This window comes from Streptomyces paromomycinus, from assembly GCF_003865155.1.
Lineage (GTDB): Bacteria > Actinomycetota > Actinomycetes > Streptomycetales > Streptomycetaceae > Streptomyces > Streptomyces chrestomyceticus.
This window is the reverse complement of record NZ_BHZD01000001.1, coordinates 230687-288357: the sequence shown is the minus strand read 5'-3', so window position 1 is coordinate 288357 and position 57671 is coordinate 230687. Positions and strand designations below refer to the sequence as shown.

At 73.3% G+C, this 57671-nt stretch carries 30 protein-coding genes and 1 pseudogene (2 of these 31 running past the window's edge); 8 read left to right on the top strand and 23 right to left on the bottom strand.

The genetic code is table 11. The features are described 5' to 3' along the window. A protein-coding gene (locus OEIGOIKO_RS01045) for a LysR family transcriptional regulator (RefSeq protein WP_125058369.1) crosses the window boundary here: on the top strand, nucleotides 1–137 show its final stretch. Its footprint begins 733 nt before the window's first position; 137 of the gene's 870 nt are visible here — the last part of the coding sequence; the start codon falls outside the window, past its left edge; its stop codon occupies nucleotides 135–137. 34 nt (nucleotides 138–171) lie between these two features. Here OEIGOIKO_RS01045 and OEIGOIKO_RS01040 read toward each other — a convergent pair whose 3' ends face one another. From OEIGOIKO_RS01040 to OEIGOIKO_RS01025, 4 genes are all read right to left on the bottom strand, one after another. Next, nucleotides 172–726 carry a TetR/AcrR family transcriptional regulator gene (locus OEIGOIKO_RS01040; protein ID WP_125050920.1) on the bottom strand — a complete coding sequence of 185 codons (555 nt, stop codon included), beginning with the start codon at nucleotides 724–726 and terminating at the stop codon, nucleotides 172–174. Beyond that, on the bottom strand, nucleotides 719–1582 hold the full coding sequence (locus OEIGOIKO_RS01035; RefSeq protein WP_125050918.1) for an alpha/beta fold hydrolase: 864 nt from the start codon (nucleotides 1580–1582) through the stop codon (nucleotides 719–721). The genes OEIGOIKO_RS01040 and OEIGOIKO_RS01035 overlap by 8 nt, the downstream gene beginning before the upstream one ends. Before the next feature lie 122 nt (nucleotides 1583–1704). Beyond that, complete coding sequence (locus OEIGOIKO_RS01030; RefSeq protein WP_125050916.1) at nucleotides 1705–2601, bottom strand: SDR family oxidoreductase; 897 nt, start codon at nucleotides 2599–2601, stop codon at nucleotides 1705–1707. A 122-nt stretch (nucleotides 2602–2723) separates the two neighbouring features. Continuing rightward, entirely contained in the window at nucleotides 2724–4214 is a 1491-nt protein-coding gene (locus tag OEIGOIKO_RS01025; RefSeq protein ID WP_125050914.1) for an MFS transporter, read from the bottom strand. Between the two features lie 192 nt (nucleotides 4215–4406). Between OEIGOIKO_RS01025 and OEIGOIKO_RS01020 the strand changes: the two genes are divergently transcribed. Continuing rightward, the gene (locus OEIGOIKO_RS01020) at nucleotides 4407–5015 is read left to right on the top strand and encodes a TetR/AcrR family transcriptional regulator (protein WP_125050912.1); all 609 of its coding nucleotides are present in this window, start codon (nucleotides 4407–4409) and stop codon (nucleotides 5013–5015) included. Between the two features lie 61 nt (nucleotides 5016–5076). Continuing rightward, nucleotides 5077–6600, top strand: coding sequence for a carboxylesterase/lipase family protein (locus OEIGOIKO_RS01015; protein ID WP_125050910.1), 1524 nt, complete (start codon nucleotides 5077–5079; stop codon nucleotides 6598–6600). Nucleotides 6601–6688: 88 nt separating this feature from the next. Here the strand turns inward: OEIGOIKO_RS01015 and OEIGOIKO_RS01010 are convergent, their stop codons facing one another. From OEIGOIKO_RS01010 to OEIGOIKO_RS00975, 8 genes are all read right to left on the bottom strand, one after another. After that, on the bottom strand, nucleotides 6689–7951 hold the full coding sequence (locus tag OEIGOIKO_RS01010) for a mannosyltransferase family protein (RefSeq protein ID WP_125050908.1): 1263 nt from the start codon (nucleotides 7949–7951) through the stop codon (nucleotides 6689–6691). Nucleotides 7952–8034: 83 nt separating this feature from the next. Continuing rightward, on the bottom strand, nucleotides 8035–8463 hold the full coding sequence (locus OEIGOIKO_RS01005; protein WP_125050906.1) for a hypothetical protein: 429 nt from the start codon (nucleotides 8461–8463) through the stop codon (nucleotides 8035–8037). After that, nucleotides 8456–8980: a SigE family RNA polymerase sigma factor gene (locus OEIGOIKO_RS01000; RefSeq protein WP_125050904.1), complete on the bottom strand. Its 525-nt coding sequence runs from the start codon at nucleotides 8978–8980 to the stop codon at nucleotides 8456–8458. The genes OEIGOIKO_RS01005 and OEIGOIKO_RS01000 overlap by 8 nt, the downstream gene beginning before the upstream one ends. A 405-nt stretch (nucleotides 8981–9385) precedes the next feature. Further along, on the bottom strand, nucleotides 9386–12541 hold the full coding sequence (locus OEIGOIKO_RS00995; RefSeq protein ID WP_125050902.1) for an amino acid adenylation domain-containing protein: 3156 nt from the start codon (nucleotides 12539–12541) through the stop codon (nucleotides 9386–9388). Between the two features lie 91 nt (nucleotides 12542–12632). Next, complete coding sequence (locus OEIGOIKO_RS00990; protein WP_125050900.1) at nucleotides 12633–13652, bottom strand: zinc-dependent alcohol dehydrogenase family protein; 1020 nt, start codon at nucleotides 13650–13652, stop codon at nucleotides 12633–12635. Continuing rightward, nucleotides 13649–14449 carry a HisA/HisF-related TIM barrel protein gene (locus OEIGOIKO_RS41325; protein ID WP_170251466.1) on the bottom strand — a complete coding sequence of 267 codons (801 nt, stop codon included), beginning with the start codon at nucleotides 14447–14449 and terminating at the stop codon, nucleotides 13649–13651. The genes OEIGOIKO_RS00990 and OEIGOIKO_RS41325 overlap by 4 nt, the downstream gene beginning before the upstream one ends. Then, nucleotides 14446–15705 carry an FAD-dependent oxidoreductase gene (locus OEIGOIKO_RS00980; RefSeq protein ID WP_125050895.1) on the bottom strand — a complete coding sequence of 420 codons (1260 nt, stop codon included), beginning with the start codon at nucleotides 15703–15705 and terminating at the stop codon, nucleotides 14446–14448. The genes OEIGOIKO_RS41325 and OEIGOIKO_RS00980 overlap by 4 nt, the downstream gene beginning before the upstream one ends. Nucleotides 15706–15749: 44 nt before the next feature. Beyond that, nucleotides 15750–16415, bottom strand: a complete 666-nt coding sequence (locus OEIGOIKO_RS00975) for a hypothetical protein (RefSeq protein ID WP_125050893.1) — start codon at nucleotides 16413–16415, stop codon at nucleotides 15750–15752. Nucleotides 16416–17708: 1293 nt separating this feature from the next. Between OEIGOIKO_RS00975 and OEIGOIKO_RS00965 the strand changes: the two genes are divergently transcribed. Together OEIGOIKO_RS00965 and OEIGOIKO_RS00960 are read left to right on the top strand one after the other, a co-directional pair. Next, nucleotides 17709–20939, top strand: coding sequence for a non-ribosomal peptide synthetase (locus OEIGOIKO_RS00965; RefSeq protein ID WP_125050889.1), 3231 nt, complete (start codon nucleotides 17709–17711; stop codon nucleotides 20937–20939). Then, a complete protein-coding gene (locus OEIGOIKO_RS00960) occupies nucleotides 20936–21208 on the top strand; it encodes a hypothetical protein (protein ID WP_125050887.1) in 273 nt (90 codons plus the stop codon). Before OEIGOIKO_RS00965 ends, OEIGOIKO_RS00960 begins: the two co-directional genes overlap by 4 nt. A gap of 67 nt (nucleotides 21209–21275) precedes the next feature. On the opposite strand, the gene OEIGOIKO_RS41320 is transcribed toward OEIGOIKO_RS00960, so the two are convergent. After that, nucleotides 21276–21443, bottom strand: coding sequence for a nuclear transport factor 2-like protein (locus tag OEIGOIKO_RS41320; RefSeq protein WP_170251464.1), 168 nt, complete (start codon nucleotides 21441–21443; stop codon nucleotides 21276–21278). Between the two features lie 315 nt (nucleotides 21444–21758). On the opposite strand from OEIGOIKO_RS41320, the gene OEIGOIKO_RS00955 reads away from it, so the two are divergent. Further along, nucleotides 21759–23282, top strand: a complete 1524-nt coding sequence (locus OEIGOIKO_RS00955; protein WP_125050885.1) for a chitinase — start codon at nucleotides 21759–21761, stop codon at nucleotides 23280–23282. Between the two features lie 540 nt (nucleotides 23283–23822). Here OEIGOIKO_RS00955 and OEIGOIKO_RS00945 read toward each other — a convergent pair. The 6 genes and pseudogenes from OEIGOIKO_RS00945 to OEIGOIKO_RS00920 all read right to left on the bottom strand — a co-directional run bounded on the left by OEIGOIKO_RS00945 (nucleotide 23823) and on the right by OEIGOIKO_RS00920 (nucleotide 51075). Next, nucleotides 23823–25397, bottom strand: coding sequence for an FAD-binding oxidoreductase (locus OEIGOIKO_RS00945; RefSeq protein ID WP_170251462.1), 1575 nt, complete (start codon nucleotides 25395–25397; stop codon nucleotides 23823–23825). After that, on the bottom strand, nucleotides 25394–26674 hold the full coding sequence (locus OEIGOIKO_RS00940) for a cytochrome P450 (protein ID WP_125050881.1): 1281 nt from the start codon (nucleotides 26672–26674) through the stop codon (nucleotides 25394–25396). Before OEIGOIKO_RS00940 ends, OEIGOIKO_RS00945 begins: the two co-directional genes overlap by 4 nt. Beyond that, nucleotides 26671–29262, bottom strand: a pseudogene (locus OEIGOIKO_RS42280) (type I polyketide synthase); the annotation flags it as partial. The pseudogene OEIGOIKO_RS42280 and the gene OEIGOIKO_RS00940, both read right to left, overlap by 4 nt. A 73-nt stretch (nucleotides 29263–29335) precedes the next feature. After that, complete coding sequence (locus tag OEIGOIKO_RS00930; protein WP_125050876.1) at nucleotides 29336–34003, bottom strand: type I polyketide synthase; 4668 nt, start codon at nucleotides 34001–34003, stop codon at nucleotides 29336–29338. 31 nt (nucleotides 34004–34034) lie between these two features. Continuing rightward, nucleotides 34035–42740 (bottom strand): type I polyketide synthase, encoded by an 8706-nt coding sequence (locus OEIGOIKO_RS42275; RefSeq protein ID WP_371859008.1) that lies wholly within the window; start codon nucleotides 42738–42740, stop codon nucleotides 34035–34037. Nucleotides 42741–42864: 124 nt separating this feature from the next. Continuing rightward, entirely contained in the window at nucleotides 42865–51075 is an 8211-nt protein-coding gene (locus OEIGOIKO_RS00920; RefSeq protein WP_125050872.1) for a type I polyketide synthase, read from the bottom strand. A gap of 210 nt (nucleotides 51076–51285) precedes the next feature. On the opposite strand from OEIGOIKO_RS00920, the gene OEIGOIKO_RS00915 reads away from it, so the two are divergent. Both OEIGOIKO_RS00915 and mhpA read left to right on the top strand, forming a co-directional pair. Next, entirely contained in the window at nucleotides 51286–52368 is a 1083-nt protein-coding gene (locus OEIGOIKO_RS00915) for an FkbO/Hyg5 family chorismatase (protein WP_170251460.1), read from the top strand. A 47-nt stretch (nucleotides 52369–52415) separates the two neighbouring features. After that, nucleotides 52416–54047: a bifunctional 3-(3-hydroxy-phenyl)propionate/3-hydroxycinnamic acid hydroxylase MhpA gene (gene mhpA / locus OEIGOIKO_RS00910; RefSeq protein WP_125050868.1), complete on the top strand. Its 1632-nt coding sequence runs from the start codon at nucleotides 52416–52418 to the stop codon at nucleotides 54045–54047. Between the two features lie 63 nt (nucleotides 54048–54110). Here the strand turns inward: mhpA and OEIGOIKO_RS00905 are convergent, their stop codons facing one another. The 4 genes from OEIGOIKO_RS00905 to OEIGOIKO_RS00890 all read right to left on the bottom strand — a co-directional run. Continuing rightward, complete coding sequence (locus OEIGOIKO_RS00905) at nucleotides 54111–55235, bottom strand: methyltransferase (protein ID WP_125050866.1); 1125 nt, start codon at nucleotides 55233–55235, stop codon at nucleotides 54111–54113. 50 nt (nucleotides 55236–55285) lie between these two features. Next, the gene (locus OEIGOIKO_RS00900; RefSeq protein ID WP_125050864.1) at nucleotides 55286–55999 is read right to left on the bottom strand and encodes a class I SAM-dependent methyltransferase; all 714 of its coding nucleotides are present in this window, start codon (nucleotides 55997–55999) and stop codon (nucleotides 55286–55288) included. 35 nt (nucleotides 56000–56034) lie between these two features. Continuing rightward, nucleotides 56035–57120, bottom strand: coding sequence for a methyltransferase (locus tag OEIGOIKO_RS00895; protein WP_125050862.1), 1086 nt, complete (start codon nucleotides 57118–57120; stop codon nucleotides 56035–56037). A 127-nt stretch (nucleotides 57121–57247) separates the two neighbouring features. Further along, on the bottom strand, nucleotides 57248–57671 hold the end of the coding sequence (locus tag OEIGOIKO_RS00890; RefSeq protein ID WP_170251458.1) for a helix-turn-helix transcriptional regulator. It continues 2369 nt past the right edge of the window; the window shows 424 of its 2793 coding nt (coding positions 2370–2793); its start codon lies beyond the right edge, outside the window — the gene reads right to left on this strand; its stop codon occupies nucleotides 57248–57250.

Here is a 57671-nt window from a genome sequence, read left to right as displayed (position 1 = left end):
CCGTACCGGAGAGCGGCTGCACGGACCTCGTACGGGACTTCCTGGACATCGCCACCGCCACCCTGCGCGGGCGCTCCGGTGATACGGACACCGGGCGGGCGGCGGCCGGGGCATCGACGGCCGGGGCCGGGGGATGACGCCCCGCCGACGCAGAGGCCGGCGGCCCGTCGCTCAGTGCGGCGCCCGCAGGCCGGCGATCGTCATGCGGATCAGCAGCTCGTAGCTGTCGTCCAGATTCTCGGGCAGGCCGAAGGCGTCCTGAGCTTCCAGGACCGCGAAGCCGTGGACGGCCGCGCGCAGGCATCGCGCGGCATGGATCGCGGCGGAGTCCTCCAGGCCGTAGGCGCGCAGGGTGGCGGTGATGATGTCGACCAGACGCGTCCCGGCCTCGGCTGTCCGCGGATCGGGGCTCTGGAGCACGGCCGAATAGCGGTGCGGGTGTTGTCGCGCGTAGTGCCGCCACGCCGTCATGAACGCGCGGATCGCCTCGTCGGCGGAGCGGCCGAGCACGGCGTGCCCGGCCCGGTCCGCGATGTCGTTCATGACGCGGGCCGACACCAGGGCCCGCAGTTCGGCGAGGGAGTGCACGTGCTTGTACAGGGACGGCGTGGTGACGCCCGCCCGGCCGGACACCGCCGACAGGGTCAGGGCCTCGGGGCCGCCCTCGTCCAGCACCTCTATCGCGAGGCCGACCACCGCGCTCGTGGACAGCGCCGCTCTAGCCACGCGCGCCGCCCTTCTTGAGGAACTTCAGTACGGCGGTGGCGACTTCGGCGGGGAACTGGACGTGTGCGTAGTGTCCCGCTCCCTCGATCAGTTCGAGCCGGCCGAGCCCGGCGGGCAGTTCCGCCACGATGCCTTTGCCCTCGGCTTCGGGATCGGGCCAGTCGGGATCGAGCGTGCCCATGAGGACGAGCACCGGGCAGCGGACATCGGCGAGCCGGGCACCGGCATCGGTCGGTGCGGACCGGCCCAGCTTGCCGACGACGGCCATCCGGCCCGGACGGCGCAAGTCCGCCTCGACAGCGGCGAGGTGGTCGCCGAAACCGGCGGGCCGGGCACCCGGGCAGGCGTGGTCGAGATAGCGCAGCCACAACGGGACGCTGCGCAGCAGGGCGGCGCCCATGAGCAGGGTGGCGCCCGTGCGGTAGCGGGCGTGGGTCAGCAGATCGCCCAGGTCGACCTGCTGCGCGCGGGTGAACGGGCTGATCTCGACGAGGGCCCGGACCAGGTCCGGCGCCTCGGCCGCGGCGATGGTGGCGGCACCTCCGCTGAAGGAGTGGCCGACGATGACGGCGGGGCCGCCCAGGTGCCTGATCAGGGCGAGGAGGTCACCGGCCACGTCGGTACGGGTGTACGAGGCCCAGCCGGTGCTGGACTCCCCGTGACCCCGCAGGTCCGTCCGCGCGACGCGGAAGCCGGCCGCCGAGAGCCGGGCGGCCACCTCGCGGTAGGCCGTCCTGTTCTCGCCCATGCCGTGCGCGAGGACGATCAGCGGTCCCTTGCCGGTCACGTCGTACGCCAGGTGCCGGCCGCCGACCGGCAGGAATTCCGTCGCGGGCGCTGCTCGGTTAATGCTCATAGCCAGAAAGCTAACACTATTAACCAGTGGTGTCAGTACCTACGGCCGAGGTCGCACGGCCGGGGCCGGCCCGGTCGGGCGGGACGATTCCCGCACGGCCGGGCCGGCCTGAGGGCGCCGTCTCAGGCAGTGGTGTAGGCACCGGCTTCGATGTCCTCGACCAGGGTCGGCCCGGTGGGGGTCCAGGAGAGCGTGGCGCGGGTCAGCTCGCTGGACGCGGTCATGGTCTTGGTGAAGAAGCTGCCGACGAATCCGAAGTGCGCGTCGGCGTCCTGCGGGTCGATCGAGGCGACCGGGAGGCCGAGGCTCCGGCCGATGGCTTCGGCGATCGCCTTGGTGGTCACGGCCTCCTCGGCGACGGCGTGCAGCCGCGACCCGGCCGGGGCCTTCTCCATGCCGAGACGGATGAGCCGGGCGGCGTCGCCCCGGTGCACCGCCGACCAGGTGGTGGAGCCGTCACCGATGTAGCCGGAGACGCCCTGCTTGCGGGCGGCGGCCGCGAGGAAGGTGACGAATCCCCAGTCACCGATGCCGTGGACGCTCGGCGAGAACCGGGCGATCACGGTGCGTACGCCGTGGGGGACGTAGTCCAGGGCGAGATTCTCGCTGCCGCCCCGGTTCGACTCCAGGCCGACGGCGGGGGAGACGTCGGTCTCCGTGGCCGGCCGGCCCTGGACGAGACCGGAGAGGGGTGCGGCGACGATGAACGGGCGGTCGGTGCCCACCAGCGTCTCGGCGAGTATGTGCACCGAGGCCCGCTCGGAGCGGTCGGTCTCGGCCGGGTTGCCCCAGTCGTGCTTGTTGGCCATGTGAATGACCGCGTCGGCCTCTGCGGCACCGCGGCGCAAGGACTCCAGGTCGTCCAGGTCGCCGCGGAGGACGTCGACGCCCTTGGCCTTCAGGGCCTGTTCGGCCTGGTCCGAGCGGGCGAGCCCGAGAACCTGGTGTCCGGTGGCGGTCAGCTCGTCCACGATGGCGGAGCCGATCCAGCCGGTTGCTCCGGTCACGAAAGCACGCATGTGCGTGGCCTCCTGTTTTCTGTAGGAGATGCCCGTACGGGATGTCCGTATGGGAGGTCTGTAGGGGATGCCCCTGTGAGGAGGGGGTGTTGGGGTGCCTGTCGGGGGGCAGGGCTGTCCGCCTACCTGCTCGCGGCGCTTCGGTGGGCGCGCGCCGCTCCGGCGACGACGAGTGCTCCGGCGAGCAGGGTCAGCAGGGCGGCCGCGCGCAAGGCGGTGTCCGCGCCGTCGGTGAACGCCTCGGTGATGGCGCTGTGCTGGGCCGGCTCCAGCGCCAGAGCCTCCGCCACGGTGCGCGGAACCGGTGTGTGACGGCTGAGGCTTTCCGGCAGGTGACCGGTGAACGCCGCGGTGAGGACGGTGCCGACGACGGCGACTCCCAGCGCGCTGCCCAGTTCCCGGGTCGCGGACTGGAGTCCGCCGGCGATTCCGGCCTGTTCCACGGGGAGTCCCGCGGCGATCTCCGCAGTCAGGCACGGCCCGGCGAGCATGATGCCGAGGCCGACGACGAACAGTGCCGCGGCGTAGACGGGGTAGGGCAGAGCCGTGGCGCAGGACAGCCCGAACAGGCCGGTGCTGGTGAGGAGGAAGGCTGCCGCGAGGGTCACGGGCAGGCCGGCGCGGTGGATGAGGCCGGGTACGTAGCGGGTGCCGGCCAGGAGCGGAAGGGTCAGGGGGACGATGCCGAGGCCTGCCTGCAGGACGGAGAAGCCGCGGCCGTACTGGAGCAGTGAGGCGTTGACGTAGAAGAGGCCGAAGTTCCCGAAGAACAGCACGGTCATGCCGATGGCGGCGCTGCTCAGCAGAGGGTTGCGGAACAGGCGGGGGTCGAGCATGGGGTGGGGTGTGCGCAGTTCCACCAGGACCCAGGCGAGGCCGAGGACGAGGCCGCAGGCGAACGCGACGAGGACGACCGTGCTGCCCCACCCTTGTTCGGGCCCTTCGATGATGCCGGTGAGCAGGGCGACGACGGCCGCCACGAACAGCACCGCACCGGGCAGGTCGAGGCTGCGGGCGTGGCGGGTGCTGACCGGTGCGCAGGCCGACACCCACAGCAGGCAGCAGACCGCGACCAGCGCCACCGCGACGAACAGCGTGCGCCAGGAGGCGACGCTCAGCAGCGTGCCGCCGCCGACGTTGCCGACGACACCGCCGATACCGGTCGCCGCCGCCCACACCGCCAGCGCGTGGCCGCGCCGTCGGGGTGCTGTGGCGTGGACGAGGATGCCGACGCAGTTGGGCAGTACGCAGGCCGCGCCGAGGCCGGTGACGGCACGTCCGGCCAGCATGACGGGCACGTTCGGCGCCACGGACGAGAGGACGGCGCCGGCCGCGAAGACGCCCAGCCCGGTCAGGAGCGTGCCCTTGCGGCCGAACTTGTCACCGGCGGCACCGGCGGGGATGACCAGGCAGGCGAAGACGACGACGTAGGCGTCGACGATCCACAGCAGCTCGGCCGACGTCGGATGCAGCGAGCTCGCGGCGAGCTCGGGTACGGCCAGGTTGATCGCGGCGACGAAACCGACGACCAGGGCGGTGCACACACTCATGCCGGCGAGCACCAGGCCGGGCTGCCGGGCCTGGCGCACGGGGTGTTCCAGCGTGGAGGTCATGGTTCACAGGTCCTTTTCGGATGCTCCTCGGCGGCAGGGCGGAGCCCGGGGCGGGGAGCTGGCTTCGGGCGGTCTGCCGCGCACCGGACAGGGTTGGCGGGCCGGGCAGCCGCGGGCGGCGGCACTTACGAGTCACCGTGCCTCGTAAACGTAACACAGATACGAGGCATAGTGACTCGTTATAGTGGAGGCATGGTGGAGGAACACGGCCGCAGTGGGCGGCCCCGCAGTGAACGCGCCCGGACAGCCGTCCTGAACGCGGTCGACGACCTGCTCGTCGAGGTCGGCTACGCGGCGTTGACCATGAAGGGCATCGCGGAACGCGCGGGCGTGGGGCGGCAGACCGTGTACCGGTGGTGGTCGAACAAGGCGGAAGTCCTCTACGAGGCCAGCGCCATCGACGCGCGGAAGGAACTCTCGGTCCCCCTGAGCGGTGACCCGGCACAAGACTTCACGGCCTACCTGGACGCGCTCGTGAAGTTCCTCGCGCACTCCGACGCCGGAGCCGCCTACCGGGCGCTCCTCGGAGAAGCCCAGCACGACACGGCCGTCGCGGCGCTGCTCTCCTCCGGGGACATCCTCGGCGAGAGCGCCGCGAAGGTCGTGGAACCGGCGCTCGACGCGAGCGGCAGCCAACTCTCCGTGGAGCAGGCGACGGCACTTCTCGTCGGCCCGCCCTTCTTCCACATCCTGTCCGGGCGCAGCGTGCAGAGCATCGACACCCGCCGGCTGGCCGAGGAGTTCACGCGGGTCCTCGCGGTCCGCCGGAATGGGGACCGAGGGCTGACGGCCGACAGTTGACGCCCGGCGCCGGGCGGAACTCAGTAATGTGGCGTGCGTCGCGTCAGGGGAAGGGGGCCGTATGACCCGATCCGACCGAGCACCCGAGATCCGTACCGCGTCCGGCGTCGTCCGGGGCCGGTGGCGGGACGGCGTGGCGGTGTTCCTGGGTGTTCCGTACGCCCGGCCGCCCGTCGGCGACCTGCACCTGGCCGGGCCGGTGCCCGCGTCGCCCTGGGACGGCGTACGGGACGCCGCCGCCTTCGGGCCGGCGCCGCCGCAGTCCCTCGCGGTCGGTTACGGCACCGGGCGGCAGAGCGTGGCGGGCGCGGACGACTGGCTGACGGTCAACGTCTTCAGCCCCGATCCCGGCGCGGCGGGGCTGGCGGTCATGGTCTGGATCTACGGCGGCATGTACATGATTGGGTCGGCCGACGGGCCCGGCTACGACGGTACGGCCCTGGCGCGCCGGGACACCGTCCTGGTGACGTTCAACCACCGGGTGGGCGCGGAAGGCTACGGACAGTTCGCGGACGCGCCGCCCAACCGGGCCCTGCTGGACCAGATCGCCGCGCTCGAATGGGTCCGCGAGAACATCGCGGCTTTCGGCGGCGACCCGGACCGGGTGACCGTCTTCGGCGAGTCCGCGGGGGCGGGGGCGGTGGCCGCGCTGATGGCGATGCCCCGCGCGGCCGGACTCTTCCACCGTGCCGTGGCGCAGAGCGTGCCGGGCACCTTCTACAGCCTGCCGCTGGCCGCGGACATCGGTACGGCCGTCGCCGCCGAACTGGGTGTGGCCCCGACACGCGCCGCTCTGGCGCCGGTGGCACCCGACGCCCTGCGGGACGCGGCGGACACCGTACTGAACTCCATGGCGGACCACGGGAAGCGGTGGGGACGGGCGGCCCGGGCCCGGATGCCGTTCGCCCCCGTCGTCGACGGTGACATCCTGCCGCGGACTCCCTGGGAAGCGCTGCGCGCGGGCCGGAGCGCCGGCATCGAACTGGTGGTGGGGCACACCCGGGACGAATGCCGAGGATTCACCGCGCTCTCGGGGCGACGCGGCAAGGTCACCGAGGAAGAGGCCGCCGCCCTCCTTGAGTGGTGCGCGCCCGGTGCCGCCGGAGCCCGCGCCTACCGGTCCGGCCACCCGGACGCGAACCCCACCGATCTGCAGGACCTGGTGCTGTCCGACTGGCTGTTCCGGATGCCCAGCGTCCACCTGGCCGAGGCCCACACCGCCAGCGGCGGCACCGCGTACCTGTACGAAATGGCCTGGCCGAGCCCGGCCATGGGCGGCGCGCTCGGCGCCTGCCACGGGCTCGACGTCCCGCTGGTCTTCGGCAACCACGGCGGAGAGATCGGGGAACTGCTCCTGGGGACGGAACCCTCCGCCGAGGCTAGGGCGGTCTCGGAGTCGATGATGACGGCCTGGACCGCCTTCGCCGGCACCGGCACGCCCGGTTGGGCCCCGTACCGGCCCGAGGACCGGCTGACCCGCGTGTTCGACGCGGAATCCGCCACGGTGCCGTACCCGCAGGAGATCTCCCGCCGGATCTGGGCGGACTGGGACTTCGCCGCGCTGGAGCCGACGGGCGGCGGGTGACGGCACCGGTCCGTCAGCGGTGACACGCCCTCGCCCCCGGCCGGTACGGCCGGGGGCGAGGAGGTACGGACAGGACGGACGGGCCCGGTCAGCCGGTCCAGCGTCCGGTGCAGAAGGTCAGGGCGAACACCGTGCTCACGGGGGCCGCCAGGCAGAGGTACGCGGTCTTGAACCGGGGGCTGCGCAGGCTCCAGGCGGCCAGGCCGATCCACAGGGGCCACCACAGGAGGGCGGCGCGGGGGATGGAGACGTACCAGTACGAGGTGCCCAGGGCGCACAGGCTGAGGGCGACGTAGACGGTCTCGGGCCAGCGGCGCTTGCGCGCCAGGACGACGAGCAGGGCCAGGCCGACGGCCATGACCACGAGTTCGGCCTGGAACATGAAGGCGTAACCGGTGCTCTGGGTGCGGTCGAAGGCGTTGTTCCAGGTGTTGATCCAGGCTTCCCAGGGCGTGTGGAAGACGCGGTACCAGCCGCGTTCCTGGGCGTGCTTCCAGGCCATCCAGTCACCGGTGCGGGACTGCAGGAACCAGCTGAAGAGGAACAGGGGCAGCGCGGGGAGGGCCAGCCAGGGGAGCGGGCGCAGGTTGCGGGTGCTGCGGAGCGTGAGCAGGAAGTGGGTGGCCAGGGCCGCGGCGAGGAAGAGGCCGCTGACGCGTACGGCGGTGGCCGCGGCGGTCAGCGCCATGGCCAGGGGCCAGTTGTGGCGTTGGGCCGCGAGCCAGGCGGGCAGGGCCAGGGCCAGGAAGAGGGCCTCGGTGTAGCCGACGGCCAGGAAGACGGCGCACGGGGATATCAGGAAGAACAGGACGCTGCGCCGGCCCGCCTCCACGTCGTACAGGTGGTGCCGGGTGATGCGGGCCAGCGCCAGGACGGCGACGGCGCCGGAGACGAAGGAGACCGTCAGTCCGGCCAGCCCCCAGTCCGGCACGACGACGTGGACCGCCCGCAGCACCAGGGGAAAGCCGGGGAAGAAGGCTTCCCGGTTGTCCCAGTCGGCCTGCCAGGGCCCGGCCTGCCCGGGAAAGTAGCCCTGCTGGGCGATGTGCAGGAAGTGGTCCCAGTCCCAGTGCTGGAACGGGGCGAGGAGCGGACCGGGGTCGTGGGTGCCCGGGTCGGAGGGGAACAGCCACCGGGCGCAGTAGGCCGTCAGCCAGATCCCCACGCGCGTCGACAGGTACAGCCACAGGATGTCCCGGTCCGCGGCGCTGGGGCGCCAGGTCGCGGGACCGCGCTTGCCCCAGCGCGCACGGCCGGTCCGCACGGCGGGGCCGGGCGGACGCGGAAGGCGCCCGGGCGGCGTGGCCGGCGGACGGGAGGGCTCGCGCGCGTCGATCGACGAAGGGGGCATAAACGTTTCCTTGAGGGTGTGGACAGGCAGACCTGGACGCCCGGCGGCGGTCCGCCGGGTGCCGGACGACGGAGCGGGCCGGATCAGGGCGGTTCGGTGGCCGTCTCCCGAGGGGCGTCCGAGGACGGAGCGGTGGCGGTGGTTTCCGGAGGCGCGGAGGGGGTGGTCGTGGCTTCCGGGGGCGCGGAGGTGCTCGCCGTGGACTTCGGAGAGGGCGAGGACGCGGAACCGGGCGCCGTGGCCACGGAAGCCGGCTGCCGGTCCGCGGACGGCCGGGCGGGCGGCGGGCCGGCCGGACCCACCGGAGCCGGGGTACGGGAGAGCAGCGCGGCCGTGGTGGCGGCACCACCGAAGGCCAGACACACCACGCTCACCACCGCGGCGACGCGTCGCCGGCGCATCCGCCGCCCGCGCGCGGCGATCTCACCCGCCGGTGCGGTGACGATGCCGTCCCGCCCGGACTCGGCCGCTTCCTGGAACAGGGACCGCAGCGGGTCCTGGGGCTCAGGCACCGGGCGCCTCCTCGATGTGCGGGTCGTGCAGACGGTCAGCGAGTGCCTTGCGGCCGCGGCTCAGATGGGTCTTGACGGTGCTCGCCGACAGCCCCGTCTCACCCGTGATCTGTTCGACGGACAGATCGCACAGGTAGTGCAGGGTGAGGGTGCGGCGCTGCTGGGCAGGCAGTTCCCGCAGCGCACCGACCAGCGCGACCTGCGCCGGTCCCGGCCCCTCGACATGGGGCGGGGCGCCGCTGCGCCGCCACGCGTCGGTGCTCCGGCGCAGGCGCCGCCACCGGCTGACCGCCAGCCGCCAGGCGACCGTACGGATCCACGCCTCCGGCTGCCCGCTCCGGTCGAGCTGCCGGCGCCGGCTCCAGCCCCTGACGAACGCCTCCTGCACCACGTCCTGCGCCTCGTGCAGGTCGCCGAGCATCACGTACAGCTGACCCGTGAGCCGCGCGACCGTCTGGGCGTAGAACTCTTCGAACTCCTCGACGGTCAACAGCCACTCCCGGATCTCTCGCTTCACCTGCCATACGCCCCGCGGGCGCGGTTCGGTCGACACGCAGGACGAGGAAACGACGTGACGCTCGTCACGGCGCGGGCAGGCGTGGCACGCCGCACCGCCCGCCGGACCGCCGGCGCGGGCGGATGCCGGACACCACCTCGCCCCGGCGACGCGGAGCGTCGCCGGGGCGAGAGCGGCATGTCGCCTGACTGGACGGTTCGTGACCGGACGGCCGTGCACCGCAGCCGGCCTGCGGTTCGGCCCGTCCGGGTGTCTGTCCGCTCCAGTCTCGCATGTGAGCGTGTCAGCCTGTCGGTGACCCCGGTGGGCGGCGGTGCTCAGGGCGTGGTGTGCGCGGCCGGGAAACCGGCCCGGAAGGCGTCGGCCGGTGTGCGGGTGTCGCGGGGGTTGCCGATGTCGCCGGTTTCACTCCTTCCGGCGCGGCGGTTCGAGGAAGCCGCTGTCGCGGAAGTAGCCCAGGTAGAGGTCGATCAGGGCGGCGTCCACGGGTGGGCATTCGATGCCGCTGTCGTCCACGGCGCGGGCGGTGTTGGTGCGGTCGAGCGCGGGGACGGCGCCCGTGAGGTACAGGTCCCGGACCGCCTGCTCCGGATCCTGCGGACCGGCGGCGGACAACGGGAGGTAGGGAGCGACGGGGTGGTCGGGGTGGCGGGCCACCAATGCGCGCATGCGACTGAGCCAGGTGTCGTGGCTCAGGATTTCCACCGGGTATCCCATGGCGCGCAGTCGGCTGGTCAGGAGCGGCAGCCGCGCGGGGCGGGGGTTGGTCAGGTGGTAGGTACGGCCGTCCGGCTTCTCGTGGGTGAGGATGTGGACGACGGCCTGGGCGGTGTAGTCGACCGGTACGAAGTCCAGCGGCAGGGGGAGGTCCGGCGCGATGCCGGTCTCGGCGATGGTGCGGAACAGGGCGCACATCAGGGTGTCGGTGTTCCACACCCCGCGCTGCCGGGTGCCGGTGATCTCGTGGGGGCGGTGCACGGCGACCGGGAGTCCGCGTTCGGCGGCTTGGGCCAGGAGACGTTCGGCGACCCACTTGGTCTCCGGGTAGCCCTGGGAGATCTTGTCGGGGTGGGCGAGGGGCGCGCCTTCGCCGAGGTGCCGTACGCCCGCGGCGCCGGACCCGGCGAGGACGGCGACGGTGGAGATGTGGTGGACCGGTTTGAGGTGGTGGGCGGCGGCCAGTTCGAGGACGGTACGGGTGCCGGTGACGTTGACCGGTGCCAGGGCTTCGTAGGGGTAGGCGAAGTTGACCTGGGCTCCGGCGTGCACGACGAGGTCCGTCTCGTGGGCCAGTTCGTCCCAGGCCGCGGGCGTGAGGCCGAAACGGGGGGCTTCCAGGCTGCCCGGTACGGGCACCAGACGGTCGTCGCAGCAGGAGGGGTCCAGGCCGTAGAGGCGCATCCGGGCGGCGAGGCGCGCATGGGCGGCGTCCCGGTCGTCGGCGCGGGTCAGGCAGTGCACCCGTCGCACCCCGGCGTCGACGAGCCGGTCGATCAGGTGGACACCGAGGAAGCCGGTTCCGCCGGTCAGCAGGACCGAGCGGGGCGGGGTGGCTGTCGCGGCGGGCCGGGCGTCGAAACGCAGCCGGGCGTCGAGGCGGGACTCCGCGGCGAAATCCACGGTGGCCTCCGTCCCGTCGCCGCCGTCGCGCAGCGCCGTGGCGCGGGCGGTGAATGCGGACAGGGAAGGGCCGTCCAGCAGATGTCCGATGAGTGCGCGGCCGGAGCCCGGGGGCAGCTCCAGGCGGTCCCGTACGGCGGTGACGACCTGAATGGCGTGCAGCGACGTACCGCCCAAGGCGAAGAACTCGTCCTCCCGCCCTACCCGGTCGAGGCCGAGCAGTCGCGTCCAGATGTCGGCGACGGCTTCCTCGGCGGCGCCGCGGGGCGGCTCGCCACCGGTGCGTGGCCGGTCGCTCTGCCGGGCCACCAGTTCCAGGAACCGGTCGCGGTCGATCTTTCCGCTCGGCTTGAGGGGAATCTCCGTGACGGTGGCGATCCGCGTGGGGACCATGTACGGGGGCAGCCGGTCGCGGGCGTAGGCGGTGAGCCGCCGGGGCAGTCCCTCGGCCTGCGCGCCCGGGGTGGGCACGGCCGCCGCGGCCAGGTGCCGGCCCGGCCCGTCGCCCAAGATGTCCACGGCCGCCTCGCGGACCTCCCGATGGCGGGCCAGTGTCAGTTCGATCTCGTCCAGTTCCACCCGGTAGCCGCGGATCTTGACCTGCCGGTCGCGGCGCCCCCGGTACTCCAGGACGCCGTCGCGGCGTTGGCGGGCGACGTCGCCGGTGCGGTAGAGCCGGGCGTCCGGGTCACCGCCGAACCGGTCGGGGACGAAGACCTCGGCGGTCCGGTCGGGGTCGCCCAGGTAACCGCAGGCGACACCGTCCCCGCCGACCCACAGCTCGCCGTCCTCGCAGGGGGCGGCCAGGCGGCCGTCCTCCCGTACGACGTAGGCGGTGGCGTTGGCGATCGGTCGGCCGATCGGCACGGTCTCGGCGTGCGGGGCCAGGTCGTCGACGCGGTGGGCGGTGACGAGGGAGGACGCCTCGGTCGGCCCGTAGCCGTTGATCAGCAGTTCGGGCCGGCCGTGGCGCAGGACGGCGCGTACCGCGGAGGGATTGAGCGCGTCACCTCCGGCGACCAGGGCGCGCAATGAGCCGAACATCCGCGGACTGGCTTCCGCGTGCTGGTGGAACAGGCCCGCGCTCAGCCACAGCACACTGATGCGCAGCTCCCGCAGCACCGTTTCCAGCGCGTCGGCGGACAGCAGGGTCTCGGGTTCGGGCAGGACCAGACAGGCGCCGTTCAGCAGCGGGCCGAACAGCTCCAGACAGGAGAGGTCGAAGGTCAGCGCCGTGGTGGCCAGCAGCCGGTCGGTGTGTTCCAGTTGCAGCCAGTCGGTGTTCTTCACCAGGCGGACCGGTCCGCGGTGCGGGCAGACGACGCCCTTGGGCGCCCCGGTGGAGCCGGATGTGTAGATCACGTACGCGGGGTCGGTGGCGCGCCGGTCCCGTCCCCAGCGGTCGCCGGAGTCCGGCAGCGGGTGGTCGCTCAGGTCGTCGGTGGTGATCTGCGCGCAGTGCTCGCGTACCGGTTCCGGAGCGGTTCCCGGTGTGGTGACGCAGCGCCGTACTCCGGCGCCGGTCAGCACCGTCTCCAGCCGGTCCGCGGGGTCGCCGGGGTCCAGGGGGAGGTAGGCGCAGCCGGCTTCCAGTACGGCGAGGATCGCGACGACGGCCTCCGGTGAGCGGCGCAGCAGGACGGCCACGGTGTCGCCGTCCTGGACGCCCCGGGAGCGCAGATGAGCGGCGGCGCGGCGGACGCGTGCATACAGCTCTTGGTAGTTCCAGCAGCCGCCGTTCCACTCCACGGCTGTCCGGTCGGGGTGCGCGCGGGCCTGTTCGGCGAAGAGCTGGGGAACGGTGGCGTCGCGGGGGTAGTCGGTCGCGGTGTCGTTCCAGGCGCGGACAGTGTCGGGGACGGATTCGGGGACGGATCCGGGGACGGATTCGGGGGTGGCGTCGAGGCCGGTGCCGGGGGTGTGATCGAGGTCGCGGCTCATGGCTCGTCCAGTACGGGAGTGAAGGGATGCGGGGATGAGGGGGTGTGGGGGATGCGGAGGAGAGAGCGAAGGACGCGGAGGAGGGGGCCGGTCAGCTGGTCAGTACGGCTTTGCCCGTACGGCCCGAGCACTGCGAGTGGCGTACGGCGCGGGCCGCGTCGGCCAGGTCGTAGGGCTCGACCGCGGGGACGCTGAGGCGGCCGTCGAGCAACTGCCCGGTGACCTGGCGCAGCAGCCGGTCGGTGCGGTGGGCGGCCCACCGGCCGAGACGTTCGGGCAGCCAGAAGCCGGTCATCGCGATGCCACGGAAGATCAGTTCCTCCGGCGCGACGGTGAGGGGCTCACCGGACAGCAGACCGTAACTGACGAACTGCCCGCCGTCGCGCAGGGATTGCAGCGCCAGCGTCCCGGTGGGGCCGCCCACGGCGTCCAGTACGGCGGCGATGCCGCGCCCCTCGGCGAGGGCCGCCAACTGCTCGGCGAGACGTTCCTCCCCCTGGACCAGGACCGCTTCGGCGCCCGTTGCCATCAACGCCGGGCGGTGCCGTTTGTCGCGCACCAGACACAGACAGCGCAACCCCCGCCCGCCGGCGAGCTGGAGCACCATCCGGCCGACGGCGGACGCGGCAGCGGTCAGCAGGAGCAGCTCGCCCTCTTCCAGACCGAGATCGTCGAGGAGGAGGTGGGCGGTGACCGGGTTGATCGTGAGCTGGCAGGCCGCCTCGTCGGAGAGTTCCGCGGGGACGGGCAGGACGTCGTCCGCGTCCGTGACGAGGTACTCGGCCCAGGTGCCCAGCGCCGACACCGCCACCCGCGTACCCGTCGGGTACGGCACGCCGGGGCCCGCGGCGTCGACGACACCGACGCCCTCGAACCCCACGGGGGACGCCGAGCTGTTCCCGTCCGGCCGCAGCCCGGGGGAGAAGGCGGCGGGCCGCCCGTAACGCCCCTGCACCAGGAGCACGTCGGAGGGGTTGACGGGGCTGACCCGCATCCGTACCCGGACCTCGCCCGGCCCCGGCTCGGGCACCGGACGGCGGTGCAGGAGCAGCACTTCGGCGGGGTCGCCGTAGCGGCCGAAGACCAGCTGGCGCATGGTCGCGGCGCTCATGTGCCGGTCGCGCGGAACGAGGAGTGGGCCAGCAGGTGGTCGCGGATCTCCGCCATGCTGTGCTGCCCCTTGTGCAGCATGTTGTTGACCAGGACGTACGTCGTGTCGCCCGCGTCGAGGGCTTCGTGCAGGTGGTCCAGGCTGCCGCAGCCGCCGGAGGCGATGACGGGCAGACCGGAGGCGGTGGCGACGGCGTGGCACAGGTCGAGGTCGAAGCCCTGGCCGGTGCCCTCGCGGTCGACGCTGTTGGCGAGGATGGCTCCGACGTCCAGGCCGGCCAGTTGCCTGGCCACGTCGACGGCGCCGGTGCCGGCGTCCTGCTCGCCGTCGTGGGTGTAGGCACTCCACCGGTCGGGCGCGGTCCGGCGGCAGTTGATGACGCCCATCAGCCGTTCGGCCCCGAACTCCCGGACGGCTGCCTGGACGGTCTCCGGTTTCTCGATCAGGCCGGTGCTCACGGACAGCACGTCCGCACCGGCCTCGAAGAGGCCGCCGGTGTGCAGGAGGGAGGGCAGTTGCCCGTGCCCGACGGACACCAGCAGGCTGACGCCGGTCTGTTTGAGTCGGCGCAGCAGCGACGGGAGGTAGTCGACGGCGTCCCACGGGTCGAAGACGTCCAGGAACACCTTGCGGGCGTTGCCCGCGGCGTACGCCGCGACGACGGACGCGACGTCGCCGGGGTCGTCGAGACCGGCGATACGGCTCGGTTCGGTGGTACGTCCGGCGGCCACGTCCACACAGGGGATCACGAGGTCGGCGACATGGGCGCGCTGGTCACGGAAGACGGGCTGGTTCACGGGGTTTCCTTTCCGGTGGGGCGCAGCAGGTGCGCCGGGCGGGGACTGCGGGGCGCCAGCCGGCGGGCGACGTCGGCCGCGGACGCCAGGACGCTGTCCAGGTCGTCGGACCGGGTGGCGACATGGCCGGCGAAGTACACGCCGCCGTCGCCTTGCAGGGACAGCAGCTCGGCCTGGGCGGAGAGCATCTCCGGGGTGGGTTGCAGCGTCCGGAAGGCGGTGGAGGCCAGGACGGAACGGGGGAGCGTGTCGCGGTGCGTGAGCTGACTGACGAACAGGTCGCCTTCCGGGCGCCGCTGCCACGCGGTGGTCTCCGCCCACGGGCCGTGCACGGTGACGGTCGACGGTGACCAGTGCTCCCGTCCGGCGGGCAGGTAACAGGGGTCGCCGTGCACGCCGTAGACCAGGTCGTGGTACGTGTACGCGGTCAGCAGCGCCCGGACCCGGCCGGCGCCCCCGAGGGAGCCGAGCACGCACCGCGCCGCTTCGGCGGGCAGGGCCAGCACCACGGCGTCCACCGCGTGCCGGGCACCGTGCGCATCGATCATTTCCAGGCGGCCCGCCGTACGGCGGATCCGTCGCAAGGAGGTTCCGGGCAGCAGCTGGACCGACCGGCAACGGCGGGCCAACTGCCAGGCCAGCGCCTGCATTCCACCGCGCAGCCGGTACGTACGGGCATCGGCACCGTCGCCGGGGTCGGCGTAGAACATCCCCACGGCGCGGGCCGACAGACGCCGGGCGTCCTGGAGGGTGCAGCCGAACACCGAGGCGGGAAGGGCGTACACCCCCGCGTCCTTGACGTGCCGCGGCAGGTCCCAGGGCTCCACCAACGTCGCCAGCGGGACGGTCCAGGCGAGCTCGTCCCGCTGCCAGGCGGCGGCGTGCGCGGCCAGCAGTTCCGCGGCCTCGCCCGCCGCGTCCTCGGTGGCGCGGCACGGCGCGGGCGGGCGGCCGTCGGTCGCCCGCGCCGCGCGGGGGCCGTCGCGGACGACGGTGCGGCCGGCGGGCACCTCGTCCCACTGCGTGCCGTCCAGGCCGAGGGCTTCCGCCAGGCGTGCGGTCACCCCGTCGCCAGGCACCTCCTGTACGCCGAGGTCCAGGGCGGTGGGTGTCCCGGCGGCACCGGGCAGGTGGACCGACCGCAGGTTGCCCCCGATGTCTTCGCGTGCTTCGAGCACCAGCGTGTCGTGGACACCGTCCAACAGCCAGGCGGTGGCCAGTCCAGCGGCTCCTGCTCCGGCGATGCCGACCCGCATACTGCCTCCTCGGTTCTCGGGTGGGGGCCGGTTGGCCCGGTTCCTCAGGCGGGCCCGGCGGCGGTACGCCAGAAGTCGCCGATGGACTCCTCCAGCAGCCGGGCGCAGAACACGGCGTCGCGCGGGTCGTCGCCCCGGTCGAGCCCGTCCTGCACCACGTCCAGGGCCAGTTGTGTCAGCTCCTGCGGCACTTCGTCCTCGTAGTAGGTGAGGAAGGACTGCGGGGCTTCGAAGCCGGTCCGCCTGATGTGCCGGACGAGTTCGGCGCAGCCCGAGAAGTACACCTGGAAGTCGGTGGTGGAGGCCAGCGCGAACGCGGCCTGGCTGCCTTGTGCCGCCACCCAGCTCAGGACGCCGTTGAACGTGTAGCCGGTGAGCTCCGTCGGCCGGTCGCTGCCGTACAGGTCGTCGAGGCCGAGGTCACGCGCACATGCCTGGAGTTTGGGCTGGGCGTCGTAGACCAGCCGGGCGAGCCGGATGCTCAGGTCCGCCGCCGGGCGGCGCGGGAACCGGGCCAGCACCGTCCCGTAGGCGCCGAGTTCGGCCAGGTGGCACTGGGCTTCCGTGCTGACCAGGCGGCGCAACGCGTCGACGGACAGCCGTCCGTCGGCGGCGGCGTCGAGCAGGGCGTTGCCCACCGGTTCCTTCTCGCGTCGTGCGGTGAGTTCGTCGGCGAGGTTCCGGGACGTGACGGGGGATGAATCGACCATGGCCGGTAATTTCCCTTCGTGACATCGGATGTTTCGCGCCGTGCGGATTCACGGCGCGCGAAGATCGGAATTTTTTGTGAGGGTGACGGTCGACGGTGTCGAGGAAACCTCGGGCACCGGCGTCATGCCCCTTCGTTCTGTCGAGGGCTAAGGGTGGCGTACCCCCGAAAACCTTGAACATCGCAGGTGATCTCCGCTTGTCCGTAAAAGGACGCAACAGCGTGCACGCGGAAACAATCCCGGCACAGGAAATTCCCCGTTCTTCTGTCGCTGTGCGGCACGAGGTTGCTGATGCCGAAAACGAGTCAGCGCGCCGAGCCGATACCGGACGCGTTCGCCGGACGGCGAAAGTGATCTGTCAGCCCCCGCAGTGGGGCGGCCGAGGCGGAGAACCGGCCAATTCTTCCTCCTGGTAACTGCCACCGGTGTATGGCGGCTGAAAGGTACCCCTCGCAACGGTCGGCGTACGGGCGAAGAACTGGGTCCGCCGGGTGCTGCGGGGACCGCGTTCTCCCTGAGGGGACGGCAGGGATTGGCCGGGTTTCAGGTGTGTGAAAGATGCATTGCATGGAAGGCCCTCCGCCCTGCCTGGACAACTGCCGAAACGGCTGAAGATGATGGCGGAGCAGAGCCGGAGTCTCCTCTTCCCACTCCTCCGGACCGCTCGCACCGTCCGCGGACCCCGGGCAGCGGCGGCAGTGGCGCCAGGAAACCGCGAACCGTGATCGGCACGGCGAACAACGCCACGGCGCGCGGTCGACCGTGCCTTCTGCCTGCCGGCGCCGTCGCCCGGTGTGCCGACAACGGTGCCGCACCGGGTGAATCGGGAGACGTCTGCCCATCAACGTGGTGCACGCCCGGCGGAAATCCTCCGCAGCCGCCGCGACATGTGCCGTTCGACAGGTGCCGTTCGCCGCCGGCCGGCGGAGACCGGAGCGCGGGCGCACCCCTCTCAGAAAGGAGACCCTCGTGTCCGTCCGCATCGACGCGGCGGTCCCGGTCCCGGATCAGCACGGTCAGTTCTGGCTGCTGTACGGCAACAAGTACGTGCGCATCCACCTCGCCGGCGGCGAACCGCACAGTGCCGGGTACTGGCGCTGCTGGTCGGCGTGGGCGGCACCTTCGGCAACTGCCTGCGCATCATGCCGCCGCTGACCATCTCGGACGAGCAGGCCGTACAGGCCACGCAGATCATCACGGCCGCGACACGGGAAGCCCGCGGCTGACCACGGAACGACCCCCGGACACCCATCGCGGTACGCGAGCAAGCCGTACGAAAGGAGAAGGCCACCGATGGCAACCGGCAACAGGAACAGCGCGCCGCGGGGAAGGGAGCAACCCGGCCCGGGACCGGGCCGGAAGATCCCGCTGACCTCCGTCCAGTCCGCCTACCGCCTCGGCCGCGAGGACACGGCACCGCTGGGCGGCGTGGCCTGCCACATGTACTTCGAGTTCGACGGTACGGCGGTGGACCCGGCACGGCTGCGCGACGCCGTCACCCGCCTCCAGGAGCGGCACCCGCCGCTGCGTACCGCCTTCCCCGGCGACGACGGGACCGCCACCCTGCTCGGCGCCCCCACCGCCCGCCTCCTCGTCCGGGACCTCACCGCCATGGGCGCCGAGGAGCAGGCACGGACACTGGCCGCCGTCCGTGCACAGATGTCGGGCCAGCGGCTGGACGTGGCACGCGGGCAGGTGCTCGACGTACGGCTGACGTTGCTGTCCGGCACGGACAGCCGCCTGCACATCGACGTGGACCTGCTGGCCGCCGACCCGCCCAGTATCGGCGTCCTGCTGACCGACCTCGCCCGCCTCTACGGCGGAGCCGCCCCGCCGGCGCCGCACTACGACATCTTCGCCCGGCAGTGCCATGAAACCCACGCCCCGCCAGACATGGACCTGGGCGCCTGGCGACAGCGGCTGGACGGCCGCAGCCTGGCTCCCCCCGCACTGCCTTTGACCGCCGACCCGGAGACGGTGACCGGCGCGCGCTTCAGCCGGCGGGTCCTGACCGTCCCGGCCCCGCGATGGCGGCGGATGAGCGCCAGAGCGCACGCCGAGGGCCTGGAACCGGACTCCGTACTCCTGGCCGCCTTCGCGCACACTCTGGGCCGCTTCAGTACCGACGACGACTTCATCGTCAGTCTGCCGGAGTTCCCGCGCCTGGCGTCCCGTTCCGGTGCCGAGCCCGTGGCCGGCGACTTCACCCGCCTGCGGCCGGCCAGTATCGACGTCTCCGGGGCCGCCACGCTCCGGGAACTGGTGCACACCGTCGACCAGGAACGGCGTACGGCCCGCCGACAGCAGTTCGCCGCCGGGCCGGCCGGGCTCAGGGAACTGGCCCGCGCACGCGGCGAAGGGCTCCCGCCCGCCGGGGCCGTCTACACCAACCTGCTGGACGCGGACCTGATCCCGGCGTGCTTCGAGCGCTGCTTCGGCCCGCTCGTATGGATGATCACCCAGTCCCCGCAGGTATGGCTGGACTGCCTGGCAGTCAAGCACTTCGGCGGCGTCTGCCTCGCCTGGGACCTGGCCGACGGCCTCTTCCCCGCCGGGCTCCCGGCGGCGATGACCGAATTGGGCGGCGACCTGCTGACCGCCCTGTGCGACCAGGACTGGAACCAGCCGCCCCCGTCCCACCTGCCGGCCACCCAACAGCAGACCCGCAACCTGGCCAACGCCACCTACCGGGCGGAGAGCGGTCACCTGCTGCACCAGCGCTTCTTCGAACTGGCCGCCGCCGACCCCGGACGCCCCGCACTGCTCTGCGCCGAGGGCACCGTCACCCGCGGCGCCCTCGCCGACGACGCCCTGCGCATGGCCGCCCTGCTGCGGCACCGCGGCCTGCGCCCCGGCGAGCCGGTCGCCGTCTGCCTGAAGACCGTGCCCGACCAGATCCGCGTGGCGCTCGCCGTCCTCGCCGCGGGAGGCTGCTACGTGCCCATCGGTACCGAACAGCCCGAGCGACGCCGTACGGACATCCTCCGTATCGCCGGGGTGCGCAAGGAGATCACCGACGCGGACGCGCCGGGCGCGCCGCCGCCGGGCCCGCGGCTTTCCGCCGGTCCGCGGCCCGCCGCCGGCCGGCTGCCCCCGGTCGACCAGCTGACCTGGCAGGACACTCATGCGACGACACCGCTGCGCCGCCCCGTGACCACCAGCGTCTCCGCCCCTGCCTACATCATCTTCACCTCCGGTTCCACCGGCCGCCCCAAGGGCGTCGAGATCACCCACCGCTCGGCGGTCAACACCGTCGACGACATCAACCACCGCTGGGCCGTCGGCCGCCACGACCGCGGCATCGCCGTCTCCGCACTCGACTTCGACCTCTCCGTCTACGAGATCTTCGGGCCGCTGGCGGCCGGGGGAGCCGTCGTCGTACCCGCCCCCGGGGAGGCCCGCGACCCACAGGCGTGGCTCCGCCTGGTCCGCGCCCACCGCGTCACGGTCTGGCACTCGGTGCCGGGCCTTCTGGACGCGCTGATCACCGCCGCCGAGGACGGTCCGCCGCCGGACACGCTGCGGCTGGTGCTCACCGGCGGGGACTGGATCGGCACCGATCTGCCCGCGCGGCTGCGCGCCCTGGTGCCCGGCTGCCGCTTCGTCGCCTGCGGGGGCGCCACCGAAGGCAGCGTGTACTCCAACTACTTCGAGGCGGACGGTGCCGAGGACGGCTGGTCTTCGCTGCCCTACGGCCGTCCGCTGGGCAACCAGCGCTACCGTGTCGTGGACGGCCGGGGGCGCGACTGCCCGGACTGGGTGACCGGCGAACTGTGGATCGGCGGCGTGGGAGTCGCCCGCGGCTACCGGGCCGCCCCCGAACAGACCGCCCGGCGCTTCGTCCACCACGCCGGGGCCCGCTGGTACCGCACCGGCGACCTGGGACGCTACCGGCCGGGAGCCGTCCTGGAGTTCCTGGGGCGCACCGACCATCAAGTCAAGATCAACGGGTATCGCATCGCAGTCGGCGAGATCGAGGCCGCCCTCGCCTCCCACCACCAGGTCGCCCGCGCCGTCGCCGTGGTCACCGGACAGGGCCCCGCCCGCCGGCTGATCGCGTACCTCCTGCCCGTCGCCGACACCCTCGACCAGACGTCCGTACGGGAGCACGCCCGCACCCGGCTGCCCTCCTTCGCCCGGCCCGACCACTACCTGCTGCTGGACGAACTCCCGCTCGACGGCAACGGCAAGGTGGACCGCGGACGCCTCGCCGCCTGGGACGCCCCGGAACCCACCCCCGTCCCCGGCGAGCCTCCACGCGGCGCGGGGGAACAGGCCGTCGCGGAAGAGTGGTCGGCCGTCCTCGGCCGCGAGGTCTCCTCCCGGCACGAGCGCTTCGTCGACCTGGGCGGCGACAGCCAGCGCGCCATGCGGCTCGCCTCCGCCCTCCGCGCGCGCTTCGGCCGACGCGTCCCCCTGCGCACGCTCCTGGAAGCCTCCACCGTGGCCGCGATGGCGGAGCTGATCGGCCGGCCGCAGCAACCGGGGCGGACGGCACCGGACGACGGGACGGCGGACGGATGACCGGCACGCACCCCGCCGGGGCCCCCGCGCCGGGCCCGGCGGGCCCCGTGGCCCGTCACCATGATCCGCGCCGGGCCCGGCGGGCCCCGTGGCCCGTCACCGTGATCCGCGCCGCCCATGACCCGGGCCTCGACGCGGCGGCCGCCGCGGCGTGGCAGGACTACGCGGCGGACGACATCACCCTGGCCACGGTGCCCGGCGACCACTTCGCCTGTTTCACCCGGCCGTACGACACCGTGCGCCTGATCGCCGGGGCGGTACGCCGCTGACCGGTCAGACCGGCGTCACACTGACCGGTCAGGCCGGCCGGTCACACTGACCGGTCGGACCGGCCGGTCACTCGGGAGACAGCCGCTCCAGGATGTCGTTGACCGCCGCGGAGCCGATGTACGCGTTCACCTCGACGATGGTCTCGCCCTCGAAGCGGCACACCCAGACGTAGAACGGGTCGTAGGGGATTCCGTCCTTCGCCGTGGCGACCCCGTCCATCTCGACCACGGTCACCGCCCCGCCCCCGTACAGCCCCCCGGCTACGGAAGCGCAGCCCGCCGTCGAACAGCGGCCGCACCTTGCCGATCGTGGCGGGGACGGCCGCCCGCCTTCGGCGGGAGCGCACCGGACCAGCCCCATTACGGGGCCTTCCGGCGTGGAAGAACAGGCGCTTCCGGGGCGCACCGGCCCCCTCGACGGTGATTGGTCTAGTCCTAGTTTGGTCCAGACCATTGACATGTTCGTGCTCTCAGGGGGACTTTCTTCCCCGTCCCGTGCACCGCACGCACGGGGCGAGCTGGACACCCCCTTCGGCTGGACGGAACGGACATGAGACGCAAGCACCCCTTACGGGCGGCCCTCGCCGCCGCGCTCACCGCGGCCACCGCGCTCGGCTTCGCCGGCACCGGCACCGGCACCGCGGCGGCGGCCACACCCCTCCCGGCCCAGGTCTTCGCCCCCTACTTCGAATCCTGGACCGGCCAGAGCCCCGCCGCGATGTCCGCCGAGTCGGGTGCCAAGCACCTGACGATGGCGTTCATCCAGACGGCCGCCAAGGGCTCCTGCACGCCCCTGTGGAACGGCAGCACCAGCATGCCGATCTCCCCGGCCACTTTCGGTGACGACATCAAGACCCTGCAGGCCAGGGGCGGTGACGCCATCCCCTCGTTCGGCGGGTACACCGCCGACACCACCGGCACCGAGATCGCCGACAGCTGCACCGACGTCCAGCAGATCGCCGCCGCGTACCAGAAGGTCGTCACGACCTACGACATCAGCCGACTCGACATGGACATCGAAGTCGACGCGCTGGACAACACCGCGGGCATCGACCGGCGGAACAAGGCGATCAAACTCGTACAGGACTGGGCGGCAGCCAACAACCGGAAGCTCGAAATCTCCTACACCCTGCCGACGACCACCCGCGGCCCCGCCGCCAACGGCGTCGCCCTGCTGAAGAACGCGGTGCAGAACGGCGCCCGGGTCGACGTGGTCAACCTGATGACGTTCGACTACTACGACAACGCCGCCCACGACATGGCACGCGACACCGAGACCGCCGCCCAGGGCCTGCACGACCAGCTCGCGCGGCTCTACCCGGACAAGAGCGACGCCCAGCTCTGGAGCATGATCGGCGTCACCGAGATGCCCGGCGTCGACGACTTCGGCCCGGCCGAGACCTTCACCCTGGCCAACGCCCGGCAGGTCTACGACTGGGCCGAGGCCAAGAAGATCAACACCCTGTCGTTCTGGGCGCTGCAGCGCGACAACGGGAGCTGCCCCGGCGGCCCGGCCGCGGACAACTGCTCCGGCATCGAGCAGCAGACCTGGGACTTCACCCGGATCTTCGCGCCCTTCACCAGTGGCTCCAGCACCCCGCAGAACGACTTCTCGGTCACGGCGGCACCCGCCGCCGGATCGGTGACGGCGGGTGGTACGGCCACCACCACGGTGCGCACCGCGGTGACCGCCGGCGCGGCCCAGAAGGTGGACCTGAAGGTCAGCGGCGTCCCCGCGGGCGTCACCGCCGCGCTCAGCCCCGACTCCGTCACCGCGGGCGGCTCGGCCACCCTGACCCTCACCACGACCGCCGCCACGCCGTCCGGCACGCATCGCATCACCGTCACCGGCACCGGCCCCTCCGGCAGCCACACGGCGGCCTACGCCCTGACCGTCACCGGCGGCAGCGGCGGCCAGTGCACGGCCGCACCCTGGGCCACCGGCACGGTCTACACCGCCGGCCAGCAGGTCGCGCACCGCGGGCACACCTGGAAGGCCAAGTGGTGGACGACGGGCGAAGAGCCCGGCACCACGGGCGAGTGGGGTGTCTGGCAGGACCTCGGCTCCTGCTGACCGGCCTCCTGCTGAGCGACTCCCGCTGACCGGCTTACTGCTGACCGGCCGCTGCTGACCGGCTTCGCGCGAAGCTCCGTCCCCGGATGCCCGGCACCCGGGGGCGGAGCGAACGAGGGCCGACCAGGTCGATCGGAGCCCGTCTTCAAGGGCCAGCAGGTGATGGACCGTGCAGCGCCTCGACGAGGAGGCCCGCACCAGGGCCTGCCAGCCAGCGGTCGAAGCGCAACAGGACGGGAAACTCCGCGCGCGACGCGTCGAGGTTCGCGCTTCCCGTCAGCCTGCCGTCGTCCACAAGTGCTTCCGACTTGCCGAGGACCTCGCCCTGTGCGAGCGGCGTCGTCGGCAGACGGCTGTAGCTGATCTTCCGGCCTGCGGCAGCAGCAGGACTTGCTCCATTGCTCCCGGAATCCTGGTGGCCGGCGCCGGTATGCGGACGGTGCCGTCGAACGGGTCAGGCTGATCCAGTAGCTCTGCTCCGTGTGCCTGATCAGCAGAACCATGCGCGAGGTGCTGCCGTTCGCCGACGCCGGTGCCACGTCACCGGAACGCCGCGGCCGGCGGTTCGACGCTCATCCGGTGCCGGAACACGTTGCGCGGGTCCCAGCGTCCCTTGACCCTGCGCAGACGCGGATAGTTGTCCTTGTAGTAGAGAGCCGGCCAGGGGACGCCGGACCGGTTGAACTCCGGGTCGGTCATGTCGGCGTCCGCGTAGTTGATGTAGCAGCCGTCGGTGGCGGAGTCCGGTACGGGCACGCCACCGGTGTCCGCGAACAGGTCCTGGAAGATCTCTCGCGTCCAGCCGATGTTCGACGCGTCGTCCGCCGGGTTCACCCACCAGTTCTCGATCCGCATCTTGATGACCGAGTCGCGCTGCGCGGAGGCGGTGGCGTCCGGGGACACCGCGTTGATCTGCCCGCCGAAGGGCATCAGCATCACGATCGCGCCGGGGCTGTGCACGTCGGGACGGTTCAGATGCCGGTACATGGTGGCGGCCTGATCGGTGGAGTAATTGGTGCGCAGGTACGCGGACTTGGTGGCGCCGCGGACCGAGGGGATCGGCTGGTTGCCGATGATGGTGACGAGGTGCCGGTTGGCCTGGAGCCAGGTCAGTTCCTGGACGGCTTCGGTGACGGTGGGATCGCCCTGGACGGAAGTGCCCTCGACCAGCGCGGTGAGGAAGCCGCGCAGCCGGTCCCGCGCACCGGGCCGCTCCGCGTCGATCTGGCTGACCAGTGCCACCGGTCCGCCGGCACGGTGGTTGAGCACCAGAACACTGGAGACTTCCGCGCCCGGCGAGCCAGGCGCACTGTTCTGCTCGCTCCAGGCACCGTAATTCAGGAGCAGCCGGCGGAAGTCCGCCTCCGACAGCCGGTCCCAGGGGATGGCTGTCTGGCCGAACAGAACCTTGGCGGGCGGGGCGACCAGAAGCTGCGACGGGTCGGTACCGGTACGGCCGGGCGTACGGAACCAGTAACGCGTCACCAGCCCGAAGTTGCCGCCCCCGCCACCGGTGTGGGCCCACCACAGATCGTGGTTCGGGTCGTCCGGGTCCCGGCTCGCCACCACGCTGTACGCCTTGCCCTGGGCGTCGACGCAGACCACCTCGACGGCCTCCAGGTGGTCCACCGTCAGCCCGAGGGTGCGCGACAGCATGCCGTATCCGCCGCCGCAGACATGGCCGCCGACGGCGACCGAATAGCAGATGCCGCCGGGAATGACGACGCCCCAGCGCCGGTACAACTGCTCGTAGACGTTGAACAGCAGCGCGCCGCTCTCCACGGCGAATGCCTGGCGCGCGTGGTCGAACTCGATGCGCGACATCCGCGTCATGTCGAGCACGACCTCCACGTCCGGGTTGCACACGAAGTCCTCGACGCAGTGCCCTCCGCTGCGCACCGCGATGCGCTTGCCCTCGCGCACGGCCTCCTGCACGGCGTGCACCGCGTCGGCCGTGGAGGTGATCAGCCTGATGCGTTCCGGGCTGCCGATGAACCGCTGGTTGGTGCCGGAGATCAGGTCGGCGTACCGGGGGTCGCCCGGCTTGACCACGGTGCCGTCGCCGGTGTGCCGCGGCCCCGCACTCTCGTGCGTACGGCTTGCTGTGTCGCTCAACGCTCTGCTCCCGTTCGGTTCCGGTGTCCACGCGGCAGCGCGCACGGCAGGCGCGTGATGCCGTGGACGAAATTGCTGTGCAGGTAGGAGGCGTCTCCCACCTCGAAATCCGGCACCCGGCGCAGCAGTTCACCGAAGAGTTCGGTCAGCTGCGTACGCGCCACGACGGCGCCGAGACAGTGGTGCGGCCCGCCACCGCCGAAGCCCACGTGCGGGTTGGGCGAGCGCCGGACGTCGAAGGCGCGGGGGTCGGTGAACACCCGCTCGTCCCGGTTGCCCGACAGGTAGAACAGGACGACCTTGTCCCCCTCGGCGATGCGCGCGCCGCCCAGCTCCACGTCCCGCGTGGCGGTGCGCCGGAATGTCAGCACCGGGGTGGCCCAGCGCACGAACTCTTCCACCGCCGTCTTCGCCAGCCCCGGGAAGTCCGCCCGGAGCAGCTCCCGTTGCCGGGGGTGGGCGGTGAGCGCCAGCGCCGTATGGCTGATGGTGTTGCGCGTCGTGTCGAAGCCCGCGGTGACCAGGAGATTGAAGAAGGCGCCGATCTCCCGGTCGGTCAGCCGGGCACCGTCGATCTCCGTCTGCACCAGGCTGGTCATCAGGTCGTCGGCCGGCCGGCGGCGCCGGGCCCGGGCCAGGCCGGTGCCGATGCCGGTGACGAACTCGACGGCCTCGGCGACCACCCGCATCGGATCGCGGCCCCGGTGCACGGACTCCTCGTGGACCGACAGCGGGACGTCGGCCGCCGCGGCCAGTTCGTCGTGGAGCGACGCCGGTACCCCCATCATCTCGGCGATGGTCCACACCGGCAGACGGCGGGAGACCTGGGCCACGAAGTCGCAGTCGCCGGTGGCGAGGAGACCGTCCACGATCTGCCGGGCCTGGGCGGCGATCTGCTCCCTGACGGCCGCCAGGCGCCGGGGCGTGAAGGCCGCGACCACCAGCCGCCGCAACTGGGCGTGGCGCGGATCGTCCATGGCGATGAAGGACTGGGTCGCCTGGAGGATCTCCGGCGGGAAGTCGTCGAGCAGCATGCCGCGCCCGGAGCAGAAGGCCGCCGGGTCGCGGCTCACTTCGAGGATGTCCGCGTGCCGGACGACCGCCCAGAACCCGTCCCCCTCCTTGGCGGACAGCACACCGGCCTCGGCGACGAGCGGGTGCCAGGAGGGCGGTCGTCGCCGCAGCTCGCGGAAGACCTGTTCCTGTTCGGCGGCCCGGGCGGCCCAGAAGACGCCGGTGAAGGGCGTGCCGGTCGTGGTGGACGGGGCGCCGGTCATGAGGTGCTCACCGGCCCGGGGGCCGCAGCACCGGCGTGCCGGTCGTCACGGCTGTCACGGTCGTCGTGGCCCTCGGGGATGTCAGGGCCCTCGCGGTCGTCGCGGCCGAGCCAGTAGCCGCGGCGCTGGAAGGCGTACGTGGGCAGGGAGACCGCCCGGCCGCCGGTGCCGTCGTACGCCGCTCGCCAGTCCGGGGACGCGCCGTACGCGAACGCCGTCGCCAGGCCCGGCAGCAGCGGGTCGGCCGCGTCCCGATGGTGGGCGCCGGGAATCACGACTGCCGCACCCGGCCGGTCCGGAACGTCGGCCGACGCGTCCGCCTCCGTACCACCAGGCACCCCGGACTCCGCGTCACCAGGCACCCCGAACTCCGCGCCACCAGGCACCCCGAACCAGATCACGAGTGGGCCGTCCCACTGCGCGCACGCCTTCTCCAGCGCTTCGGAGCCTGCCGGGGCGGACCGCCAGTGCCCGGCCGGCACCGTACCGAGGACGAGTTCGGTGGCCTGACCGGCGGAGTACCAAAAGGCGGCGTCCGTCTCCGCGACGGCCGGTGCCGCCGCGCCGGGATCGCCGCCGCTGCCGCGCAGCGCGGCCATCCGCGCGCCGTCCTCCGGCCGTACCGCCCCCACGGCGCAGGCCGCGGCGATCTCCCCGAGCCCGTCACCGACGACGGCGGCCGGGCGCACGCCGCTGGACCGCCACAGGTTGGCGAGGGCCGCCATCGCGGCGTACGCCGTCACCTGATCGTCGACCTGGGCGTCCACTTGGGTGTCCACTTGGGTGTCCGCCGCATCGGAGAGCGACGCCTCCGCAGCCGTACGACACCGCTCGTACAGGGCGGAGAAGCCGGGCGACCGGTCGCGCAGGGTGGCCACCAGCTCCGCCCAGGCGTCCCGGTCCGCCGCTCCGCCGTACTCCGGGAAAGCGAAGACGATCTGCCGCCGGCCGCCGGAGCCGCCCCGGACGACCCCGGCTCCGGCCCGCCCGTCCGCCACCGCACGCAGTCCCGCCGTCAACGCGTCCCGGTCGTCGCCGAGCACTGCGGCGCGGTGCGCGAAGGATGCCCTGGTCAGCGCCAGTGACCAGCCGATGTCCCGGACGGACCGGCCGGGCCGCGCCGCCAGATCGGCCAGCAGCCGCCGCGCCTGGTCACGCAGGGCACCGGGCGTACGGCCCGAGAGCACCCACGGCACCGCACGGTCGCCAGGCTCCGCGCCGGGCGCCGTACCGGCCGGTTCCGGTGTCTGTTCGGGTGCCTGTTCCAGGATCGTGTGGACGTTGGTGCCGCTGACGCCGAAGGCCGACACCGCCGCCCGGCGCGGCTGTCCGGTCTCCGGCCACGGTGCCGCCCGCGCCACCAGCCGGAGGGCACCGGGGGACCGCTCCACCGTCTCGGCCGGCCGGTCCGCGTACCGGGACGGCGGCAGCGTACCGTGGCGCAGCGCCAGTACCACCTTCATGAGCCCGGCCATTCCCGCCGCCGCCTGCGGGTGCCCGAGGTGGGACTTGACCGAGCCCAGCCACAGCGGCCGGTCGCGCTCCGCCCCGTACGCGGCGAGCAGCGCGTCGGCCTCGATGGCGTCGCCGAGCGGCGTGCCCGTACCGTGCCCTTCGACCAGGTCGATCCGGCCCGGCGACAGCCGGGCGTCGGCCAGCGCCTTGCGGATCATCCGTTGCTGCGACGGGCCGTTCGGCGCGGTCAGGCCGTTGCTCGCACCGTCGTGGTTGACGGCGCTGCCGCGGACGACGGCCAGGACGCGGCGGCCGTTGCGTACCGCGTCCGAGAGCCGTTCCAGCAGGACGACCCCCACACCGTCCGCCCACCCGGCGCCGTCGGCCGCCGCGGAGAACGACTTGCAGCGGCCGTCCGGCGCCATCGCGTCCTGCCTGCTGTACTCCAGGAAGATCTCCGCGTCCGCCATGACCGTGGCGGCGCCGACGAGCGCCAGCGAACAGTCCCGGTTGCGCAGCGACTGCCGGGCCAGGTGCAGGGCGACGAGCCCCGAGGCGCAGGCCGCGTCCAGGGCCGTACTCGGCCCTTCGAACCCGAAGGTGTAGGAGAGCCGGCCGGCGGCCACGCTCGTGATCGAGCCGGTCATCCGGTGGCCGACGCCGTCTTCGGGAAAGGCGTCGACCGTGTCCCCGTACGGCTGCCGCGCCATGCCGAGGAACACACCGGTGTCGCTGCCGCGCAGGGTGCGCGGGTCGATCCGGGCGTCCTCCATCGCCTCCCAGCCGGTCTCCAGCAGCAGCCGCTGCTGCGGGTCCATCATGGTCGCCTCGGCATCGTCGATGCCGAAGAACTCCGCGTCGAACAGGTCCGCGTCGTGCAGGAACCCGCCGGTACGGACATGGGTACGGCCCGGTGTGCCGGGCGTGGGGTCGTACAGCCCCGCCACGTCCCAGCCACGGTTGTCCGGGAACGCGGAGATGCCGTCCGTGTCGCCGGTGAGCAACCGCCACAGGTCGTCCGGGGAGGAGACGCCCCCGGGCCAGCGGCAGCCCATGCCGATGACGGCGACGGCGTCCCGTGAGTCCTCCTCCAGTTCCCGCACCCGGGCGCGGGCCGCCTGGAGGTCGCCCGTCACCCGCTTCAGATAGTCCCGGAGCCGTTCTTCGTTGCTGTGCACGGTGTCCACCCCGCGTTCCGTTCCGTCGTCAGATGGTCGAGTCGAGTCCGTCGATGAGGCTGAACAACTCCTCGTCGGTCGCCGTCCGTACGCGGTCGCGGTCCGCCGCCGCGCCGTCCGCAGTCCGGCCCGTCAACCGGTCCGCGATCTCCCGCAAACGCGCCACGACACCGGCGCGCACGTCCTGGTCGTGCGTGGCGGCCTCGCCCACCAGCGCCTCGACGCGGTCGAGCTCGGCGAAGACGGAGGCGGCCGAGGGTGCCTCCTCGGGCGGTGCCAGCAGCGTCCGCAGGTGCACGGCCAGCGCCGCGGCGTTCGGCTGGTCGAAGAGCAGCCCCGCGGGCAGCCGCAGCCCCGTCGCGGCGCCGATCCGGTTGCGCAGCTCGACGGCGAGCAGCGAGTCGAGCCCCAGCTCGCGGAAGGCCCGGTCCGGATCGATGTCGGCGGCCGAGGCGTGCCCGAGCGCGGCGGCCACCTGACGCCGCACCAACTCGGTCAGCACCTCGTCCGCCGCGTCCGCCGGGAGCCCGGTCAGCCGCTTCCGGAGGCGCTCCGCATCCGCAGTGCCGCCGCCGGGCGTTCCGTCCCGCGCATCTGTACGGCCGCCGTCGCGGGAACGGGTACCGGTACGGGTACGGGCCGGCGCGGCCAGCAGCGGCGGCAGGTCCCCGTACCGCTCACGGCCCGCCAGGTCCCCGGCGTCGAGACTGAGCGGTACGAGTACCGACGGCCCGCCGTCCGCCGCCCCGAGCAGGTCGGCGGCCCGGTCGTCGGACAGGGGCGACGTGCCGTGCCGCCCGCCGTCCGCGTCGCGCTCCCAGGCGATCACCTGGCCCGGCAGCCCCAGAGCGGCCCGGTGCTGGACGAGAGCGGTCACGAAGGCGGTGCCGCTCGCTTGCGCCACTTCGCCGATCCTGGGCACTACGCCCGCCGTTGGGGCCGTCACGAGGAAGAAGGCCGGTGCGAGGCCGAGAGTCGCTTCGTGCAGCCACCACACCGGTGCGGCCACCCGGAGCAGAGCGGTGTCGAGCCCGTCCGGCGTGAGGGAGCCGAGTACCTCGTCGTCCGTGTCCGGCACGCCGTGCAGGACTCCGGCCAGCGGCCGCGTCAGCTCGTCCAGGACGGCGGTGAGTTGCGGTCGGTCGGTGCTGTCCCAGGGGAGGGCGAGGACTTCGCACGAGGAGGCGGAGCCGGTCGTGGACGCGGTCACGGACGCGGTCACGGATGCGGTCACCTTCACGGCTTCGCCGTCCGGGCCGGTGAGCACCGTGAAATGACGTGCGCCACGGGCCACCAGTTGCCGCACGGCCGACGGGTCGGGCCGGCCGGTCACCAGGACGGTGCCCGCCGGGTCGGGAGCCGGTCCCGGGGTGGCCGCCGGGGCCACTGCCGTCAGCCGGGGCACGAGCAACTGCCCGTTCCGTACGGCGCTTTCGGGCTCGCCGCTCGCGAGCACCGCCGCGACCGCATCGGCGAGCGCGTCACGGTCCTCGACGTCCACCAGCACGATACGGCCGGGATTCTCGGCCTGCGCCGCACGGACCGCTCCCCACACCGCCGCGTCCCCGAAGCCGTCCGTACGCTCGTCCTCGACGGTGATCGCACCCGACGTGGCGACGACCAGCAGCCCGTCACCACCTCGGCGCGCGTCCCCCAGCCATTGCTGTATCACCGCCACCACGTGCGTCACACCCGTGCGGGCGCGGTCGAGGGCGGACTCGGTCTTGCCGGGGTCCGGGAGGAGCCAGAGGGGCAGTACGGCTGTGACGGCGTCGGGGTGCGGCTCTCCGTCTTCGGCGGCGGCGTACGGCCCGCTCAGCACCACCAGGTCGTCCGGCGAGAGGGGGCGTCCGGGCCGGTCGACGGCCGGGGCATGGTCCCCTGCCGGTTCCCACCGGATGGTGAACAGCTCGTCCCGCGCGGCTGAGCCTTCGACGGGTGGTGCGGCGTCCAGCCAGTGGTGTTGGTGTTGGAAGGGGTAGGTGGGGAGGTTGGTGGGGGGTGTTGGTGGGTGGTGGGTTGTGGGCCAGGTGATGGTGTGGCCGTGGGTGTGGAGGTGGGCGGCTGTGGTGTGGAGGTGGTGGGTGTCGGGGTGGTTGCGGTGGAGGGTGCCGGTGGTGTGGACGGTGGTGTCGTGGTGGGTGGCGGTTTCTTCGATGGCGGGGGTGAGGACGGGGTGGGGGCTGGTTTCGATGTAGGTGTGGTGGCCTGTTTGGAGGAGGTGGGTGATGGCGGTGTGGAACTGTACGGGTTCGCGGAGGTTGCGGAACCAGTAGTCGGGGGTGAGTTCCGCACCCTCGACGAAGCGGCCGAGGAGGGTGGAGAACATCGGAACGCCGGTGTCGCGGGGGGTGATGCCGCCGAGTTCGTCGCGCAGACGGTCCCGGATCTGTTCGATCTGGGGGGAGTGGGAGGCGTAGTCGACCGGGAGGAGGCGGGTGCGGGCGTGGTGGGTGTTGGTGGCGTGGGCGAGGGCTTGGTGGATCTGGTCGGTGGGGCCGGAGATGACGGTGGTGGTGGGGCTGTTGAGGGCGGCGATGGTGGTGTCGGGGGGCAGGAGTTCTCGCACGGTGTGAGGCGGGAGGTTGATGGAGGCCATGGCGCCGTGGCTGGTGAGGGGGAGGAGGGCTTGGGCGCGGAGGGTGCTGATGCGGGCGGCGTCGGTGAGGGTGAGGGCGCCGGCGATGTGGGCGGCGGCGATTTCGCCCTGGGAGTGGCCGGTGACGGCGGTGGGGTGGATGCCGAGGTGCTGCCAGGTGCGGGCGAGCGCGACGTACACGGCGAACAGGGCAGGTTGCACCACGTCGACGCGGTCGAGGGCGGGAGTGCCGGGGGTACGCCGTAGGACATCGGTCAGCGACCAGTCGACCCAGGGGGCGAGGGCGTCCTCGCATGCGGCGATGGCGTGCGCGTAGGTGGCGTTGGTCTCCAGGAGTCCGGCGGTCATGCCGGGGTACTGGCTGCCCTGGCCCGGGAAGACGAAGACCGGCCCGGCCCCGGTGCGCCGGGCGGTGCCCCGGATCACTGACGCGTCGTCCTGCCCGGTGGCCAGCGCGGTGAGGGCGTTGTGGAGCTGGTCCGGTGTGGTGGTGGCGGTCAGGACGGCGCGGTGGGGGAAGGTGGTGGTGCGGGTGGTGGCCAGGGCGTGGGAGATGGCCTGCGGGGAATCCTCGGGGTGCTCGGTGACGTGGGTCAGCAGACGTCGGGCCTGAGCGGCCAGGGCGGACTCCGACTTCGCCGACAGCACCCAGGCGGCGTCCCAAGGGCTGCCCCACGCGACGCCCTGGCCTTCGTCGCCGTCCGGTTCCGCCGCGTAAGTCCTGCGGGGCGCTTCGAGGATGAGGTGGGCGTTCGTACCGCTGACGCCGAAGGAGGAGACGGCGGCCCGGCGAGGGCCCTCGGCTTCTTGCCAGTCCCTGGCTTCGGTCAGCAGCCGCACGGGCCCGGCGGACCAGTCGATGTGCGGGGACGGCTCGTCGGCGTGCAGAGTGCGGGGCAGCTCTCCGTGCTGGAGTGCCAGCACCATCTTCAGCACGCCGGCGGCTCCGGCGGCGGCCTGGGTGTGGCCGATGTTGGACTTCACCGAGCCCAGCCACAGCGGCCGTCCGCGTTCGCGTCCGTACGTCGCCAGCAGCGCGTTCGCCTCGATCGGGTCGCCCAGGTTCGTCCCCGTGCCGTGCGCCTCGACGACGTCGATGTCGGCGGGGGAGGACCCGGCGTCCTGCAACGCGTCCCAGATGACGCGCTGTTGGGCGGCACCGCTGGGTGCGGTGAGGCCGTTGGAGGCGCCGTCCTGGTTGACGGCGGAGCCGCGGATGACGGCCAGGACGCGGTGACCGTTGCGTTCGGCGTCGGACAGCCGTTCCACGACGAGGATGCCGACGCCCTCGCCCCAGCCCACGCCGTCCGCCGCAGCGCCGAATGCCTTGCAGCGCCCGTCGGGGGCGAGTCCGCGTTGGCGGCTGAATTCGATGAAGGTCATGGGGGTGGACATGACGGTGGCGCCGCCGGCCAGGGCGAGGTCGCATTCGCCCAGGCGCAGGGACCGTACGGCCAGGTGCAGGGCCACCAGTGACGACGAGCACGCCGTGTCGACCGTCAGCGCCGGGCCCTCCAGCCCGAGCGTGTACGCGATCCGCCCCGACGCCACACTCCCCGCGCCGCCCGCGCCGAGCAGGCCTTCGATCTCTTCCGGTGCCGGGAAGAGGCGGGTGACGTGGTCCTGGTACATCAGCCCGGTGAAGACGCCGGTGCGGCTGCCGCGCAGCGACTCCGGGTCCAGCCCGGCACGTTCCACGGCCTCCCAGGACACTTCCAGCAACAGCCGCTGCTGCGGATCCATCGCCAGTGCCTCCCTCGGGCCGATGCCGAAGAAGTCCGCGTCGAACAGCCCCGCGTCGTGCAGGAACCCGCCCTCCCTGGCGTACGACCTGCCGCGCCGGTCCGGGTCCGCGTCGAACAGCCCGGCGAGGTCCCAGCTGCGGTTCGTCGGGAACCCGGACACGGCGTCCCGCCCGTCCCGTACGAGCTGCCACAGTTCCTCCGGCGTGGTCACGCCGCCGGGGTAGCGGCAGCCCATGCCGACGACGGCGACCGGCTCGTGCCGCGCGGTCTCCGCCTCGACCAGCCGCTGCCGGGTGCTGTGCAGTTCTGCCGTGACCTTCTTGAGGTACCGAAGGGTCTTGTCGTCGGTCATGGGGCCAGTTCCTCCGCGGATCTGCGCTCGGTCAGGGCGTGCCGAACTCGGCGTCGATGAAGGCGAACAGCTCCTGTTCGCCGGCGTCCTCGATGTCCTGGCGTACGTCGTCGGGCCGGGCCCCGCCCCCGCTCCCGGCGTCCTGCCACTGCGAGAGCAGCGCCTGGAGGCGGACGGTGACCCGGGTGCGTGCGGCGGCGTCCGTGTCCATGGCCGCCAGCGCGCCGGCCAGGTCGTCGATGCCCGCCAGGACGGCGGCCTCCGCGGCGTCGTCGTCCGGCTCCAGTTCGGTGAGCAGGAAGTCGGTGAGCTTGGCGACGCTGGGGTGGTCGAAGGCGACGGTGGCGGGCAGGCGCAGGCCGGTGGCGGCCATCAGACCGTTGCGCAGCTCCACCGCGGTGAGGGAGTCCAGGCCCAGGTCGCGCAGTTCCCGTTCACCGGTACCGGCCAGTTCCTCGTACCCCAGGACGACGGCGACCTGCCGGCTGACCCGGTCGAACAGCAGGCGGTGCCGGTCCGCCGGGGACGCGGCCGCGAGCGTACGGCGCAGCTCCTGCCCGTCCGTGGGCGAGGCCCCGGCGGCGGCAGCGCCGTTCGGCGCGGCGGCCCCTCCGGGCGCGGCACGGGGACCACGAGGGGCGAGTTCGCGCAGCAGCGGAGGTACGGAGCCGGAGCGCGCCACCGCACCGGCGTCGAAGCGCATCGGTACGAGCGTGGGGCGCCCGGAGGCCACCGCGACGTCGAACAGCCGTAGCGCCTCCTCCGTGGGGAGGGTGAGCATCCCGGCCCGGGCCATCCGGGCCAGGTCCTTGCCGGTCACGTGGGCCGTGACGCCGGTGCGCTGTTCCCACATGCCCCAGGCCAGCGAAGCGGCGGGCAGGCCGAGGGCGGCACGGTGCTCGGCGACCGCGTCGAGGAAGGCGTTGGCGGCGGCGTAGTTGCCCTGTCCAGGGGCGCCGAAGGTGGCGGCGCTGGAGGAGAACAGGACGAACAGCGCCGGGTTCGCCTCCCGGGTCAGTTCGTGCAGCCACCAGGCCGGGTCCGCCTTGGGGCGCAGCACGCCGCGCAGCCGGTCGGGCGTCAGGGAGTCGATCACACCGTCGTCGGCGACACCGGCCGCGTGCACCACGCCGGTCACCGGGCGATCCAAGGAGGCGATGACGTCGGCCAGTTGGGTGCGGTCGCCGACATCGCAGGTCACCTGGCGGACCCGGTCGTCCGGCCCGTCGCCGGCCTCCGGGGGACCGGCGGGCGCCGGGCGGCGGCTGAGTACGGTGACGTGCGGCGCGCCGAGGTCGAGGAGGTGCCGTACGGTCACCGAGCCCACGCCGCCCGTACCGCCGGTCACCAGCACTGTCCCCTCGGGGGACAGGTCCGGGAGCACACCGTGGTCCGATTCGGCCACCGGAGGGACGGTGCCCGACTTGGCGGGTTCCCTCGGCACGGTCGTCAGCCGGGGTACGAACATCGCGCCCGCCCGCACCGCCGTCTGCGGTTCGCCACCGGCCAGCACCTTGCCCGCGAGGCCGGCGAGCGACCCGGGTTCGTCCAGGTCCAGCAGGACGACACGGCCGGGACGTTCGGTCTGCGCGGACCGGACCAGGCCCCACACCGCGGCCGCCGCCGGGTCCGTGACCTCCTCGTCGGCGACCCGGACCGCGCCGTGCGTGACGATCAGCAGGGGGCCGGCGTCCGCGTCCGCCTCCGTACCGGCGCTGCCTTGCAGCTCCGCCAGCACCCGCTCGGTCCAGGTGTGCATCCGGTCGACGACGGACGTACGGTCGCCGGGAGCGGGCGGGGGGATCACGAGGTCCGCCACGGCCTCCGGTGCGGCGCCGCCGCCCTCGGAGGCGACGGTGTCCACGGGTGTCCAGCGCACCGCGAACAGCTCTCCGGCGAGCCGGTCCCCCGCTGCCCGGTTGCCTTCCGTCCGGTCGCCCGGTGCGGGAAGCCGGTCCCTGGGCACCGCGCGCAGCGTCAGCGCGTCCACGCCGAGTACGGGACGGCCGTTCTCGTCCCACACCAGCAGCTCGACGGTGTCCGGAGCCTCCGGCCGGGCCGCCATCCGGACCCGTGCCCGGGCCACCGCGCGGTCACCGCCGCGTACCCCCGACCAGGAGAACGGCACCCGGCCCGGCTCGTCGGACGTGTCGAGCAGTTGGGCGGCGTGCTGGGCCGCGTCCAGCAGCGCGGGGTGCACCGTGCCCGCGGTGAGCGGTCCGGCCGCCTCCGGCAGGGCCAGCTCGGCGAACACCTCGTCCGCCCGGCGCCAGGCCCGTGCCAGCCCACGGAACGCGGGCCCGTAGCCGAATCCCAGCTCCGCCATCCGCGCGTACAGGTCACCGCCGTCGAGCGCGGTCGCGCCGGCGGGCGGCCACACGCCTGGGCCCTCGGGCAGTGCGCCGTCGGCGGCGCCGAGCACACCGGTGGCGTGCCGCGTCCACGAAAGCTCCTGGCCCGTACTCCCGTCGCCGTCCCTGCTCACGCTCCCGTTCCCTCTCCCGTCCCGGGGCGGTAGGGCGTACATCTCGACAGACCGCTGCCCGGTCCCGGGCTCCGGCCCGCTCACGACGACGCGCAGCGGCACCGCAGCGTCGCGCGGCACGATCAGCGGCACCTCGACCGTCAGTTCCTCGACGCGTGGGCTGCCCACCTCCCGGCCCGCCCGCAGCGCCATGTCGAGCAGCGCGGCGCCCGGCAACAGGACGGTGCCCAGCACGGTGTGATCGCCGAGCCAGCCGGTGGCGCCCGCTGCCGACACCTGGCCGGTGCAGACCATGCCCTGGTCACCGGGCAGTTCGACGCCTGCGTCGAGCAGCGGGTGGTCCAGCGGCCGCTGCCCCGGAGCAGCGGAGGACCCGCCCCGGCCGCCGCGGCCCGGCTCCAGCCAGAGCCTGCGGTGCTCGAACGGGTACGTCGGCAGGTCGACCGGCAGCCCGTCCGTCACCATGCGGGCCCATTCGACGCCCCGACCCCGGACGTGCAGTTCGGCGAGGGCGGTCAGCAGGGTACGTACCGCAGGGCGGCCCCGGCGCGCCACGCTCACCGTCAGCGTCCCGGCCTCCTGCTCCGCCCCGCCGGCCGCCAGGCATTCGGCGGCCGCGGTGGCGAGGACCGTGTCCGGCCCCAGCTCGCAGAAGTCGGTGACACCGGCGGCCCGCAAGGTGGTCACGGCGTCGTGGAACCGTACCGCGCCGCGCAACTGCCGGACCCAGTACCCGGCGGAGCAGAGGTCGGCCGGATCGGCGAGCCGCCCGGTGACGCCGGAGACGACCGGCAGGTCCGGCACCTGGTAGTCGATCTCTTCGGCCACGGCACGGAACGCGTCCAGCGCCGGTTCCACCAGCGGCGAGTGGAAGGCGTGGCTGACCCGCAGCGGGCGCGTGCGGTGGCCGCGCTCCCGCAGGGCGGCGACGACCGGCGTGAGGGCGTCCGCGGCCCCGGACAGCACGACGGACGCCGGGCCGTTGACGGCCGCGACCGCCACCCGGTCCTCGTGCCCGGCCAGCAGCGGCAGCACCGTCCCCTCGGAAGCCTGTACGGAGACCATCGCACCGCCGCCGGGCAGCGCCCCGAGCAGCCGTCCCCGGGCCGCGACCAGCCGGCAGGCGTCGCGCAGCGGCAGTACGCCCGCGACATGAGCGGCCGTCAGCTCGCCGATCGAGTGTCCCACCAGGTGAGTGGGGCGGACGTGCCACGCCGCCAGCAGCCGGAAGAGCGCCACCTCGACGGCGAACAGGGCCGGCTGGGCGAAGGCGGTGTCGGTGAGGGGGGACTGCCGCGGAATCCCGTCGGTCACCGGCCCCGGCCCCGCCGCGTGCCTTTCGGGCTCTACGGCTACGGGGTGTACGACTACCGGCTCTACCGCTACGGGGCGTGCGTCTACTGGGTCTACGGCTACGGGCTCCCCGGCCAGCAGCAGCTCCCGAACGGCCCGCCGGAGCGGCTCCTCGAAGTGGGCGCAGACCTCGTCCAGGGCGCGGGCGAACTCGGGGAACGCCGTGTACCACTCCCGCGCCATGCCGATCCGCTGCGCCCCCTGACCGGTGAAGAGGAAGGCATGACCACCGCGCGCGGTCGCCGTGCCGCTGACGACGTCGGGGGTCGGCCTGCCATCCGCCAGCGCGGTCAGTGCTTCGCGGCTGCCGCTGACGACCACGGCGCGGTGTTCGAACGTCGAGCGGGTTGTGGCCAGGGAGCGGGCGATGTCCTGCGGGGCGCGGTCCGGCCACCGGTCGGCGAGCTGCCGGGCCCGAGCGGCGAGAGCCGTGGGCGTACGGGCGGAGAGGACGAGGGGGAGCGGAGCCGGCTCGGCCGGGCCGCCGCCCGGGGCCCGACCCGCGTCGGCGTCGAACGGGCCTGCCGGGTCCGCCGGAGCCGGGGCGGGAGCGGCTTCGATCACGACATGCGCGTTGGTGCCGCTGACGCCGAAGGACGAGACGGCGGCACGGCGCGGGGTGCCGGTGGCCTCCCAGGGCGTCGCCGTCGTCAGCAGTCGTACGGGCCCGGCGGCCCAGCCGATGTGCGGTGAGGGTTCGTCCGCGTGCAGGGTGCGCGGCAACTCCTCGTGGCGCAGGGCCATGACCGTCTTGATGACCCCGGCGGCCCCGGCGGCGGCCTGCGTGTGCCCGATGTTGGACTTCACCGAGCCCAGCCACAGCGGCCGCTCACGCTCGGGCCCGTACGTCGCCAGCAGGGCGTTCGCCTCGATCGGGTCGCCGAGGGCGGTGCCGGTGCCGTGGGCCTCGACGGCGTCGATGTCCGAGGGGCCGAGCCCGGCGTCGTGCAGGGCGTCCTGGATCACGCGTTGCTGGGCGGGCCCGCTGGGCGCGGTGAGGCCGTTGGAGGCGCCGTCCTGGTTGACGGCCGATCCGCGCACGACGGCCAGGATCTGGTGGCCGTTGCGTTCGGCGTCCGACAGCCGTTCCACGACGAGGACACCGACGCCCTCGCCCCACCCCACGCCGTCCGCCGTGGCACCGAAAGCCTTGCAGCGTCCGTCCGGTGCCAGCCCGCGCTGACGGCTGAACTCCACGAACGCCGTCGGACTGCACATGACCGTCGCGCCCCCGGCGAGCGCCAGATCGCACTCGCCCTGACGCAGCGCGCGCACCGCCAGGTGGAGGGCCACCAGGGAGGACGAGCAGGCCGTGTCCACGGTCAGGGCCGGGCCCTCCAGGCCGAAGGCGTACGCCACCCGGCCGGACGCCACACTGGCCGCCCCGCCGGTGGTGGCGTACCCCTCCAGGTCGCCCGGCACGTCCTGCGGGCGATTGGCGTAGTCCTGCAACGCGAGGCCGGTGAAGACACCCGTACGGGTACCGCGCAGCCGGGTCGGGTCGATACCGGCCCGTTCCACCGCTTCCCAGGAGACTTCCAGCAACAGCCGCTGCTGCGGGTCCATGGCGAGCGCTTCCCGGGGGCCGATGCCGAAGAACGCGGGGTCGAACCCGGCGGCGTCCGCGAGGAAACCGCCTTCCCTGGCGTACGTCGTGCCGGGGTGGTCCGGGTCGGGATGGTGCAGCCCGGCCAGGTCCCAGCCGCGGTCGGCGGGGAACGCGGAGACCGCGTCGCGTCCGTCGCGCACCAGCTGCCAGAGGTCTTCGGGCGAGGCGACGGCGCCGGGGAAACGGCAGCCCATGCCGACGATCACCACCGGATCGTCCGCCGGGCCGTCCGCCGTGGCGGCGGTCCGGCGGGCCGGGCCGCCGAGGGTTCCGGCGCGGCCGGACAGCCGGTCCGCCAGATGCGTGGCCAGGGCCAGGGGCGTGGGGTGGTCGAAGGCCAGGGACGCGGACAGGGGGAGCCCGGTGGCGGCGGCGAGCCGGTTGCGCAGTTCGACCGCGCCCATCGAGGTCAGTCCGGCGTCGCGGAACGCCCGCCGCGGGTCGAAGGCCGTCGCCCGCGCACCGCCGTCGGCCGCGTCACCACCGGCCGCACCGGCCCCGGGGCCGCCCAGCACCTGGGCGCAGGCGTCCGTCACCAGGCGCAGCACCTCGTCGTCGGTGGTGACGGCGGGGGCGTGCGCCACGTCGGGCGTGTCCCCGGTCCCGGCCGGTACGGCATCCGCTTCACCGCGCACGTCGTCGGGCCGCCGTCGCTCCATCACGTCGGCGATCCAGTACCGCCGACGCTGGAAGGCGTACGTCGGCAGATCGGCGTGCGGCGCTTCGGGCAGTACCGCCGGCCAGTCGACCCGGCCGCCGCGCACATGCGTCCGTGCCACCGCCGCGAGCAGGGTGGCCACTTCGGGCCGGTCCCGGCGCATCAGCGGTACGGCGAGCGAGTCGCCGTCCGTCAGGCACTCCTGGGCCATCGCCGACAGCACGCTGTCCGGGCCCAGCTCCAGGAACGTACGGGCCTCGTCGCGCTCCAGTTCCCGTACGGCGTCCAGGAAACGCACCGGTGAGACGATGTGCCGCACCCAGTACTCCGCCGACCCGAAGTACGCCGGATCGACCGGCCCGCCGGTCAGTGTGGACACCACCGGCAAGGCGGGCGTCCCGAAGGCGGCACGCGCCAGCGCGGACCGGAACGGTTCGAGCACCGGCCGCATCAGCGGCGAGTGGAAGGCATGGCTCACCCGGAGCCGGCGGGTCCGGTGCCCGGCTGCCGCGAAGCCGGCGGCGAGCTCCAGTACGTCGTGCTCGTCGCCGGAGAGGACCACGGCCTCCGGCCCGTTCACCGCCGCGAGCGCGACCCGCCCTTCGTACGCGGTCAGCCGCGCGCGGACCTCGGCCTCGGGCGCCTGCACCGCGACCATCGCCCCGCACTCCGGCAGCGCCTGCATCAGCGCCGCCCTGGCCGCGATCAGCCGCGCGGCGTCCGGCAGCGTCAGCACGCCGGACACATGGGCCACCGCGAACTCGCCGATGGAGTGCCCGGCGAGCACGTCGGGCACCACGCCCCAGGACTCCAGCAGCCGGTACAGGGCCACCTGCAGCGCGAAGATCGCCGGCTGGGCGTATTCCGTACGGCGCAGCAAGGCAGCTGACGGCGAACCGTCTTCCGCCCGGATCACCTCGTACAGATCCTGGTCCAGGTGGGGCGCGAGCGCCGCGCACACGTCGCGGAGCGCGGTGTCGAACGCCGGGAAGGCGGCGGCCAGTTCAGCCCCGGCGCCCGGCCGCTGCGACCCCTGGCCGGTGAACAGGAAGCAGGTGTCACCCTGCACCGGGCGGCCGGTGACCACCTGGGCCTGGTCGGGGACACGGCCTTCGGCCAGAGCCCGGGTTCCGTCCAGGAGGCCCGCGACGGACGAGCCGAGCACCACCGCGCGGTCTCGGAGCGCCGCCCGGCTCACGGCCAGCGCCCGCGCCACACCCACGGCGGTCTCCTGCCGCCCGGACAGCCATGCCGTCAGCGATTCCGCCTGCGCGCGCAGGGCCGGTTCCCCTGGTGCGGACAGGAGCCAGGGGACGACGGCGGGCTCTTCCACCAGTGGTGCCGCGGAAGGTACGGGAGGTACGGCGCGGGCGGCTTCGAGGACGAGGTGGGCGTTGGTGCCGCTGACGCCGAAGGAGGAGACGGCGGCGCGGCGCGGAGCGTCCTCACCGGAGCAGGACCAGGGGGTGTTCTCACCGAGCAGGCGTACGGGCCCGGCGGCCCAGTCGATGTGCGGTGAGGGTTCGTCCGCGTGCAGGGTGCGCGGCAACTCCTCGTGGCGCAGGGCCATGACCATCTTGATGACCCCGGCGGCCCCGGCTGCCGCCTGGGTGTGCCCGATGTTCGACTTGACCGTGCCCAGCCACAGGGGGCGTTCGCGGCCGGGCCCGTAGGCGGCGAGCAGGGCGTTGGCTTCGATGGGGTCGCCGAGGGTGGTGCCGGTGCCGTGCGCCTCGACGGCGTCGATGTCGGCCGGACGCAGCCCGGCGTCCCGCAACGCCTCGTGGACGACCTTCTGCTGCGCGGGGCCGCTGGGTGCGGTGAGGCCGTTGGAGGCGCCGTCCTGGTTGACGGCGGAGCCGCGGATGACGGCCAGGACGCGGTGGCCGTTGCGTTCGGCGTCGGAGAGCCGCTCGACCGCGAGGATCGCGGCGCCTTCGGCGAACGCGGTTCCGTCCGCCGTGGCGCTGAAGGCTTTGCAGCGTCCGTCGGGGGCGAGTCCGCGTTGGCGGCTGAATTCGATGAAGGTCATGGGGGTGGACATGACGGTGGCGCCGCCGGCCAGCGCGAGGTCGCATTCGCCCAGGCGCAGGGACCGTACGGCCAGGTGCAGGGCCACCAGTGACGACGAGCACGCCGTGTCGACTGTCAGCGCCGGGCCCTCCAGCCCGAGCGTGTACGCGATCCGCCCCGACGCCACACTCCCCGAAGCCCCGATCCCCAGGAAGCCCTCCAACTCGCCCGGCGCGTTCAGCACCCCCTCGCCGTGGTCGTGCGTGATGCCGGTGAACACGCCGACCTTGCCGCCCGCCAGGGCCTGCGGATCGATGCCCGTACGTTCCACCGCTTCCCAGGCCACCTCCAGCAACAGCCGCTGCTGCGGGTCCGTCGCCAGCGCCTCGCGGTCCGAGATGCCGAAGAACTCGGCGTCGAAAGCGGTCGCGTCCGCCAGGAACCCACCGCGTTCGGTGAAGGGCGGGCCGCCCGTTCCGGCGTCCGCGCGGCGCAGCCGGCCGAGGTCCCAGCCGCGGTCCGCCGGGAAGTCCCCGGTCGTCTCGCCGCCGGACGCGACGAGGTCCCACAGCGCCTCGGGGGAGTCGATGCCCCCGGGGAAGCGGCAGCCGATCCCCACGATCGCGACCGGCTCCCGGGTCCTGCGCAGCGCGTTCCGGGTGTGCCGCAGTTCCCCGGTGACCTGCTTGAGCAGGTGGCGCAGCTGGTGGTCGTCGTTCATCGGGTGCCCCCGTCCGGTGTCCTCACGAGATGCCGAATTCACGGTGGATGAGACCGGCGACCTCGTCGTCGGTGGCCGTCTCCCAGTCGATGTCCGGGTCGATGCCCTGGCTGGTTTCCGGTGCGGTGCCTTGGTTGGTTTCCGGGCCGGTGTCCTGGCTGATGTCCGGGCGGCCGGTGGGTGAGCCGTGGCTGAAGAAGCTGTTCCGCCGGGCGGGTTCCTGGCGGGCCAGCGTCCGTAGCCGGGCACGCACCTCGTCGAACCCTTCCGCCGTCTCCCCGGCCTTCCGCAGCAGCGCTCCGATCGCCTCCAGATGGGTCAGGGCACGCGCGGCGGCGGACTCCGCAGCCCCCGGCCCCGCTTCCGTACCGGGCCCGAACAGCTGCGTACGCACATGGGCCGCCAACGACGCGGGGTCCCGCTGCTCGAAGACGACGGTGGTCGGCAGCCGCAGCCCGGTGGCCCGGTTGAGGCGATTGCGCAGTTCGACGGCGGCGAGCGAGTCGAAGCCCTGGTCCCGGAAACTGCGGCCGTCCTCGACCTCGGTGGCGGAAGCACGGCCCTGCGCGGCTGCCGCGCTCTCGCGCACCAGCCTCCGTACCGCCTTCTCCTGTTCCTTGACCGTGGCGGTGCCCAGCCCGTGGAGCGGACCGCCCGACGGCTCGGCGGCCGCGGCCGGACTTTCCGGGGGCAACAGGTCCCGCAGGAGCGGCGACGGGGCCATGGTGCTCCAGTCCGCGTCGACCACGGCGATACGGGTCTCGTCGCGATCCAGCACGGCCTGCAACGCGCGCAGGGCGGGCTCCGGCGCGAGGGAGACCGTGCCCCGGCGGCGCAACTGCTCCTCCACCTCCGGCGCGGCGATCCCGCCGCCCTCCCAGTGGCCCCACGCGATCGCCGTCGCCGGAAGACCCAGCGCCCGGCGGTGCTCGGCGAGCGCGTCGAGAAAGGCGTTGCCCGGCGCGTAGTTGGACTGGCCGGCGAGCGCGCAGACACCCGCGATGGAGGAGAACATGACGAACGCCGACAGCTCCGCGTCCCGCGTCAGCTCGTGCAGATTGACCGCCCCGACCGCCTTGGCCCGCAGCGCCCGCGCGATCTGGTCCCGGGTGAGGTCGCCGAGCAGCGCGTCGTCCAGCTCCGCGGCCGCGTGCACCACCGCGTCGATGCGGTGCCCCGCCAGGACGACGGCCAGCTCGTCGCGGTCGCCGACGTCGCAGGCGGCGACGGTCACCCGCGTACCGGCGGCGGTCAGCTCGGCGACCAGGGCGTCGGCGCCGGGCGCCGCCCGTCCACGCCGCCCGAGCAGCAGCAGATGCTCCGCACCGCGCCCGGCCAGCCATCGTGCCACCTGAGCGCCGAGCGCTCCCGTACCACCGGTCACCACGACGGTCCCCGTCTCCGGACGCCAGTCACGGACCACGGGCGCGTGCGCCAGCGGTGCCCGCCGCAACCGCCGCGCGAGCACGCCGGCGGGCCGTACGGCCAGTTCGTTCTCCTCGCCCCGGGCCGCCACGAGGACGTCCACCAGGCGCAGTACGTCCGCCTCCGTGGGCTCGGGCGGCAGATCCACGACGCCGCCCCACACCCCGCCGCACTCCTGGTCGGCGACCCGGCCGAGGCCCCAGACGAGGGCTCCTGCCGGGTGGGTGACCTGGTCTGTCCGGTCGACGGCGGCCGATCCGGTGGTGATGGACCACAGTTGGGCCACCGCCGTGCCGTTCCGGTCGTCGTGACTGGCTTGTGCTGCCTTTGCCGCCTGTACGGTCTGTGCCGCCTGTACGGTCTGTGCTGCCTGTACGGCCTGGAGGGCCTCGACGGTGCAGGCGAAGCCCGCCGGGGCCTCCGACGCGGACGTGAGCAGCGGGCCGTCGGCGAGCGTCAGGAGGGACAGCACGCCACGTACCGGGTGCGCCAACGCCGCGGTCAGCGCCCGGCGATCCGGGGCCGCCGGGTCGATCCGTACGACCGTGGCATGTCCGGCACGGCGGCTGAACGCGTCGGTCAGCGACGCGACAAGGCCGTCGAGCACCGAACGCCGGGAGCCCGTCGGCACCAGTACCAGCCAGTCACCCGCTCCGGTGCCCGGCGCCGGGACGGTCACGGGGGCCCACTCGATCCGGTGGCGCCATTCGTCCAGCGCGGCTTCGGTCCGCAGTTCGTCGCGCCAGGCGAGCAGCCTGGGCAGGACGAGCCCGAGCGCCTGCCGCTCGTCTTCCGCAAGGCCTTCGCCGCCGCTCTCCTCGGCATCGCGCGCCCGTTCCAGCCGCTCCCAGAACCGCTCGTCCTCGACAGCCCCTTCTCCGCCCTCTTCCGTGATGTCCAGCCAGTGGTGTTGGTGTTGGAAGGGGTAGGTGGGGAGGTTGGTGGGTGGTGTTGGTCGGGGGGTGTGGGTGGGCCAGGTGATGGTGTGGCCGTGGGTGTGGAGGTGGGCGGCTGTGGTGTGGAGGTGGTGGGTGTCGGGGTGGTTGCGGTGGAGGGTGCCGGTGGTGTGGACGGTGGTGTCGTGGTGGGTGGCGGTTTCTTCGATGGCGGGGGTGAGGACGGGGTGGGGGCTGGTTTCGATGTAGGTGTGGTGGCCTGCTTGGAGGAGGTGGGTGACGGCGGTGTGGAACTGTACGGGTTCGCGGAGGTTGCGGTACCAGTACTCCGCGTCCAGTTCCTCGGGCTCTGCCCAGCGCCCGAGCAGGGTCGAGAAGAAGGGAATCCTTGCCTCCCGGGTCCGGACCGTGCCCAGGGCCGCGACCAGCTCTTCCCGGATGGTCTCGATCTGGGGGGAGTGGGAGGCGTAGTCGACCGGGAGGAGGCGGGTGCGGGCGTGGTGGGTGTTGGTGGCGTGGGCGAGGGCTTGGTGGATCTGGTCGGTGGGGCCGGAGATGACGGTGGTGGTGGGGCTGTTGAGGGCGGCGATGGTGGTGTCGGGGGGCAGGAGTTCTCGCACGGTGTGAGGCGGGAGGTTGATGGAGGCCATGGCGCCGTGGCTGGTGAGGGGGAGGAGGGCTTGGGCGCGGAGGGTGCTGATGCGGGCGGCGTCGGTGAGGGTGAGGGCGCCGGCGATGTGGGCGGCGGCGATTTCGCCCTGGGAGTGGCCGGTGACGGCGGTGGGGTGGATGCCGAGGTGCTGCCAGGTGCGGGCGAGCGCGACGTACACGGCGAACAGGGCAGGTTGCACCACGTCGACGCGGTCGAGGGCGGGAGTGCCGGGGGTACGCCGTAGGACATCGGTCAGCGACCAGTCGACCCAGGGGGCGAGGGCGTCCTCGCACTGGCCGATCCAGTGGGCGTAGGTGAGGTCGCTGTCCAGGAGTCCGGCGGTCATGCCGGGGTACTGGCTGCCCTGACCTGGGAAGACGAAGACCGGTCCGGCCCCGGTGGGCCGGGCGGTGCCCTGGACGAGGGCGGGATGCTGCTGGTGTGTCGCCAGCGCGGTGAGGGCGGCTTCCCGTTCGTCCGGACTGGTGGCGGTCAGGACGGCGCGGTGGGGGAAGGTGGTGGTGCGGGTGGTGGCCAGGGCGTGGGAGATGGCCTGCGGGGAATCCTCGGGGTGCTCGGTGACGTGGGTCAGCAGACGTCGGGCCTGAGCGGCCAGGGCGGACTCCGACTTGGCCGACAGCACCCAAGGCATGTCCGAGGGGAGGCCCGAGGGGAGGTCCCCGGCAGCGTCCTGATCTTCGTCGCCGCCCGGTACCGCCGCGCGACCTTGAGGCGGCGCTTCGAGAATGAGATGGGCATTCGTACCGCTGACCCCGAAGGAGGAGACAGCGGCGCGGCGCGGGGCGCCTTCCGTGGACCAGGGGGTGTTCTCGCTGAGCAGGCGCACGGCCCCGGACGCCCAGTCGATGTGCGGGGACGGCTCCTCCGCGTACAGGGTGCGCGGCAGTTCCTCGTGCTGGAGTGCCAGCACCATCTTCAGCACGCCGGTGGCTCCGGCGGCGGCCTGGGTGTGGCCGATGTTGGACTTCACCGAGCCCAGCCACAGCGGCCGTCCGCCTTCACCCTCGCCCTTGCGGTCGCGCCCGTACGTCGCCAGCAGCGCGTTCGCCTCGATCGGGTCGCCGAGACCGGTGCCGGTGCCGTGGGCCTCCACCGCGTCGACGTCCGAAGCGGTCAGCCCGGCATCGCGCAGCGCCTCACGGATGACCTTCTGCTGGGCGGGGCCGCTGGGTGCGGTGAGGCCGTTGGAGGCGCCGTCCTGGTTGACGGCGGAGCCGCGGATGACCGCCAGGACGCGGTGGCCGTTGCGTTCGGCGTCGGACAGGCGCTCGACCGCGAGGACGGTGACCCCTTCGGAGAACGCGGTCCCGTCGGCCTCCGCGCCGAATGCCTTGCAACGCCCGTCCGGCGCCAGCCCGCGCTGGCGGCTGAACTCGACGAAGGTCGCCGGAGTGGCCATGACGGTGGCGCCGCCGGCCAGGGCGAGGTCGCATTCGCCCAGGCGTAGGGACCGTACGGCCAGGTGCAGGGCGACCAGCGAGGACGAGCATGCCGTGTCGACCGTCAGCGCCGGGCCCTCCAGCCCGAGCGTGTACGCGATCCGCCCCGACGCCACACTCCCCGAAGCCCCGATGCCGAGCAGGCCCTCGACGTCCCGAGCCTTCGTCTTCGACACTCGGCCGTGCGACGGCTGCCCGTAATCGTGGTACATCAGCCCGGTGAAGACGCCGGTGCGGCTGCCGCGCAGCGACTCCGGGTCCAGCCCGGCACGTTCCACGGCTTCCCAGGAGACTTCCAACAACAGGCGCTGCTGCGGGTCCGTCGCCAGCGCTTCCCGGGGGCCGATGCCGAAGAAGTCCGCGTCGAACAGCCCCGCGTCGTGCAGGAACCCGCCTTCCCGGACGTACGACGTGCCGGGGTGGTCGGGGTCCGGGTCGTACAGTGCGGCCAGGTCCCAGCCACGGTCGGTCGGGAACCCGGAGATGGCGTCCTGCCCGTCCCGTACGAGCTGCCACAGTTCCTCGGGCGACGTCACTCCGCCCGGCAGACGGCAGCCCATCCCGACGATGGCGACCGGTTCCGTCGCCGAGGCGCCTGCCCCGTGCGGCGTGTCTTCGGGAGTGGCGCGGCCGGAGAGGCGTGCTTCGAGGTGCGCGGCCACGGCGTACGGGGTCGGGTGGTCGAAGGCCAGCGACGAGGCCAGGCTGAGCCCGGTGGCGGTGGCCAGGCGGTTGCGCAGTTCGACCGCGCCCCTCGACGTCAGTCCGGCGTCGCGGAAGGCCCGCTGCGGGTCGAACGCCGTGGCGCCGGGCCCGTCCAGCACCTCCGCGCACGTCTCCACCACGAGATTCAGCAGACGACCCGCATGGCGCGGCGCCGCCGCGTCCCCGCCACCGCCCGCCGACGGCTCTTCGGCTGGCGGACGGGCGGCCAGGACGGCTTCCGTACGGCCGAGGGCCAGGTCGAATGCCGCGGTGAGCCCGCGTTTCGACAGCCCGTCGGCCGGCAGGGCGAGGGCGAGTGCGGGCAGCCCGAGCGCCCCCCTATGCCGGGCCAGGGCGGCCGCCGCCACCGGTACGGGTCCGGCGCCGTCTTCCGTCGGGTCGACGGTCACGAAGCTCTGCACGTGTGCGTCGGCGGCGAAGCGGTGCAGCGCGAGCAAAGTGCCGAGACGCACGGCCAGTTCGCCGCCTTCGTCACTGTCCGGGGCGCACGGAGTATCGGCGGTGGTGGTGTCCGGAAGGATGTGCAGCACGCCGGTCACCTGCCGCTCCAGGCGCTTCAACGCGGCGTTGAGCGCCCCGCTCTCCGCGTCCGCCGACACGTCGCGAAGGATCAGCGTCACGTGCGCCCCGAGGCGTTCCAGTTCCGTTCGCAGCGCGGCGAGGTCCGTGCCTGCCGCTCCTGCCGGGCCCTTCGCCTCTGCCGGGCTCTTCGCCCCTGCCGGGCCCTTCGCCCCCGCCGGGTTCTTCGCCCCGACGAGTACGAGTCGGCGGACCCGGTGGGCCGTGACCAGGTGACGGGCGAGCGTGGCCGTCAGCGGCGCGTCGGCGCCCGTCAGAAGCAGGGCATCGTGCGGGCCGAAGGCCGCGCCGGGCCGGGCGGCGACGGGCGCCGCGACGGGGACCGTCAGCGCCCCGTCGTGCCACGTCACCTCCGGCTCGCCCGAGTACAAGGCCGCCGCCAGCAGACCCGGGGAGCAGGCGGGCGCGCCCGGTGGCAGCGCGAGGGCGGTGACCCGCTCGTTCCGGAACGACTGCGTCAGCCCGCGCACGGCAGCGCGTACGAGCGCCGCCCCGGCCGCAGCCGAGACCTCCGGCGCTGCCGCCGCCCCTTCCGGCTCCCGGACCACCACCAGCAGCCGCGCCCGGTCGTTGCGTCGATCGGCCAGCCACTCCCGTACCCGCGCACCGAGCGCCGAGACCTCCCGTGCGGCAGCAGCGAGGTGATCCGCGCCGCCCTCCGGCCTGCCGACAGGATCGGGGACCGGGCCGGGGAAGAGCACGACGGCATCCGGTACGTAGTCGCTTCCGTCCTCGGCCACCGCCGTCAGGTCCGGGTAGCAGCGCACCTCTCCGCCGAACCGCTCCACCGCCGCCCGGGGAAAATCCTCGTACGCGCCCGTCGCCGCCCCGCCCACCACGGCCCACCGCAGCACGCCCGACCGCTCGCCCTCCGCCCCGCGCAGCGTCCGCCGCCCCACGCCGGACACCCGGCGGTGGTGCACGGCGTTGACGGCCCACAGCCGGGCCGGGCAGTTCTGCAGCCGGTGCCGCATGACCTTGCCCGACGCGGCGGTACGCGGCACCTCGGGGACGAGGTACAGCTCCTCGGGCACCTTGGTCGCCGCGAGGCTCTGCCGGCACGCCGCGAAGACGTCCTCCGGCCGCGGCTCCGGGCCGCCCGGCACCGCCCCGGTCACCAGGAACGCCACCGGAACCTCGCCCAGCGACTCGTGCGGCGCGGCGGCCACCGCGGCGTCGGCCACCCCCGGGACGGCGCGCAGTACGTTCTCCACCTCGGTCGGGTGGATGTTCTCGCCACCCCGGATGATCACTTCCTTGATCCGTCCGGTGATGCGGTGGAACCCGGCCTCGTCCCGGCGGGCGAGATCGCCCGTGCGGTACCAGCCGCCGCGCAGCGCCTCCTCGGTCGCCTCCGGGTGCCCGTGGTACCCGGCGAACAGGCTCGGGCCGCGCACCCACACCTCGCCCTCCGCGCCGACCGCCACGTCGGCACCGGAGTCCGGGTCGACCAGCCGCAGCTCCAGGCCGGGCACCGGCAGGCCGCACGAACCTTCCACACGGGCGCCGGTCGGCCGGTTCACGGTCATCAGGCCGCACGTCTCGGTGCTGCCGTAGCCGTCGAGCAGCCGCTGCCCGAACGTCTCCTCGAACGTGCGGTGCAGCGCCGGCGAACTGGCCGCGCCCGCCACGAAGCAGCGCCGCAGCCCCCAGTCGCGGGACGGCAGATCCCGTGCCGCGGCCGTCAGCTGGTGGTACGTGGTGGGCACTCCGGCGAGGAAGGTGTAACGGCGGCGCGTCAGTTCCTGGAGGACGTCTTCGCCGGTGAGGCCGTCCTGGACGTGGGCCGTCGCGCCGACGGCGGTGACGCCGACGACGCACAGCACGTGGGCAAGGCTGTGGAACAGGGGAGTGGGCCACAGCACCTCGTCGTCCCGGGAGAGGCCGAGGACCGGTGCGTAGCAGGCCGCGACCGACCACAGACAGCTCCGCTGGGTCGACAGCACGCCCTTGGGAAGCCCGGTGGTGCCGGAGGTGTAGAGCATCCACGCGACGTCGTCGAGCCCGAGGTCGTCGCGTGCGGGGATGCCGGGGTCGGTGGCGCACAGGGCCTCGAACGACAGGGCGCCGTACCGGGCCGGCGGCTCCGGCCCGGTCACCACCACCCGCAGGTGGGGGCGGGTGGCCTGGAGCGGACGCACCTGGTCGAGATGGGCGGGGTCGGTGATGAGGACCCTGGCTCCGCAGTCGTCCAGGAAGTACGCCAGCTCGCTCTGCGCGGAGAGCGGGTTGAGCGGGACGCCCACCCCGGACGCCCGCGTGATCGCCAGGTAACTCTCCACGTTCTCCACGCAGTTGCCCAGCAGGATCGCCGCCCGGTCGCCCGGCTGGAGGCGGGCCCGCGCCAGATGGCCGGCCAGCCGTGCGGTGCGCCGGTCCAGTTCCGCGTAGGTGGCGGACCGCCGGGCGTCGCGGAAAGCCGTCTTGCCGCCCGCCCGTTCGGCGTGCGCGCGCAGCAATTGCGGCAACGGCGCGATCAATTCGGTCCGGAACACCTTGCCACGTCCTTCACTCGGCCGGGTACGGTGCGTCCCATTTTTGTCCCGGGGGCCGTCCGGCGGCCCCCTGTCATACCCCTACGCCACCCCTAACGTTCGACTGCCGCCGGTGCCCGGCAATGTGCCGCGTAATGCCGGGGTAGCGTGCTGGCGGACATCGCGATGCGCCTTCCCCCTTCGGTTCGTGCAAGCAATGCGAGGACGCACATGACTGACGTCGCTCTTTCTCCCGACACTCTCGATGTGGAATTCCGTGAACGCACTGAGGAAGCCGCTCCGGATTTTCCCGGTGTGCACACGCTCGGTGTCGTCGACCACGGGCCGCGGCCGGCCGGCCCGTCCCTGACCCGCCGCGGAGTGGAACTCACCGTGCCCATGGCGGCCGCCGAGGCGGACGGGTTCGCCGAGGTCTGGACGACCACCCGGCCCGTCCGGACCGGGTGCCACCGAGGCATCCATTACGCGTACGACGGTGAACACCTGTTCTGTGCGGGGCGTGTCCCGGCGGCCCGCAGCTACGCCCGGAGAACGGAGGAGGCGTACACCGCCCTGCTGGAACTGACCGGCGAGCTGGGCTACCACTCGCTGTTTCGCATGTGGAATTTCATCGGGCGCATCAACGAGGACAACGCGGATCGGCTGGAGATCTACCGGGACTTCTGCCTGGGCCGCGCCACAGCCTTCGAGAAATCCCGCTACCCGCTGCGCCGGCTGTCCGCGGCCACGGGAATCGGCGCGCTCGGCGAGGGCATATCCTTCTGCGCGCTCAGCGCGAAGTCGGGAATCTGCACCCCGCTGGAGAATCCCCGGCAGATCGCCGCTTACCACTATCCGAGGCGGTACGGTCCCAAGTCGCCCAGCTTCGCCCGCGCGACGCACGTACGGCACACCGCTGCCGGTACCGGCACCGGTACCGCCGAGGACGCTCCGTCCCAGGACGCCCCGGCCCACGACCACCGGACCCACGACCGCCTGTACGTCTCCGGCACCGCCAGCATCGTCGGCCACGCCTCCGTGCACGCCGGGCGGATCGAGGAACAGGTCCGCACCACGCTCGACAACATCGCGGGCGTCATCGGCGACGCCAACGCGGCCGCCCACGGCCTGGCGCACGGCTACCGGCTGACCGACCTGTACCGGGCCAAGGTCTACGTACGGCACGCCGAACACCTCGACGCCGTACGCCGCCTGTGCGCCGAAGCCTTCGCGCCCGAGGCGGAGATCGCCTTCCTCAACGTCGACATCTGCCGTTCGGACCTGCTGGTCGAGATCGAGGGCATCGCCCGGTGACCGCCGCAGTCCGCCCCGCCGCCGTCCCGCTCCACCGGAGGTGACCCATGCGCCCCGCTCTCTTTCCCGGCACACCGGACGACGCTGCCACGCCGTCCGGCACCCGGACCGACGCCGATGTCGTGATCGTCGGCTGCGGCCCGGTCGGTCTGACCGCCGCCGTCCTGCTCGCCCAGTACGGCTGGCGGGTCCTGGCGGTGGACCGCTACCGCGACCCGTACCCGTTCCCCCGCGTCGTCCACTTCGACGGGGAGACCTCACGCGTGTTCGCCGCCGCCGGCCTCGGCGACGCGCTGCCCGAGATCGGCGACTCGGCCGAGGAGTACGAGTTCCGCAACGCCGAGGGCCGGACCCTGCTGCGCTACGACGCGCCGGACATCCCCGCCGAGTCCGGCTGGCCCCGCTCCACGATGATCCACCAGCCGACCCTGGAGGCCACCCTCACGGCGCGGGCCGCCCGACTGGAGACGCTGCGCGTCGTCCGCGGCGATCCGGTGACCGGCCTGGTGGACCGGGGCGACCACGTACAGGTCACGGTGCCCGGACCCGAACTGGGCGGGGCGCCGCTGACCGCCCGCTGGGTGATCGGCTGCGACGGCGCCAACAGCTTCGTCCGCGACCACCTCGGCGGCGGCGTCACCGACCTCGGGTACGCGGGCGACTGGCTGCTGTGCGACGTGGTGCCGAAGGAACCGCGCAAGTTCACGCCGAAGAACCTGCAGATCTGCGACCCGGCCCGGCCGACCACCGCGGTCGCCGGCGGCCACGGGCACCGCAGGTGGGAGTTCATGCGGATGCCCGGCGAGGACCCGCAGGCCCTCGCCGACATCGACAACGCCTGGCGGCTGCTCGCCCCGTTCGACATCGACCCTGCCAACGCCGACCTGGTCCGGCACATGATGTACACCTTCCGCGCGCGGTGGGCGGACACCTGGCGCCGCGGCCGCCTGCTGCTCGCCGGGGACGCGGCACACCTGATGCCGCCGTTCGCCGGACAGGGCATGTGCTCGGGCATCCGGGACGCGGCCAACCTGGCCTGGAAACTGGACCTGGTGCTCGCCGGCCGGGCCCCGGACGCGGTGCTCGACACCTACCAGAGCGAACGGCTGCCGCACGTCCAGCACATGATCAAGCTGTCCGTCGCGATGGGTGACGTGATCGCCCAGACCGACCCGGAGCAGGCGGCCGCCCGCGACGCGGTGATGCTCGCGAAGGACGCGGACCCCGACGCGCTGATGCCGCGGATGTTCTTCAACCCCATCGACGCCGGACTGGTCCGCACCGGCCCCGACGGGACCGTGGCGGCACCGGCCGGCGCGCTCGTGCCGCAGGGCTGGGTCGCCCGGGGGCACGCGGTGGACCGCTTCGACGAGGTCGTCGGCCGTGGCTTCGTCCTGCTGACCTCCATCGACCCGTACACCGCCCTCGGCGCGGAGGAGGCCGCCTTCCTCAAGCACCTCGGCGGCCGGGTCGTGCGGGTACTGCCGTGCGGTACCTCGCCCGCGCTGGTCGGCCCGCACGCCGTGGTCGACACCGACGACGTCTACCTGCCGTTCCTCGCGGAGACCGGGCAGGCCGGCGTACTCGTCCGCCCGGACTTCTACGCGTACGGCGCCGCCGCCGACGGGCCCGGACTGAACGAGCTGGTACGGGACCTGCGCGACCGGCTCACCGGCTGAACCGGCGCGCGTACGGGCCGGCCCCCTCAGGGACCGGCCCGTACGCGCGGGCGTCGCTCGCGGCTACTTCGTGCCCACCACCATCGAGACCGAGCCCGCCAGGTGCTCGACGCGGGTGTCGCGGAAGCCCGCCTCGGCCAGCCAGGCCCGGCCCTCCGCGCCGGTGTAGTCGGACCCGCCCGGCGTCTCCATCAGCATGTGCAGACTCACCAGCAGCGGCAGCGCGTTGCTGCGCCGGTCGTCGTCGATCAGCGCCTCGCGCACGATCACCGTCCCGCCCGGCGGCAGCGCCTCGTACGCCTTGCGCAGCAGCATCCGCCGGGTGCCCAGGTCCCAGTCGTGCAGGATATGGCCGAAAGAGATCACGTCGGCGTGCGGCAGCGGGTCCGTGAAGAAGTCCCCCTCCCGGAAGACCAGCCGGTCCGCCAGTCCGGCCTTGCCGGCCTCCTCGGCGAAGTGCGGGCCGACCCGCGGCAGGTCGAACCCGACACCCGTCAGGTGCGGGTGCCGCTCCAGCACCCGGACCAGGAACGCGCCCTCCGAACACCCGATGTCGGCGACGGTCCTGCGGCCGGACCAGTCGAACCGCTCGGCCAGCGCCAGACTCGCGCCGAGGGAGATGCCCGACTGCATCCGCTGGAAGCGGTGCAGCCGCTCCGGATCGGCGTAGAGCGCGTCGAACGGGTCCGTCTCGGCGTCCTTCGCGTTGTTCTGCGGAATCCCGGTGCGCAGCGCCTCGGTGAGCGACTGCCAGGCCGGATACCACTCGTCGTTGGCGAACTCGAAGAAGTGGCCCAGGTAGCTCTCCGGCCGGGCCCGGTCCAAGTGGCGCTCGCTGACCGGGGTGTTGCGGTAGACCCCGTCCGCCCGCTCCAGCAGCCCGAGGGCCACCAGCGCGTCGAAGAAGTCCGCGGCGCCCCGCCCGTGCAGCCCCAGCCGCGCGACGAGCCGGTCCCGGGACGCCGGGCCGCCCGCCGCCAGCTCGGTGAACAGCCCCAGCTCGACCGCGGCGAAGAGCGCCTTCGAGGCCCAGAAGCCCATCCCGAGCCTGATCAGCCGCTCCAGATCGGCCTCGTCGGGGGCGTGCTGCCCCGCTTCTGCGCCGGCGCCGCGACCAGCACCGGCCACCGGGCCGTCACTGCCCGCCGAGCCGTCACCGTACCGCGTGAAATCCCGTACCGAACCCATCCCGCTTCCTCCTCCGGCGGTCCCCGGACCGGCCGGGCGGCCGGCCGTGTTCATGCGGTCGTGGCGGTGAACAGCGCCACGCAACCGCGTACGTCCAGGTCGAAGTCGGCGAAGGTGCTGCCGAGCACCTTCGCCAGATCACTGAGGCTGTCGGCGGAGTTGTGGAAGATCCCCCGCTCGTTGAGTCTGCGCATCCGGCGCCGCGCGTACGGGGTGCGCGGCACACCGGCCGCGAGCACCGTGGAGCCCACCACCGTGCCGCCGGGCCGCGCGGCCGCCGCCGCGTTCTCCAGCACCGCCCGCTTCGCGTGCAGATCGCCGGGCACGCAGTGCAGCACCAGATTGACCGCCACCGAGTCGAACACGCCGGCCGGCACGCCCGCCCGTTCCAGCGGCTGGAGGGCGTCGGCCCGGACGGCCCGCGGCTCGTACCGGGCCAGCCGTTCCGACGCGAACTCCAGCGTGTACGGGTTCAGATCGAGCAGCGTGAGGTCCGGCTCGGCCACCGGGAACCGCGCCCGGTCCGGGCACTCGCCGGACCCCACGCCGATCTCCAGGTGTTTCGCGCCGACGGCGGCCTGGTAGCGGCGCAGGATCTCGTCGTGGTGACAACGCCACACCCACCGGGTGTTGGCGTGCAGGATCACGTCGTACTTCCGGAGCGCCTTTCTGGTGTACATGGCCGCGCCGTCGGCGACGTCGGCCGGTGTGCTGCCTGTGCCGCCCGCGGACGGCGCGGCGGTCTCGGGAACGGAACTGGACACGGAACCCCTCTCGGCTGGGCGGACACGCTGGTTGACTAGCGGACGGCGGGGGAGGGCCCGGGAACGGCGTGGACGACGGAGAAGCCCCCGGACCCGGGCACCTCGTCGATCCCGGTCAGCGCGAAGCCGCTCGCTTCCAGGAGGGCGCCGTACTCCGCGCCGGTCCGCTCCCGGCCGCCCAGATTCACCAGCATCGTCAGGTCGTTGAGGTGGGACGGCACCCACTGCCCGGGTGCCGCCACGTCGGGCAGCACCTGCGCCACGATCATCAGCCGGCCCTGCGGAGCGATCGCCTCCCGGCAGCGCGTCAGAATGCGCGCGCAGTCCGGCGTCTCCCAGTCGTGCAGGATGTTCTTCAGCACGTACAGGTCGCCCGCCGCCGGTACGCCCGCGAAGAAGTCGCCGGTACGGATCTCGGCCCGCTCCGCGACCCCGGCCGCACCGAGTGTCGCCGCGGCGGCGGCAACGCCCTCCGCCGTGTCGAACACCACGCCCCGCACGTCCGGATGGGCCCGCAGCACACCGGCCAGCAGCGTGCCGTCGCCGCCCCCGATGTCCACCACCGTGCGGAACGGCGTGAAGTCGACGTGCCCGACGAGGGCGGGTACGACGGTCCGGCTGGCCTGTCCCATCGCGTCGTTGAACTCCGCGTACGCCCCGGCGTCGCGCCGCAGGTGGTCGAAGAGACCGGCGCCCAGGAAGTGCGGCAGCGCGGGCTCCCCGGTGCGCACGCTGTGCACCATGCCCCGGGACCCCTGCCACAGGGTCTCGTCACCGAACACCTTCGCCGCGGCCCGGTAGGAGCCCGGGACGTCCGAGCGGAGCAACGCGCCGACCTCGGTAAGCGCGAAACGGTCCGGGCTCTCCTCGGTCACCAGGCCCAGCGCCGCCAGGGCGCGCAGCAGACGACGGGTGGCGTCCGGGTCCGTACCGGCCCGGTCCGCCACCTCCGCGCCGCTCAGCGGGGAGCCGGCCAGGTGGTCGGCGACACCGAGGGCGGCGGCCGCGGTCACCGCGGCGGACGCCGTGCTGCCCCACACCAGGCCCATCAAGACCTCGGCGGGCGTGCGGCCCGCGCCGTTCCGGGCCGGCTCCGCGGCTGTTTCCCCTGAGTTCAGCACTGTCGCTCCTGTCGACGTGACCACCGGTCCGAAGCTACTGACCGGGCCGCGCCCCCCAGTACCCCTACAGAGCGGTGCACCCCCTGTCTTGCCCCGCCGGGCCCCCTACGCCCGGCGGGGCCCGGCCTCACAGGTCGGTGGGCAGCTCGTCCCGCCTGCGGATCGACAGTTTGCGGTACACCTTCGTCAGGTGCTGCTCGACCGTGCTGCCGGTGATGTACAGGCGCTGCGCGATCTCCCGGTTGGTGTAGCCGTCGGCGGCCAGGGACGCCACCCGCCGCTCGCCGGGCGTCAGTGCCGCGGCATCCGGAGGGACGGCCACCGGCACCGCGTCCTTCGGCCGGGCGCCGGGCAGCAGCGACTCGGCCAGCGGCCCGGCCCCGCACGCCCGGGCCAGCTGCAGCGCCTTGCGCGCCAGCACCCACGCCCTGCGGTGCTCACGCAGTTCGGACTCCACCCGGCTCAGGTCGGCCAGCGTGTACGCGGCCTCCAGCCGGTCACCGCACGCCTGGAGAATTTCCGCCGACTCCTGGAGCATCGTCCGGCGCTGC

Excerpts from the sequence above, each read along its gene's own strand:
- OEIGOIKO_RS00975 (WP_125050893.1), bottom strand. The coding sequence starts at position 16,415 with ATGGTCGATTCATCCCCCGTCACGTCCCGGAACCTCGCCGACGAACTC.
- OEIGOIKO_RS01030 (WP_125050916.1), bottom strand. The coding sequence starts at position 2,601 with ATGCGTGCTTTCGTGACCGGAGCAACCGGCTGGATCGGCTCCGCCATC.
- OEIGOIKO_RS00995 (WP_125050902.1), bottom strand. The coding sequence starts at position 12,541 with ATGAGCCGCGACCTCGATCACACCCCCGGCACCGGCCTCGACGCCACC.
- OEIGOIKO_RS00930 (WP_125050876.1), bottom strand. The coding sequence starts at position 34,003 with ATGACCGACGACAAGACCCTTCGGTACCTCAAGAAGGTCACGGCAGAA.
- mhpA (WP_125050868.1), top strand. The coding sequence starts at position 52,416 with ATGCGCCCCGCTCTCTTTCCCGGCACACCGGACGACGCTGCCACGCCG.
- OEIGOIKO_RS01025 (WP_125050914.1), bottom strand. The coding sequence starts at position 4,214 with ATGACCTCCACGCTGGAACACCCCGTGCGCCAGGCCCGGCAGCCCGGC.
- OEIGOIKO_RS00940 (WP_125050881.1), bottom strand. The coding sequence starts at position 26,674 with ATGACCGGCGCCCCGTCCACCACGACCGGCACGCCCTTCACCGGCGTC.
- OEIGOIKO_RS00915 (WP_170251460.1), top strand. The coding sequence starts at position 51,286 with ATGACTGACGTCGCTCTTTCTCCCGACACTCTCGATGTGGAATTCCGT.
- OEIGOIKO_RS00965 (WP_125050889.1), top strand. The coding sequence starts at position 17,709 with ATGGCAACCGGCAACAGGAACAGCGCGCCGCGGGGAAGGGAGCAACCC.
- OEIGOIKO_RS00905 (WP_125050866.1), bottom strand. The coding sequence starts at position 55,235 with ATGGGTTCGGTACGGGATTTCACGCGGTACGGTGACGGCTCGGCGGGC.
- OEIGOIKO_RS01020 (WP_125050912.1), top strand. The coding sequence starts at position 4,407 with ATGGTGGAGGAACACGGCCGCAGTGGGCGGCCCCGCAGTGAACGCGCC.
- OEIGOIKO_RS01015 (WP_125050910.1), top strand. The coding sequence starts at position 5,077 with ATGACCCGATCCGACCGAGCACCCGAGATCCGTACCGCGTCCGGCGTC.
- OEIGOIKO_RS00955 (WP_125050885.1), top strand. The coding sequence starts at position 21,759 with ATGAGACGCAAGCACCCCTTACGGGCGGCCCTCGCCGCCGCGCTCACC.
- OEIGOIKO_RS01010 (WP_125050908.1), bottom strand. The coding sequence starts at position 7,951 with ATGCCCCCTTCGTCGATCGACGCGCGCGAGCCCTCCCGTCCGCCGGCC.
- OEIGOIKO_RS01035 (WP_125050918.1), bottom strand. The coding sequence starts at position 1,582 with ATGAGCATTAACCGAGCAGCGCCCGCGACGGAATTCCTGCCGGTCGGC.
- OEIGOIKO_RS00990 (WP_125050900.1), bottom strand. The coding sequence starts at position 13,652 with ATGAGCGCCGCGACCATGCGCCAGCTGGTCTTCGGCCGCTACGGCGAC.
- OEIGOIKO_RS00980 (WP_125050895.1), bottom strand. The coding sequence starts at position 15,705 with ATGCGGGTCGGCATCGCCGGAGCAGGAGCCGCTGGACTGGCCACCGCC.
- OEIGOIKO_RS00960 (WP_125050887.1), top strand. The coding sequence starts at position 20,936 with ATGACCGGCACGCACCCCGCCGGGGCCCCCGCGCCGGGCCCGGCGGGC.